General features: G+C 60.0%; 63 protein-coding genes and 3 pseudogenes (1 of these 66 running past the window's edge). 21 read left to right on the top strand and 45 right to left on the bottom strand.

The features are described 5' to 3' along the window. From J2046_RS20785 to J2046_RS20760, 6 genes are all read right to left on the bottom strand, one after another. Positions 1–733, bottom strand: partial view of a pyruvate dehydrogenase complex E1 component subunit beta gene (locus J2046_RS20785; RefSeq protein WP_210055163.1) — the 5' portion only. The gene continues 662 nt to the left of window position 1, outside the view; only the first 733 of its 1,395 coding nucleotides appear in the window; the start codon lies at positions 731–733; its stop codon lies off the left edge, out of view. 18 nt (positions 734–751) lie between these two features. Continuing rightward, complete coding sequence (gene pdhA / locus J2046_RS20780) at positions 752–1,837, bottom strand: pyruvate dehydrogenase (acetyl-transferring) E1 component subunit alpha (protein ID WP_210055161.1); 1,086 nt, start codon at positions 1,835–1,837, stop codon at positions 752–754. Positions 1,838–2,031: 194 nt separating this feature from the next. Further along, positions 2,032–2,349, bottom strand: a complete 318-nt coding sequence (locus J2046_RS20775) for an FtsB family cell division protein (protein WP_210055159.1) — start codon at positions 2,347–2,349, stop codon at positions 2,032–2,034. A gap of 252 nt (positions 2,350–2,601) precedes the next feature. Beyond that, positions 2,602–3,876 carry a phosphopyruvate hydratase gene (gene eno / locus J2046_RS20770; protein WP_210055157.1) on the bottom strand — a complete coding sequence of 425 codons (1,275 nt, stop codon included), beginning with the start codon at positions 3,874–3,876 and terminating at the stop codon, positions 2,602–2,604. A gap of 121 nt (positions 3,877–3,997) precedes the next feature. Beyond that, positions 3,998–4,846 (bottom strand): 3-deoxy-8-phosphooctulonate synthase, encoded by an 849-nt coding sequence (gene kdsA, locus J2046_RS20765; protein WP_210055154.1) that lies wholly within the window; start codon positions 4,844–4,846, stop codon positions 3,998–4,000. A 4-nt stretch (positions 4,847–4,850) separates the two neighbouring features. Then, positions 4,851–5,723: a VOC family protein gene (locus tag J2046_RS20760; RefSeq protein WP_325169774.1), complete on the bottom strand. Its 873-nt coding sequence runs from the start codon at positions 5,721–5,723 to the stop codon at positions 4,851–4,853. A 199-nt stretch (positions 5,724–5,922) separates the two neighbouring features. Here J2046_RS20760 and lexA point away from each other — a divergent pair, with 199 nt between their 5' ends. Continuing rightward, positions 5,923–6,645, top strand: coding sequence for a transcriptional repressor LexA (gene lexA, locus J2046_RS20755; protein ID WP_210055150.1), 723 nt, complete (start codon positions 5,923–5,925; stop codon positions 6,643–6,645). Here the strand turns inward: lexA and J2046_RS20750 are convergent. Continuing rightward, positions 6,626–8,899 (bottom strand): ComEC/Rec2 family competence protein, encoded by a 2,274-nt coding sequence (locus tag J2046_RS20750; RefSeq protein ID WP_233470179.1) that lies wholly within the window; start codon positions 8,897–8,899, stop codon positions 6,626–6,628. The two genes, lexA and J2046_RS20750, sit on opposite strands and share 20 nt — an antisense overlap. Positions 8,900–9,410: 511 nt before the next feature. On the opposite strand from J2046_RS20750, the gene gltA reads away from it, so the two are divergent. Next, a complete protein-coding gene (gene gltA, locus J2046_RS20745) occupies positions 9,411–10,700 on the top strand; it encodes a citrate synthase (RefSeq protein WP_037154982.1) in 1,290 nt (429 codons plus the stop codon). A gap of 30 nt (positions 10,701–10,730) precedes the next feature. Here gltA and lpxB read toward each other — a convergent pair whose 3' ends face one another. The 15 genes from lpxB to J2046_RS20670 form a co-directional block, all read right to left on the bottom strand. Further along, the gene (gene lpxB / locus J2046_RS20740; protein ID WP_210055146.1) at positions 10,731–11,909 is read right to left on the bottom strand and encodes a lipid-A-disaccharide synthase; all 1,179 of its coding nucleotides are present in this window, start codon (positions 11,907–11,909) and stop codon (positions 10,731–10,733) included. Beyond that, positions 11,906–12,796 carry an LpxI family protein gene (locus J2046_RS20735; RefSeq protein WP_210055144.1) on the bottom strand — a complete coding sequence of 297 codons (891 nt, stop codon included), beginning with the start codon at positions 12,794–12,796 and terminating at the stop codon, positions 11,906–11,908. Before J2046_RS20735 ends, lpxB begins: the two co-directional genes overlap by 4 nt. 6 nt (positions 12,797–12,802) lie before the next feature. Beyond that, positions 12,803–13,618 carry an acyl-ACP--UDP-N-acetylglucosamine O-acyltransferase gene (gene lpxA / locus J2046_RS20730; protein WP_210055142.1) on the bottom strand — a complete coding sequence of 272 codons (816 nt, stop codon included), beginning with the start codon at positions 13,616–13,618 and terminating at the stop codon, positions 12,803–12,805. Beyond that, entirely contained in the window at positions 13,615–14,079 is a 465-nt protein-coding gene (gene fabZ, locus J2046_RS20725; RefSeq protein WP_037154974.1) for a 3-hydroxyacyl-ACP dehydratase FabZ, read from the bottom strand. Before fabZ ends, lpxA begins: the two co-directional genes overlap by 4 nt. After that, the gene (gene lpxD / locus J2046_RS20720) at positions 14,072–15,139 is read right to left on the bottom strand and encodes a UDP-3-O-(3-hydroxymyristoyl)glucosamine N-acyltransferase (protein WP_210055140.1); all 1,068 of its coding nucleotides are present in this window, start codon (positions 15,137–15,139) and stop codon (positions 14,072–14,074) included. Before lpxD ends, fabZ begins: the two co-directional genes overlap by 8 nt. A 51-nt stretch (positions 15,140–15,190) precedes the next feature. Further along, entirely contained in the window at positions 15,191–17,554 is a 2,364-nt protein-coding gene (gene bamA, locus J2046_RS20715; protein WP_210055138.1) for an outer membrane protein assembly factor BamA, read from the bottom strand. Between the two features lie 199 nt (positions 17,555–17,753). After that, positions 17,754–18,875: an RIP metalloprotease RseP gene (gene rseP, locus J2046_RS20710; protein ID WP_210055135.1), complete on the bottom strand. Its 1,122-nt coding sequence runs from the start codon at positions 18,873–18,875 to the stop codon at positions 17,754–17,756. A 39-nt stretch (positions 18,876–18,914) separates the two neighbouring features. Further along, the gene (locus J2046_RS20705; RefSeq protein WP_210055133.1) at positions 18,915–19,748 is read right to left on the bottom strand and encodes a phosphatidate cytidylyltransferase; all 834 of its coding nucleotides are present in this window, start codon (positions 19,746–19,748) and stop codon (positions 18,915–18,917) included. Beyond that, positions 19,748–20,491 carry an isoprenyl transferase gene (locus J2046_RS20700; protein ID WP_037154963.1) on the bottom strand — a complete coding sequence of 248 codons (744 nt, stop codon included), beginning with the start codon at positions 20,489–20,491 and terminating at the stop codon, positions 19,748–19,750. The genes J2046_RS20705 and J2046_RS20700 overlap by 1 nt, the downstream gene beginning before the upstream one ends. A gap of 36 nt (positions 20,492–20,527) precedes the next feature. Further along, positions 20,528–21,088, bottom strand: a complete 561-nt coding sequence (gene frr, locus J2046_RS20695; protein WP_210055131.1) for a ribosome recycling factor — start codon at positions 21,086–21,088, stop codon at positions 20,528–20,530. A gap of 48 nt (positions 21,089–21,136) precedes the next feature. Then, the gene (gene pyrH / locus J2046_RS20690) at positions 21,137–21,859 is read right to left on the bottom strand and encodes a UMP kinase (RefSeq protein ID WP_210055129.1); all 723 of its coding nucleotides are present in this window, start codon (positions 21,857–21,859) and stop codon (positions 21,137–21,139) included. A gap of 116 nt (positions 21,860–21,975) precedes the next feature. Beyond that, positions 21,976–22,902 (bottom strand): translation elongation factor Ts, encoded by a 927-nt coding sequence (gene tsf / locus J2046_RS20685; RefSeq protein WP_210055126.1) that lies wholly within the window; start codon positions 22,900–22,902, stop codon positions 21,976–21,978. A gap of 168 nt (positions 22,903–23,070) precedes the next feature. Further along, positions 23,071–23,838: a 30S ribosomal protein S2 gene (gene rpsB / locus J2046_RS20680; RefSeq protein ID WP_210055125.1), complete on the bottom strand. Its 768-nt coding sequence runs from the start codon at positions 23,836–23,838 to the stop codon at positions 23,071–23,073. Between the two features lie 213 nt (positions 23,839–24,051). After that, positions 24,052–24,618: a pentapeptide repeat-containing protein gene (locus J2046_RS20675; protein WP_411828530.1), complete on the bottom strand. Its 567-nt coding sequence runs from the start codon at positions 24,616–24,618 to the stop codon at positions 24,052–24,054. A gap of 256 nt (positions 24,619–24,874) precedes the next feature. Continuing rightward, positions 24,875–25,708, bottom strand: coding sequence for a cell envelope integrity EipB family protein (locus tag J2046_RS20670; RefSeq protein ID WP_210055121.1), 834 nt, complete (start codon positions 25,706–25,708; stop codon positions 24,875–24,877). A 109-nt stretch (positions 25,709–25,817) separates the two neighbouring features. On the opposite strand from J2046_RS20670, the gene J2046_RS20665 reads away from it, so the two are divergent. From J2046_RS20665 to J2046_RS20650, 4 genes are read left to right on the top strand one after another with little or no spacing between them, the layout of a single operon-like run. Beyond that, positions 25,818–26,288 carry a RidA family protein gene (locus J2046_RS20665; protein ID WP_210055119.1) on the top strand — a complete coding sequence of 157 codons (471 nt, stop codon included), beginning with the start codon at positions 25,818–25,820 and terminating at the stop codon, positions 26,286–26,288. Further along, complete coding sequence (locus J2046_RS20660; protein WP_210055117.1) at positions 26,285–27,022, top strand: glycerophosphodiester phosphodiesterase; 738 nt, start codon at positions 26,285–26,287, stop codon at positions 27,020–27,022. Before J2046_RS20665 ends, J2046_RS20660 begins: the two co-directional genes overlap by 4 nt. 7 nt (positions 27,023–27,029) lie before the next feature. Then, on the top strand, positions 27,030–28,223 hold the full coding sequence (locus J2046_RS20655) for a GNAT family N-acetyltransferase (RefSeq protein ID WP_210055115.1): 1,194 nt from the start codon (positions 27,030–27,032) through the stop codon (positions 28,221–28,223). A gap of 27 nt (positions 28,224–28,250) precedes the next feature. Next, on the top strand, positions 28,251–28,682 hold the full coding sequence (locus J2046_RS20650) for an HIT family protein (protein WP_210055113.1): 432 nt from the start codon (positions 28,251–28,253) through the stop codon (positions 28,680–28,682). Here J2046_RS20650 and J2046_RS20645 read toward each other — a convergent pair. The 9 genes from J2046_RS20645 to J2046_RS20605 all read right to left on the bottom strand — a co-directional run bounded on the left by J2046_RS20645 (position 28,679) and on the right by J2046_RS20605 (position 36,217). Beyond that, positions 28,679–29,017, bottom strand: coding sequence for an AzlD domain-containing protein (locus J2046_RS20645; RefSeq protein WP_037154936.1), 339 nt, complete (start codon positions 29,015–29,017; stop codon positions 28,679–28,681). The two genes, J2046_RS20650 and J2046_RS20645, sit on opposite strands and share 4 nt — an antisense overlap. Next, positions 29,014–29,757, bottom strand: coding sequence for an AzlC family ABC transporter permease (locus J2046_RS20640; protein WP_210055111.1), 744 nt, complete (start codon positions 29,755–29,757; stop codon positions 29,014–29,016). Before J2046_RS20640 ends, J2046_RS20645 begins: the two co-directional genes overlap by 4 nt. 94 nt (positions 29,758–29,851) lie before the next feature. Further along, positions 29,852–30,265 carry a nuclear transport factor 2 family protein gene (locus tag J2046_RS20635; RefSeq protein WP_210055109.1) on the bottom strand — a complete coding sequence of 138 codons (414 nt, stop codon included), beginning with the start codon at positions 30,263–30,265 and terminating at the stop codon, positions 29,852–29,854. Positions 30,266–30,405: 140 nt separating this feature from the next. Continuing rightward, positions 30,406–32,934, bottom strand: a complete 2,529-nt coding sequence (gene clpA / locus J2046_RS20630) for an ATP-dependent Clp protease ATP-binding subunit ClpA (protein ID WP_210055107.1) — start codon at positions 32,932–32,934, stop codon at positions 30,406–30,408. A gap of 10 nt (positions 32,935–32,944) precedes the next feature. After that, positions 32,945–33,298 (bottom strand): ATP-dependent Clp protease adapter ClpS, encoded by a 354-nt coding sequence (gene clpS / locus J2046_RS20625; protein ID WP_210055531.1) that lies wholly within the window; start codon positions 33,296–33,298, stop codon positions 32,945–32,947. Positions 33,299–33,552: 254 nt separating this feature from the next. Further along, complete coding sequence (locus tag J2046_RS20620; RefSeq protein WP_210055104.1) at positions 33,553–33,903, bottom strand: phasin family protein; 351 nt, start codon at positions 33,901–33,903, stop codon at positions 33,553–33,555. Between the two features lie 277 nt (positions 33,904–34,180). Next, positions 34,181–34,384: a DUF3126 family protein gene (locus tag J2046_RS20615; RefSeq protein WP_037154925.1), complete on the bottom strand. Its 204-nt coding sequence runs from the start codon at positions 34,382–34,384 to the stop codon at positions 34,181–34,183. Positions 34,385–34,501: 117 nt separating this feature from the next. After that, positions 34,502–35,326 (bottom strand): serine O-acetyltransferase, encoded by an 825-nt coding sequence (cysE, locus tag J2046_RS20610; RefSeq protein WP_210055102.1) that lies wholly within the window; start codon positions 35,324–35,326, stop codon positions 34,502–34,504. Positions 35,327–35,419: 93 nt separating this feature from the next. After that, positions 35,420–36,217 (bottom strand): alpha/beta fold hydrolase, encoded by a 798-nt coding sequence (locus J2046_RS20605; RefSeq protein WP_037155349.1) that lies wholly within the window; start codon positions 36,215–36,217, stop codon positions 35,420–35,422. 165 nt (positions 36,218–36,382) lie between these two features. Here J2046_RS20605 and J2046_RS20600 point away from each other — a divergent pair, with 165 nt between their 5' ends. Beyond that, entirely contained in the window at positions 36,383–36,628 is a 246-nt protein-coding gene (locus tag J2046_RS20600) for a zinc-finger domain-containing protein (RefSeq protein WP_210055100.1), read from the top strand. Positions 36,629–36,651: 23 nt separating this feature from the next. Continuing rightward, on the top strand, positions 36,652–37,815 hold the full coding sequence (locus J2046_RS20595; protein WP_210055099.1) for an FAD-dependent monooxygenase: 1,164 nt from the start codon (positions 36,652–36,654) through the stop codon (positions 37,813–37,815). Here J2046_RS20595 and J2046_RS20590 read toward each other — a convergent pair whose 3' ends face one another. Then, a complete protein-coding gene (locus tag J2046_RS20590; protein WP_210055097.1) occupies positions 37,816–39,006 on the bottom strand; it encodes a cystathionine beta-lyase in 1,191 nt (396 codons plus the stop codon). A gap of 370 nt (positions 39,007–39,376) precedes the next feature. Between J2046_RS20590 and J2046_RS20585 the strand changes: the two genes are divergently transcribed. The 4 genes from J2046_RS20585 (at position 39,377) to J2046_RS20570 (ending at position 43,674) form a co-directional block, all read left to right on the top strand. Next, positions 39,377–40,399 (top strand): amino acid ABC transporter substrate-binding protein, encoded by a 1,023-nt coding sequence (locus tag J2046_RS20585; protein WP_210055095.1) that lies wholly within the window; start codon positions 39,377–39,379, stop codon positions 40,397–40,399. Positions 40,400–40,514: 115 nt separating this feature from the next. Then, positions 40,515–41,708: an amino acid ABC transporter permease gene (locus J2046_RS20580; RefSeq protein WP_210055094.1), complete on the top strand. Its 1,194-nt coding sequence runs from the start codon at positions 40,515–40,517 to the stop codon at positions 41,706–41,708. Between the two features lie 4 nt (positions 41,709–41,712). Further along, positions 41,713–42,870, top strand: coding sequence for an amino acid ABC transporter permease (locus J2046_RS20575; RefSeq protein ID WP_210055092.1), 1,158 nt, complete (start codon positions 41,713–41,715; stop codon positions 42,868–42,870). Positions 42,871–42,900: 30 nt separating this feature from the next. Next, a complete protein-coding gene (locus J2046_RS20570; RefSeq protein ID WP_210055090.1) occupies positions 42,901–43,674 on the top strand; it encodes an amino acid ABC transporter ATP-binding protein in 774 nt (257 codons plus the stop codon). Positions 43,675–43,725: 51 nt separating this feature from the next. Here J2046_RS20570 and J2046_RS20565 read toward each other — a convergent pair whose 3' ends face one another. The 3 genes from J2046_RS20565 to J2046_RS20555 all read right to left on the bottom strand — a co-directional run bounded on the left by J2046_RS20565 (position 43,726) and on the right by J2046_RS20555 (position 45,539). Next, on the bottom strand, positions 43,726–44,388 hold the full coding sequence (locus tag J2046_RS20565) for a hypothetical protein (RefSeq protein ID WP_210055088.1): 663 nt from the start codon (positions 44,386–44,388) through the stop codon (positions 43,726–43,728). Between the two features lie 449 nt (positions 44,389–44,837). Then, complete coding sequence (locus J2046_RS20560; protein WP_210055087.1) at positions 44,838–45,176, bottom strand: hypothetical protein; 339 nt, start codon at positions 45,174–45,176, stop codon at positions 44,838–44,840. Positions 45,177–45,182: 6 nt separating this feature from the next. Further along, positions 45,183–45,539, bottom strand: a complete 357-nt coding sequence (locus tag J2046_RS20555) for a phage tail assembly chaperone (RefSeq protein WP_233470178.1) — start codon at positions 45,537–45,539, stop codon at positions 45,183–45,185. Positions 45,540–45,627: 88 nt separating this feature from the next. Here J2046_RS20555 and J2046_RS20550 point away from each other — a divergent pair, with 88 nt between their 5' ends. Continuing rightward, positions 45,628–45,969 (top strand): hypothetical protein, encoded by a 342-nt coding sequence (locus tag J2046_RS20550; protein ID WP_210055085.1) that lies wholly within the window; start codon positions 45,628–45,630, stop codon positions 45,967–45,969. On the opposite strand, the gene J2046_RS20545 is transcribed toward J2046_RS20550, so the two are convergent. Further along, complete coding sequence (locus J2046_RS20545) at positions 45,956–46,324, bottom strand: hypothetical protein (protein WP_210055083.1); 369 nt, start codon at positions 46,322–46,324, stop codon at positions 45,956–45,958. The two genes, J2046_RS20550 and J2046_RS20545, sit on opposite strands and share 14 nt — an antisense overlap. 84 nt (positions 46,325–46,408) lie before the next feature. Between J2046_RS20545 and J2046_RS20540 the strand changes: the two genes are divergently transcribed. Next, the gene (locus J2046_RS20540) at positions 46,409–46,576 is read left to right on the top strand and encodes a Thivi_2564 family membrane protein (protein WP_210055081.1); all 168 of its coding nucleotides are present in this window, start codon (positions 46,409–46,411) and stop codon (positions 46,574–46,576) included. Here J2046_RS20540 and J2046_RS34260 read toward each other — a convergent pair. The 7 genes and pseudogenes from J2046_RS34260 to J2046_RS33910 form a co-directional block, all read right to left on the bottom strand. After that, positions 46,573–47,075 (bottom strand): annotated as a pseudogene (locus J2046_RS34260) (DnaT-like ssDNA-binding protein). The gene J2046_RS20540 and the pseudogene J2046_RS34260 overlap by 4 nt on opposite strands. 51 nt (positions 47,076–47,126) lie before the next feature. Beyond that, a complete protein-coding gene (locus tag J2046_RS20530) occupies positions 47,127–47,468 on the bottom strand; it encodes a hypothetical protein (RefSeq protein ID WP_210055079.1) in 342 nt (113 codons plus the stop codon). Positions 47,469–47,483: 15 nt separating this feature from the next. After that, positions 47,484–47,789, bottom strand: a pseudogene (locus J2046_RS20525) (major capsid family protein); the annotation flags it as partial. 55 nt (positions 47,790–47,844) lie between these two features. Next, positions 47,845–48,157: pseudogene (locus J2046_RS20520) on the bottom strand (DUF2213 domain-containing protein); the annotation flags it as partial. Between the two features lie 72 nt (positions 48,158–48,229). Beyond that, on the bottom strand, positions 48,230–48,580 hold the full coding sequence (locus tag J2046_RS20515) for a hypothetical protein (protein ID WP_210055076.1): 351 nt from the start codon (positions 48,578–48,580) through the stop codon (positions 48,230–48,232). A 72-nt stretch (positions 48,581–48,652) separates the two neighbouring features. Further along, on the bottom strand, positions 48,653–49,024 hold the full coding sequence (locus J2046_RS33915; protein ID WP_233470175.1) for a hypothetical protein: 372 nt from the start codon (positions 49,022–49,024) through the stop codon (positions 48,653–48,655). 27 nt (positions 49,025–49,051) lie between these two features. Continuing rightward, positions 49,052–49,741, bottom strand: coding sequence for an anti-CBASS protein Acb1 family protein (locus J2046_RS33910; protein ID WP_233470174.1), 690 nt, complete (start codon positions 49,739–49,741; stop codon positions 49,052–49,054). A 65-nt stretch (positions 49,742–49,806) separates the two neighbouring features. Between J2046_RS33910 and J2046_RS20505 the strand changes: the two genes are divergently transcribed. Beyond that, the gene (locus J2046_RS20505) at positions 49,807–50,052 is read left to right on the top strand and encodes a DUF982 domain-containing protein (RefSeq protein ID WP_210055075.1); all 246 of its coding nucleotides are present in this window, start codon (positions 49,807–49,809) and stop codon (positions 50,050–50,052) included. Positions 50,053–50,057: 5 nt separating this feature from the next. Here the strand turns inward: J2046_RS20505 and J2046_RS20500 are convergent, their stop codons facing one another. Next, positions 50,058–50,624: an MT-A70 family methyltransferase gene (locus J2046_RS20500; RefSeq protein WP_210055073.1), complete on the bottom strand. Its 567-nt coding sequence runs from the start codon at positions 50,622–50,624 to the stop codon at positions 50,058–50,060. A gap of 122 nt (positions 50,625–50,746) precedes the next feature. Between J2046_RS20500 and J2046_RS20495 the strand changes: the two genes are divergently transcribed. Together J2046_RS20495 and J2046_RS20490 are read left to right on the top strand one after the other, a co-directional pair. Then, entirely contained in the window at positions 50,747–50,992 is a 246-nt protein-coding gene (locus J2046_RS20495; RefSeq protein ID WP_210055071.1) for a DUF982 domain-containing protein, read from the top strand. A 48-nt stretch (positions 50,993–51,040) separates the two neighbouring features. Then, entirely contained in the window at positions 51,041–51,289 is a 249-nt protein-coding gene (locus J2046_RS20490; protein WP_210055069.1) for a DUF982 domain-containing protein, read from the top strand. Positions 51,290–51,291: 2 nt separating this feature from the next. On the opposite strand, the gene J2046_RS20485 is transcribed toward J2046_RS20490, so the two are convergent. Then, entirely contained in the window at positions 51,292–51,501 is a 210-nt protein-coding gene (locus J2046_RS20485; RefSeq protein ID WP_210055067.1) for a hypothetical protein, read from the bottom strand. 274 nt (positions 51,502–51,775) lie between these two features. On the opposite strand from J2046_RS20485, the gene J2046_RS20480 reads away from it, so the two are divergent. The 4 genes from J2046_RS20480 (at position 51,776) to J2046_RS20465 (ending at position 54,096) form a co-directional block, all read left to right on the top strand. Continuing rightward, the gene (locus J2046_RS20480; protein WP_233470173.1) at positions 51,776–52,072 is read left to right on the top strand and encodes a hypothetical protein; all 297 of its coding nucleotides are present in this window, start codon (positions 51,776–51,778) and stop codon (positions 52,070–52,072) included. Beyond that, positions 52,069–52,470: a hypothetical protein gene (locus tag J2046_RS20475; RefSeq protein WP_210055065.1), complete on the top strand. Its 402-nt coding sequence runs from the start codon at positions 52,069–52,071 to the stop codon at positions 52,468–52,470. The genes J2046_RS20480 and J2046_RS20475 overlap by 4 nt, the downstream gene beginning before the upstream one ends. Before the next feature lie 413 nt (positions 52,471–52,883). After that, positions 52,884–53,060 carry a hypothetical protein gene (locus J2046_RS20470; RefSeq protein WP_210055063.1) on the top strand — a complete coding sequence of 59 codons (177 nt, stop codon included), beginning with the start codon at positions 52,884–52,886 and terminating at the stop codon, positions 53,058–53,060. A gap of 361 nt (positions 53,061–53,421) precedes the next feature. Continuing rightward, positions 53,422–54,096 (top strand): tyrosine-type recombinase/integrase, encoded by a 675-nt coding sequence (locus J2046_RS20465; protein ID WP_233470172.1) that lies wholly within the window; start codon positions 53,422–53,424, stop codon positions 54,094–54,096. Positions 54,097–54,245: the final 149 nt, after the last annotated feature.

Below are 54,245 nucleotides of genomic sequence, written 5' to 3'. Positions count from 1 at the left end.
CGCCGGACATGTAGAGCGTCTTGGCAGCCGAATTGATGATCTGGTCGATCGCCTGCATGGCGAAGTTGAAGGTCATGAACTCCACGATCGGCCTGAGACCGGCCATGGCAGCACCGACGCCGACGCCTGCGAAACCGTGCTCGGTGATCGGGGTATCGACCACACGGCGGGGACCGAACTCCTGCAGCAATCCTTGCGTGATCTTGTAGGCGCCCTGGTATTCGGCGACTTCCTCGCCCATGACGAAGACATCCTCGTCGCGGCGCATCTCCTCGGCCATGGCGTCACGAAGCGCTTCGCGGACGGTCATGGTCACCATTTCCGTGCCGGCCGGAATATCCGGGTCGGAAGCCGTCGGCGCGACCGGCTGCGCCGGAACAGGTGCGGATGCGGAGCCGGTTTCGGTTGGCTTTTCTTCCTGCGGCACCTGCGGAGCGGCAGCCTTCGGCGTTTCGGCGGACGCTTCAGAACCGATGTCGGCAGCGCTTTCGCCGTCGGCGAGGAGAACGGCGATCTTGGTGTTCACCTTGACGTTTTCGGTGCCGGCAGGAACGAGCAGCTTGCCGATCACGCCCTCGTCGACGGCTTCCACTTCCATGGTCGCCTTGTCGGTCTCGATTTCGGCGATCACGTCGCCGGAGGTAACCTTGTCACCTTCTTTTTTCAGCCATTTGCTGAGCGTGCCTTCCTCCATGGTCGGGGAAAGGGCGGGCATAAGGATATCGATAGGCATAAAACTCCCTCCCCTCGATCAGAGCAGAATGTCGGTATAGAGCTCGGACACATCCGGCTCCGGATCGGCCTGGGCGAAATCGGCACTGTCGGCGACGATGTCGCGGACGTCCTTGTCGATCGCCTTCAATTCGTCCTCGGTCGCCCAGCCCTTTTCCAGAAGGCGAGCACGCACCTGCTCGATCGGGTCGTGCTCGGAGCGCATCTTCTGCACCTCGTCCTTCGAGCGGTACTTTGCCGGATCCGACATGGAGTGGCCGCGATACCGATAGGTCAGCATTTCGAGGATGATCGGGCCCTTGCCGGACCGGCAATGTTCCATCGCCTCATCGGCGGCAGCCTTCACGGCGCGTACATCCATGCCGTCCACCTGGAAACCGGGAATGTTGAAGGAAGCGCCACGCTGCGAGAAATTGGCCTGCGCCGTGGCCCGGGCGGTCGAGGTGCCCATGGCATAGCGGTTGTTCTCGATCACATAGACAACCGGCAGCTTCCAGAGCTCGGCCATGTTGAAGCTCTCGTAGACCTGGCCCTGGTTGGCCGCGCCGTCACCGAAATAGGCGGTGCTGACCGCATTGTTGCCGCGGTATTTGTTGGCAAACGCAAGGCCGGTGCCGAGCGAAACCTGGGCGCCGACGATGCCGTGACCGCCGTAGAAATTCTTTTCCTTGGAGAACATGTGCATGGAGCCGCCCTTCCCCTTGGAATAGCCGCCCCGGCGCCCGGTGAGCTCCGCCATGACGCCACGCGCGCTCATGCCCGTCGCCAGCATGTGGCCGTGGTCACGGTAGCCGGTGATGACCTGGTCGCCTTCCTTCAGCGCCATCTGCATGCCGACAACGACAGCTTCCTGACCGATATAGAGGTGACAGAAGCCGCCGATGAAGCCCATGCCATAAAGCTGGCCGGCCTTTTCCTCGAAGCGGCGGATCAGCAGCATGTCGCGGAGGGCCTTGAGCTCCTCCGCCTTGCTGAAGTCAGCAAAGGTGCCGCCGTTGAAATTCTTCCTTGCCGGCCTCGATGCCGTCTTGGTAACAGATTTTGACGTAGCAGACTTTGCCGCGGATTTGCGGCCGGATACAGACGCGTTTTTGGTCGGCGCCATTCATCCCTCCCTCTCGTGCTGCATTGAGAGCGGCATAATGCCCCGACGCTGGCCGTCGGAAACCCGCTCCGGTTTCGAGGCCGTACCATAGGCAAGAAACGAGACCCCAGCAATGCCATAAATGCATGGCTCACATTCCGCACAACACACTGAAAAGACTTGCGAAATGTTAAATTAACCAGATTTTGGTTAACTCAGAAGTAGTTATTGAAGATAACGATTTCGTCGCTGCGCGAAACATTGAGCTGATAGCGGGCGATCTCATCGAGCATATCTTTTTCCAGGGAACCGTCACTCATGAGCTGCACCTGCCGCTCAAGCGCCTCGCGTCTGGCCGTCAGCTTGGCGAGTTCCTCGGCACGCGCCTGCCGCTGACGCTCGAATTCCTCGGTGGCGATGAGACCCAGATCACCATGCACAGAATGATAGCCGAAGTATGAAAGGAAGGCGACGGTAATGGCGGGGAGGACAAAACGACCGAATTTTCTTTGTCTGTGATGCTTCGTCCACATGCCCAATCAACGCCTTGTCACGCTCTACGGGATCGCAGAAATCGATCCGAACAGAATTTCAAATTCGCAGAACTTGCTTAAGCAATCGCTAACTAGAATCGAGTCCGCCGATCTCGACATTCAAGACGTGGAAGCCCCGCACGTTCTGACGGGAGAAGAAATATGTCGCGCCGTCTTGCCATTCACAACGCCGCGCGGAGGGACATCCCCTCTCCCCGCGTGCGGAGAGAGGGTGAGGGAGAGGCCTGGAGTTTAGGCCTTCAGAATGCCGCGGCCGGCATAAGCCGCCTGCGGACCCAGCATTTCCTCGATGCGGATGAGCTGGTTGTACTTGGCAAGACGGTCGGAGCGCGACAGCGAACCGGTCTTGATCTGTCCGCAATTGGTGGCAACCGCGAGATCGGCGATGGTGGAATCCTCGGTCTCGCCCGAACGGTGCGACATGACGGCCGTGTAGCGCGCCTTGTGGGCGGTCTCGACGGCATCGAGCGTTTCCGAAAGCGAACCGATTTGGTTGACCTTCACGAGGATGGAGTTTGCGACACCCATGCGGATGCCGTCGCGAAGACGCGCGGAATTGGTGACAAAGAGGTCGTCGCCGACGAGCTGGCACGTGGCGCCGATCTTGTCGGTAAGCGCCTTCCAGCCATCCCAGTCGTCCTCCGCCATGCCGTCCTCGATCGAGATGATTGGGTATTTCGAAACGAGTTCGGCGAGATAATCAGCCATGGCGCCGGATTCCAGCGTGCGGCCTTCGCCTTCCATCACGTATTTGCCGTTCTTGAAGAACTCCGTCGAGGCGCAGTCGAGCGCCAGGCAGACGTCGTCGCCCGGCTTGTAGCCGGCCTTCTCGACCGACTTCATGATGAAATCGAGGGCTTCCGGCGCGCTCTTCAGGCCCGGAGCGAAACCACCCTCGTCGCCGACATTGGTGTTGTGCCCCTGAGCGGCGAGTTCCTTCTTGAGGACGTGGAAGATTTCCGAGCCCATGCGCACCGCATCGCGCAGCGTCTCGGCGCCGACCGGCATGATCATGAATTCCTGGAAGTCGATCGGGTTGTCGGCGTGTGCTCCGCCGTTGATGATGTTCATCATCGGAACGGGAAGGACATGCGCATTCGGGCCGCCGACATAGCGGTAGAGCGGCAGGCCGGCGGATTCGGCGGCGGCCTTGGCGACGGCGAGCGACACGCCGAGGATCGCATTGGCACCGAGGCGCGACTTGTTCGGCGTTCCGTCGAGCGCGATCATCGTCTTGTCGATATGGATCTGGCTTTCGGCATCGAAACCGCCGATCGCATCGAAGATCTCGGTGTTGACGGCCTCGACGGCCTTTTCAACGCCCTTGCCGCCATAACGCTTGCCGCCGTCGCGCAGCTCGACCGCCTCGTGGGCACCGGTCGACGCACCAGACGGAACAGCTGCACGGCCAAAAGAACCGTCTTCCAGATAAACGTCCACTTCAACCGTCGGATTACCGCGGCTGTCGAGGATTTCACGGGCGATGATATCGGTGATGGCGGTCAAAAGACTCTCCCTGGGCTTGGACGTCGGATATCTATGGTTCGGGGTCACTGACCATGTCCCATAGTCAGTGACACGAAAATTACAATGCAGCCGCTTTTCGCGCTTTTTTCAGGCGGGCGCTTCAGGCGGCCTTTGCGACCGCATCAAAGGCAAGCAGCTTTTCCAGAAGCCGTGGCATATCTTTGAGATGCACCATGTTCGGACCGTCAGACGGAGCATTGTCCGGGTCCTCGTGGGTCTCGATGAAGAGGCCGGCGACACCGACGGCAACCGCGGCCCGCGCCAGCGTCTCGACGAATTCCCGTTGGCCGCCGGTGGAGCCGCCCTGTCCGCCCGGCTGCTGGACCGAATGCGTCGCGTCGAAGACGACCGGGGCGCCCATCGCCGCCATGATCGGCAGTGAACGCATGTCGGAGACCAGCGTGTTGTACCCGAAAGAGACGCCGCGTTCGCAGAGCAGCACGTTCGGATTGCCGCTCTGGGTGAACTTGGCCAACACATTCTTCATGTCCCAGGGTGCCAGGAACTGCCCCTTCTTGACGTTGATGACGCGTCCGGTCTTCGCCGCAGCGACAAGCAAGTCCGTCTGGCGGCAAAGGAAGGCCGGGATCTGCAGCACATCCACAGTCTGGGCGACGATGGCGCACTGCTCTTCCGTGTGAATGTCGGTGAGAACCGGGAAGCCGAATTCCTTCTTCAGATCGGCGAAGATTTCCATGGCGCTTTCGAGCCCGATGCCGCGCTTGCCGGAAATCGACGTGCGGTTCGCCTTGTCGAAGGATGATTTGTAGACGAGGCCGATGCCGAGCTTGTCGCAAAGCTCCTTCAGCGCACCCGCCATCATGAAGGCGTGGTCGCGGCTTTCCATCTGGCAGGGGCCGGCGATCAGCGACAGGCGGGTATCCTGTGCGAACACGACCTTGCCGTGCCCTTCACCGACGGAGACGCGCGGATTGGCGGAGACTTCCATGAGACTATTCCTCGAAACCGAACAACACACCCTGGCCGGGCGCCGCCTGGACCAGCACACGGCCCTCCCGACGGACGAATGCGACGTCATTAGCAGCAAGGATGATCTCTGTCACGGCAAGATCGGCAGTCTTGAAGATGACCGCCCGGCCGCGAAGACCTTCGGCATTCGGCAACGGCGCAAGGGCAAATTCCGATTCGAGATCGTGATCCTGCATGACGCGGACGCGTGCGTTCGAAGCGACAAGCTCCACGGCCGCAGGTTCGACCCCGGCTTTCGCAAGCAGCACCTCTTCGAGCAGGGGCACAAAATCGCCGGGCGATGCGGCCGAAAGAACGATCTCGCTCAAGCCGGTCACCGTATTCGAATGGCGTTCCAGTTCGCCTCGATCGGCCGGCAGCGGATTGATCCGCTGTGCAGAGAACAAGAAGAAATCCGGTGCACGCTCGTCTCCCGCAAAGGCCAGCCGGAAGCTTGCCTCAGTCTCGGAACCGTCCGGCATCTTCACGCCGCGGGAGAATTCCAGGATATCGCCGGCGGAAATACCGCGCAGCCTGAAGCGCGCGTGATCGGCTGCCGCGTCGCCCGTGGCAACCGCGAGGGCCGAAAAGCCCTGCCTGTTGCGCGCCTTGCGGAAGGCGAGATCCCGGGCGGTGAATATATTGCCGCGCTTGGCCGCGGCTGCCGCCTGACGCCGGTTGGCGATCGCCAGCGGCTCCAGATAGGCCCCATCCGAGAAAAACACGCAGGCATTGGCCGTGCCGAAAGGATGAAAGGCCTCCGGCGCAACTGTAAATCCGAGTTCTGCCAGTCGCGAACGCGCGACGGCAAGGTCCGCCACCGGCAGAACGAGATGATCGATTAGTCTAGCATTCACGCGAGAGCCCCCAGAATCCGGAATCGCAGCACTACATTGGCAGCGGATCGGTTTCGAGCAAGTGGTGTCGGAAGAGATATGTTGCAGACATCCATGAAGAAAAATCATCATACTTCACGAAAATTTAGGGACTTGCGGAACACATATGGAACATATAGTGTATGTTCTTGATTTGTTTCCGACTCTCAAGGTGCCAAATATGCTCACGCGCAAACAGCAGGAATTGCTTCTGTTCATTCACGAACGCATGAAGGAATCCGGCGTCCCGCCCTCCTTCGACGAAATGAAGGATGCGCTCGACCTCGCGTCGAAGTCCGGCATCCACCGGCTGATCACGGCACTGGAGGAGCGCGGCTTCATCCGCCGCCTGCCGAACCGGGCACGCGCCCTTGAAGTCATCAAGCTGCCGGAGGCCTATCAATCGAGCCTGCAGCCACGCCGCGGCTTCTCGCCGAGCGTTATCGAGGGCAGCCTCGGCAAGCCGCAGCCGGTCGCTGCCGCTCCGGCCAAGCCCGCAGCCAACGACGATCTCTCCAACGCCGCCACGGTTCCCGTCATGGGCCGCATCGCCGCCGGCGTGCCCATCTCGGCGATCCAGAACAACACGCATGATATCGCAGTGCCCGCCGAGATGCTTGGTTCCGGCGAACATTACGCGCTGGAAGTCAAGGGTGATTCGATGATCGAGGCCGGCATCCTGGACGGCGACACGGTGATCATCCGCAACAGCAACACCGCCAATCCGGGAGACATCATCGTGGCGCTGGTGGACGACGAGGAGGCGACGCTGAAGCGCTTCCGCCGCCGTGGCGCCTCGATCGCGCTGGAAGCCGCGAATCCGGCTTACGAAACCCGGATATTCCCCCCCGACCGGGTGAAGGTTCAGGGCAAGCTGGTCGGCCTCATCCGCCGCTACCATTGATCAACTGCCGAAGCGGTTCCGGGAGCGCCGAGGCGAACGTATTGTTCCGCCAGTCGTATTGGCGATGCCTGCTCCAGGGACGGTCATGGCCGGCCATGGCGGGGCGAATAGTCCACTGCCGGATGTCGGTTGCGCCGTGCAGGGAAATTTCGAGCGCGCCAGTCTTTCGCAAAGCACTGCCGTTGATCATCAATGCACCGGCGCGGCAACGATCGAAGTGGGCGCGCGGGGCGATGATGATATGGGCGGCATCGCAGGCCGCACCGGCATAACGACTGTCTTCGACGGAGGCGATGATGATGCCCCCGGAAGTTTTCACCCCGCAGAAGATACGCGGCTCGCAAACGAAATGACCGGCAGGCACCTGCCTGATGCGGGACCGCACCGCTTCGATTTCGGCTTGCGTCAGTTCGCGGCGCTCCTCAGATTTCCCATCGGGCGGTTTGTCTCTTGCTGATGACACGTCCGGTTTTATGGGATCGCCCAGGAGAAGTGCCCGTTTCCACTGGCCGTAGATGAAATCGGGCGGGCGGATGCGGTTGGTAGCAATGCCTTCCCTGCCTATCAGGGCAATCATCGTTCCGTCCTCGGCAACGAGAATATCCGGCAGGGGCTTCGATCGTTCGTGCCAGGAGAACAGCAATGCGGCGGCAACGAGCGGAATGCCGACCAGCCGAAGCCTGCTTCTCAAAAGTGTCAGCAGGAGAAAACCGGCCGTGGAGACAGGCAGGAACAAGGGATGCTGACGGCCGATACCGGCATCGCCGCCCCAGGCCGCCACATGTCTTGCTATGGAGATCACCGCTTCCAGGCCGAGACCCATGAGCTTCAGGAAAGGCGCGTCGAGCCCGAACGGTGCAAGCAGCATGCCGACAAGTCCGGCCGGCATGACCACGAAAGAGATGATCGGCATGGCGGCGAGGTTTGCCGCCAGGCCGCCGTAGGTCGCAATCCGATGGAAATGCTCGACCGAAAATATCGCCGTCGACGTGCTGCCGATCAGGGTCGTGGCAAGAATGCCCGCAATGAATTTCCAGGAGGCCAATACCGGCGTCACCACGGGGTGACGAATTTGCAGCGGTTCGGGATCGTGCTTCTTCGACCGGTGTTTCCAGAGCGCATAACCGGCGACCAGCGCCGCGGTCGCCGCAAAGGACATCTGGAAGCTCGGCCCCAGGATTTCCGAGGGCGAAACGGCGATAATGATCAGCGCCGAAAGCGCCACATTGCGCAAGCTGATCGACGGCCTGTCGAAGAAGACTGCAACAAGCATGACCGCCATCATGATATACGCCCGCTCGGCTGAAACACCGAAGCCGGAAATCAGGTAATAGGCAGTCGCCATCACGAGCGCGCCGGCGGCAGCGATCTTCTTCACCGGATAAGCCCGAGCAAAACCGGGAAAGAAGGAGAGGACAGTGCGGACGCCTACGAAGAAGATGCCGGCGGCAAGCGCCATGTTCAGCCCCGAGATCGCAACGATATGGGCAAGTCCGGAAAGCCGGAGCGCCTCGGTGGTCTCCCTGGAAATAGCCCGGCGTTCGTCGGTCACGATCGCGGCTGCGAAGGCGCCCGCATCGCCCGGCACCGTTTCGCGAATATGGCTCGCGATGGCGCTGCGCAGATCGAAAAGCCCGCTTTCGAATTCTGCAATCCAGGCTCGCGGCAACGCCGGGCCTGCCTCCTTATTCGGCACTCCATAGAAAAAGCCGACGGCGCCGATACCATCGAAATAAGAAGAGTAGGCGAAATCGTTAAGCCCCGGCAGTGCAGGACCCGAAGGCGGCGATATGCGTACCCGGCCGCGGATCGTCTCGCCGGTTTCCGCAGATTCGTGCCGCGCCCTGGCAAGCAGCAACACCCGCTCCGGCAGGCGTCGGATCTCGGGATCGGCCGTCCGTACGACGCGGACCAGATAGCGCCAGCGTCCATTCGCATCGATTTCCCGCCGCTCGACCACGCCGGTGAGTTCGGTCGTCACCGGCGATTCGAGAACGACTGTACTTTGCCTCCATGTTTCCAGCTCCGCGAGCATCATGCCGCCGAGAAAGAGTGCGGCGGCGACCGGGATGATACGTGCCATGCCGAATTGGTGGCGCGTTATGGCGGCAATTATGGTGCATGCGAGAAAAGCCACGAAAAACGGCAGGAAAGCCGGATCTTGCGTCAAGGAGAACCAGCATGCGGCGCCCGCACCGACAACAACGGGAACGAAGAGGAAGCCATGCCCATGCGCATCCTCTTCCACGATCATGGACGGCGCACCGCGCCACAGGCGCTTCAAACCCCCGGATATACGACGCGGAAGCGCCTTCCCCGGACGCACCACCGACCTTCGTTCGAAGGCTGGGGAAAGCTCCAAAAGATGCCCCTGGTCCACCGATTGGGATGTGTCTCCGCTAAACGCGAAATCCTTCGGCCTGGTTGCCGGTCGTCCCGTCTTGTTCAACTTCGGAAACGCAGTGTCTTCCGACATGAAACGCTAAGCCCGCCCCGTCGCCAAATCATGCGACGATGCAACCTGCGCGTTTCCAGCCCTCCCGTCAACTGTCCGGGAAACCTTAGCAATCCCAGAGACCTGAACCAGGTTGCAACAACAAGTTGGAAGCCCAAGCAAAGGCGGTTGCCTAATATTCTTTCGCGCTGCACAAAATGCTACCAACGACTGCTTGGCATCGGCTTTCGGATCATATAGCAAAGCATCGGACGCTTAATTCTTGTGGCGCTTTTTGGGCGCCACGCCGCCAAAAGGTTGGAGGATCAGCATGACGGATAAAAGCGCAAATGTGGTAGTCGGCGACAGACAAGTCGATCTGCCGATCAAGTCGGGCTCCATCGGTCCGGACGTAATCGACATCGGTTCCCTCTACAAGCAGACCGGTACCTTCACCTACGATCCGGGCTTCACTTCGACAGCATCTTGCGAATCCAAGATCACCTATATCGATGGCGACGAAGGCATCCTGCTGCATCGCGGCTATCCGATCGAGCAGCTCGCCGAGCACGGCGATTTCCTGGAAACCTGCTACCTGCTTCTCTACGGCGAACTGCCCACCGCCGCCCAGAAGAAGGACTTCGACTATCGCGTCACGCACCATACGATGGTGCACGAGCAGATGAGCCGCTTCTTCACCGGCTTCCGCCGTGACGCTCATCCGATGGCCGTCATGTGTGGCTGCGTTGGCGCACTTTCCGCCTTCTACCACGACTCGACCGACATCACCGATCCGCATCAGCGCATGGTCGCTTCGCTGCGCATGATCGCCAAGATGCCGACCCTTGCCGCGATGGCCTACAAGTACCACATCGGCCAGCCCTTCGTTTATCCGCAGAACAACCTGGACTATGCGTCGAACTTCCTGCGCATGTGCTTTGCCGTTCCGTGCGAAGAATATGTCGTCAATCCGGTGCTGTCGCGCGCCATGGACCGCATCTTCATCCTGCATGCGGACCATGAACAGAATGCATCGACCTCGACGGTCCGCCTCGCCGGTTCTTCCGGCGCCAACCCGTTTGCCTGCATCGCGGCCGGCATCGCCTGCCTCTGGGGCCCGGCCCATGGCGGCGCCAACGAAGCAGCCCTCAACATGCTGACGGAAATCGGCACGGTCGATCGCATCCCGGAATATATCGCCCGCGCCAAGGACAAGAACGATCCGTTCCGTCTGATGGGTTTCGGCCACCGCGTCTACAAGAACTACGATCCGCGCGCCAAGATCATGCAGAAGACGACGCACGAGGTTCTCGGCGAGCTCGGCCACAAGGACGATCCGCTGCTGCAGGTCGCCATGGAGCTGGAGCGCATCGCGCTCACCGATGAATATTTCATCGAGAAGAAGCTCTACCCGAACATCGACTTCTATTCGGGCATCACGCTGAAGGCGATGGGCTTCCCCACCACGATGTTCACCGTGCTCTTCGCACTTGCCCGTACCGTCGGCTGGATCGCCCAGTGGGCAGAGATGATCGAAGATCCGCAGCAGCGCATCGGTCGTCCCCGCCAGCTCTACACCGGCGAGCCGATGCGGGACTACCTGCCGATCTCCAAGCGCTGATCGAAGCCAAATTCGAAATGAAAAACCCGGTCAAAGATGGCCGGGTTTTTTCTTGTCCAGAATTTCGAGAACGACGCCGGCCGCTGCTTCGCCCGGCGGTACAGGCACCTGCAGGCGCTGCCAGGTCAGATCAAACCCTTCCATCATGGCGTACCGCTGCGTGGTATTGCTGGACAGCCGCTCCGCCCAGCGGCAAAGGCTGCCTGGCCGCACCACTTCGTTGATATATTCCGGCACCACGGGATAATCGGCAATCAAGTTCGGCAGCGCGCCGGACCAGATCTTGATCCGTTTCGACATCAGCGTGATCAGCCAGTCCGCCTTGTAGGCCGAGACGACGGGCACGTTCGAGAGGGCGAGCTCGAGAATGACGGTGCCGGAGGCGGCAATCGCCGCATCGGCTTCCGCGAAGGCGGCCCATTTGCTCTCCGCGTCTACGGTGATCTCGGGCTTGACCGGAAGGGCTGCCGCTAGTTCGCGCACCAGTTTTTCCTGGCGCGGTACGGTCGGCAGCAGAAAGCGTGCCTTGCCGTTGCGCGCGACGAATTCCCGTGCCGCTTCGCCGAACACCGGCAGCAGCGCCTTGATCTCGGCGGATCGCGAGCCCGGCAGAAGCAGGATGGTTTTCTCCTGATGCTTTACCTTCGCGGGACGCTCGGCGCGAATGCCGCGCACCTTGAGCAGCGACGGATCGTCCGTCAGCCGATGACCAACGAATGTCGTCTCGGGGCCGCCGAGCCGCTTCATCGCCTCCGGTTCGAAGGGCAGCACGGCCAACACATGATCGACATAGGCGAGCATCGCCGTGGCGCGATATTCCTTCCATGCCCAGACGCTCGGGCAGACATAGTCGATGATCGGCAGATCGGGCAGAGCCGCTCGCACCTTCTTCGCGACTCGATGGGTGAAATCCGGGCTATCGATGATGACCAACACATCCGGTCTGGCGGCGACGGTCGCCGCGGCCGTCTGTTTGATCCTTCTAACCAGGTTCGGCAGGCGGGCCAGCACCTGGGTGAGGCCCATGATCGACAGTTCGGAAAAGTCGAAAAGCGAGGCCAAGCCCTGCGCCGCCAGCGCATCACCGCCGACGCCGATCAGTTCGACCGGTCCGCCATGAGCCGCCTTCAGCGCCGCAATCAGATCGCCCCCCAGAAGATCGCCGGAGACTTCGCCGGCGACAACACCGACCTTCAAGGCTCTGCTCATGACAATCCTCCATTCAGCAGGCCGAAATTCGAGAGACCAAGGTCGATGCCGAAGACGAAAATGCCCGCGGCATCCGCGGCAGCGATCATCGTCTCCTCCTCCAGCACCAGCGCACGTCCGGCCTCCACAGCGATGCCTGCGAGCCCGGCCTTCACCGCTTTCTCGACGGTCGAAGGGCCAATTGCGGGAAGATCTGCGCGCATATCCTGCTGCGGTTTGCAGAGTTTGACCAGCACTCCTCTCCGACGCGCTGAAATACGTCCCTCGGAGCGCAAGGTGGCGACCCGCTCCAGCATGCGGTCCGTGCCCTCCACACCTTCGAGCGCAACCACGCGGCCGCCGACGCTCACCGCGCCCTGGCCGATATCGAGTTCGCCTAAGCGCCGGGCCGCCTCCGAAGCCATTTCGATATCGCGACAATCCTCTTCGGAAGGCTTGTGGGCGCCAAGCGGCCCGGTTCTTGCTAGCAACCCGGGAGCAATCTCATGCGCGCCGATCACCCGGCAACCCTGCGCCTCGATGATACCGATCGCCGCCTGCAGCAGCGCGTCGTCGCCGCCGGAGACCAGCGTGCGGACCAGTTGCGGCAGCTTGCGCAGCGCCTTCCAATTGGGGCGAATGTCGCGCCAGTCCGGCCGCCGGGTAACCCCGCCGGAAAGCACGACGCGATCGATGCCTTTCTCGCGGAAAATCCGGTCAAAGCCGACGATGTCGGCAATGCTGGCCGTGGCAGTCTCGAAGCCGTCAAACCGCTGGTTGGACTCGTTGCGCAGCGGAATGACAAAGGGGTTTTCACCGGTCGCACGTGCAGCCTCCGCCAGGTGGACCGGCAGGAATCCGTTTCCGGCGATGATCGCCAGCCGGCCCTTCGGCGCAAGGTCCGGCACGGCAGATCAGCCCTTGCCGCGGAAGGGAGAAGAGAGAGCGCGGTCGCTGTCGGCCGCGATAAAATCAAGAATCTCGATCACTTCCTTGCAGTCGGCATATTCATCACGGATCGCCGCTGCATTGGTGCGGATATTGCCCTCGCCTTCGAATATCTGCTTGAAGGCACGTCGCACCGCGTGGATGGTCGAACGTTCGATGCCGGCACGCGTCATGCCGACCACGTTCAACCCGCCGAGCACGCCCGGATTGCCGTTCAGCATGCCATACGGAATGACATCGTAATTCACGGCCGAAAGCCCGCCGATAAAGGCCTGTCGGCCGATGCGGGTGAACTGGTGCACGGCGCAGCCGCCGCCGAGGATGGCGCGATCCGCCACATACACATGCCCCGCCAACATGACATTGTTGGACATGATGATATCGTTGCCGAGCTGGCAATCATGGGCGACATGGGAATTTGCGAGAAACAGGCAATTGTTGCCGACAACGGTCTTGCCGCCACCGCCGACCGTGCCGCAGTTCATGGTGACGCCTTCGCGAATGGTGCAGTTGTCGCCGACCATCAGCGAGGAATTCTCGCCGGCCTCATGAAGACTTTGCGAAACCCCGCCAATCACCGCCATCGGAAAAATGCGGCAATTGCGGCCGATCTCCGTATTGCCGGTGACCACCGCATGGGAAATCAGCTCGACACCATCCTTCAGCACGACGCGCGGACCGACATGCGAGAACGGGCCGACGACGACATTCTCCCCGATGACGGCGCCGTCTTCGACCACCGCAAGCGGATGGATGCGCGCGCTGGCAGCGATCTTGCTCATTCGCCGCCCTTACGCATCATCGCGCCGATATCGGCTTCCGCAACAAGCGCTCCATCGACCTTGGCGTCGCAATGGAATTTCCAGATATTGCCGCGCTGCTTCTGCTTGATGACATGGTATTCGACCCGATCACCCGGCACGACCGGCTTGCGGAAACGGGCGTTGTCGATGGTCATGAAATAGACGAGGTAGCCGCCCTCGCCTTCCTTCCGCGCACATATGGCGCCGGCAGTCTGAGCCATGCCCTCGATCAACAGAACGCCCGGCATGATCGGCCGATCCGGGAAATGGCCGGTGAAATGCGGTTCGCTGGCGGTTACGTTCTTGATGCCGATAGCGGAATTGTCGCCATCGATCTCAATGATCTTGTCGACCAACAGGAAAGGATAGCGGTGCGGCAGCAGCTTCATGATTTCCTGAATGTCGGCCGCGCCGAGCTCCGGCTTGGTCTCATCAGTCATTCTTCTTTTCTCCTTTGCGCTTTGCCCGCTCATCCGACCGCGCCATGATCTCGGCCATGTCCCGCAAGAAATCCTTCATCGGCCGGGCCGGAATACCGCCATAGACCAGACCCGGCGGAACATTGGCGACCACACCGCTCATCGCGGCAATCTGGGCTCCATCGCCGATGGTGATATGGCCATTAATGCCAGACGCGCCGCCGATCAATACACCGTTGCCGATCTTCGTGGAGCCCGCGATGCCCGCGCCTGCGGCGATGCCGCAATGGCGACCGATGCGGACGTTATGCGCGATCTGAACCTGGTTGTCGATCTTGGTTCCTTCGCCGATCACCGTATCGTCCATCGCCCCACGATCGACAGTCGTGTTGGCACCGATCTCCACATTGTCCTGGATGATCACGCGGCCGATCTGCACGATCTTCAGCATGCCCCTCGGACCCGGCGCGTAACCAAACCCGTCCTGCCCGATGCGGGCCCCGTTGTGAATGATGACATTATTGCCGATCAGGGCCACGAAGACGCTCGCGCCTGCGGCAATCGTGCAATCCCGGCCGATCTTGACGTCAGCGCCGACAACGCTGCCCGCGCCGATCCGCGTTCCGCTGCCGATCTCCGCCCGAGCACCAATCACGGCCATAGGCTCGACTTCAACCCCCGGCTCCAGCTTTGCCGTGGGATCGACGAAAGCCGCAGGCGAAATGCCCGGCGGCGATGACGTAACCGGCGCCGGCCGCATTGCCTGCGGGTGCAGGATCGCTCCGGCCTGCGCGAAGGCCGTATGCGGCGTCTTGGTCAACAAGACAGGAATATGGTCGGGAACGATTGCGCTGATGGCCGACTCGCAGAGAATCGCGGACGCCCGGCAGGTCTCGAGTTCATGCCGGCTCTTGCGAGACAGGATATAACAGATCTGCCCTTCACCCGCCCGCGCAACCGGCGACACCGAATGGATCATCCGGCCGCCGGCACTTTCATCAAGCAACTCGGCCCCAAGACGGACGGCCAGCTCACGCAGGCTCATGCCATCATGGGGCGGAAAGAATTCATTGGGGTCCATAAAGCCAGAACTCCAGAACAGATTTCCGCCCACCGTCGCGGGCGGAAACGATCAGAACTGGTTCGCCATGCTGAACCGGAATTCCTGGGTTTCGTCGAAGTCTTCCTTGGCGACCGGCTTGGCGTAATCGAAGCGGATATTACCGAATGGCGATGCCCACATGACGCCGACGCCGACGGATGCGCGCCATGACATGCCCGTACCCTGCGCGGTGCTGGTACCCAGGTTGACGTCATTGCCGTAAAGCGTACCGGCATCCGCGAAGACAGCGGCGCGCAGACCGAAATCCTCCGGGAAAGCCGGCATCGGCATCGACATTTCAGCCGAGGCCGTGAAGTAGGTCGTGCCGCCCAGCGGATTGCCATGATCGACCGTGCGCGGACCGATACCGTCGTTCTCGAAGCCACGAATCTGGCGACCGCCGATCGTGAACTGATCGAAGACGTGCAGGTCGTCACCCGTCGAGACAACGTGACCGGCACCGACCGCGATCGAGCCGATCAGGTCCGCTTCCGTCGACAGCGTCTGGAAATAACGGGCGCGTCCGGAAATCTTGTAGAAATCGGAATCGCCGCCAAGACCCGCATATTCGTGCGTGATCGTTGCATAGATACCCTCGCGCGGCAGCGTCTGGCTGTCGAGCGTGTTGTAAGTCAGCGTCTGCGAGATCGACGACTGGACAAAGGTTCCCTCGTCGATCATCGCGGCATAAGGATACGAAACGTTGTCGTCGGTCGTGAACGGCCGCCCATCGGCCCCGAAAGCGCCGTCGTTGTCGTATTTGATTTCCTTGTAGGTGTAGCGGAACGTCGTCGCCAGATCCTCGGTGATCGGCGCCGTGACGCGCAAGGTGACGCCCTGTTCCTCGTAGTCGTAATAATCGTTCGATGACGTGGAGCTCTTGAAGAGGTCGAAGCCCGCGGCCAGACGGTAACCCAGGAAATAGGGCTCGGTGAACGAGATATTGTAGGTGCGGGCATCGTCGAGACCGCCGCCAACCGCAACGCGGATGAACTGTCCGCGCCCCAGGAAGTTCTTCTCTTCGACAGAGGCCTCCAGGATGAAGCCGTCGCCCCCTGCGGAATAGCCGGCACCGATACCGAACGAGCCGGTCGGCTGGTCTTCCACATCGACCACGACGACCACCCGGTCGGATGCGCTACCCTGCGTCGTCGAGATGTTGACCTTCGTGAAATAACCCAGCGCTTCCAGGCGACGCTTGGCGCGCGAGATCATTTCCTGGTTGAAGGCATCGCCTTCGCTGAAATCGAACTCACGGCGGATCACGTAGTCACGGGTGCGGGTGTTGCCGCGAACCTCGATGCGCTCGACATAAGCACGCTCGCCCTGATCAACGAGATAGGTGACGCCGATCGTGTGGTTTTCCATATTGCGGTCGCCACGCGGAGTGACACGAGCGAACGGATAACCGGCCGCGGCAACGCGCCGGGAAATCCCTTCCATCGTCTTCTGGATCTCGCGCGCATCGTAAGTGCCGCCTTGGCGAGTCTCGACGAGCCCCTGGAGATCCTCGCCGCTGACGCCTTCGACGGTGGATTCGACCCCGATGTTACCGTACTGGTAACGCTGACCTTCCTCGACGGTGAAGGTGATGTTGTATTTGTTGGTCGACTCGTCGAGTTCGGCACTCGAGGAAATCACCCGGAAATCCGGATAGCCGTGATTGTAATAGAACTGACGCAGCGCATCCTCGTCGGCGCGCAGCTTGTCCTCGCTATAAATATCCTTGCGGGTCAGGAAAGACAGCGGACCGGATTCCTTCGTGATGATCACGGATTTCAGGCGGCCGTCACCGTAAGCCTGGTTGCCGACGAAATTGATGTCGGCAATCTTCGTGCGGTCACCTTCGTTGATCACGAAGGCAAGATTGACACGGCCCTCGCCGACCGGTGCGGTCTGCGTGGTGACCTCCACATCGTCACGACCGATCGCCCGGTAGGCTTCGCGGATGCGCTCGATATCGGCATTGATCATCGTCTCGCTGTAAGGACCGAGCGGCTGCGTCTGCACCACCGTCTGCAGCTTGTCGTCCTTGATCTTGCGGTTGCCGTTGAACACGACCTGGTTGATCAGCTGATTCTCGCTCACCGTAACGACCAGCGTGCTGCCGGAAACGCTTATACGCACATCGGAGAAGTAGCCGGTTGAATAGAGCCGGCGTACGGATTCGTCGATGTCATTGTTGGAAAAGGAGACACCGGGACGGATCGTCAGATTGGAACGAACGGCTTCCTCGCCCGCCCGCTGTGCGCCCCGAACCTGGACGCTCCGGATTACCGCCGCTTCGGCAGAAGGTGCGGAAGCAAGTACCAGTACACCTGCGCCCGATGCAACAACACTAGCAGACAGCGCAACCGCCGACACTGCGTTCAAGAACTTTGAACCAGCCTTCATTTTCAATTCTTACCTTTTCCCGTTGTCCCTCACCGGGTGGGAGCCCGACTCCGGCCACGTGTGTCGTTTTACCTTCTTTTGCCCTACAAGCAAGCGATCGCGTTAATTTCTGTTTACTTCCTTCTCATGCGTGACCCAATCGCCACGCAACAGTTGGAAACATGGTGAATAAACAGTTTCCTTCATTATTTGAAGGACATCAGCCGATCAGGTTGCTGATGTCGTTGAAGGTCGCGAAAACCATCAGGCTCAGCACCATGGCAAGTCCGATGCGAAAAGCCATCTCCTGAGCACCGGCTCCCAGCGGTCTGCCACGCACTGCCTCTATGGCATAGAAAACGAGATGTCCACCGTCCAGAACCGGGACAGGCATCAGATTGAGAAGCCCGATCGATACGGAAAGAACGGCCGCAAGCTGGATCACGGCGGCAAAGCCGAGCGTCGCCATCTGTCCGGATGCCTGGGCGACGCGCACCGGCCCTCCGAGCTGATCGGCCTTCATGCGGCCGGTCACCAGGTTGCCGATATAGCGGAAAGTGCCCGTGATGATATGCCCGGTCTCCGTGACACCTTCTGCCACCGCCTGCAGCGGCGTGAAGCTCTCGACCCGGAAATTGCCGCGCTCCTCGTTGGTTACGATGCCGATCAGGCCAAGCTCGACCTTGTTGCCGAACTGGTCGGTGATTTCCGTCCGCTTGGGGACCATCGGCAGGTCAATATCCTGACCGTTGCGCTCGACCGTCACGACGATCGGGGTCTCGGGCCTGACACTGACATAACGCCGCACGTCGTCGAAGGTGCGGATGCGCGAGCCGTCAAGCGCCACCAGTCGATCACCGGGCTCAACGCCGGCCGCCAGAGCGGCGCTATCCGGCTGCACTTCGGCAACCACCGGATCGGCAACGACCTTGCCGTAAACGCTGAACAGGACTGCGAAGATCGCAATCGCAAGGATAAAGTTGGCGATCGGGCCGGCCGCGACAGTCGCCGCCCTCTTCCACAATTTCGCCCCGGCCAGCGTCTGGGCCCTCTCTTCCTCAGTCATCCCCTGAAGCCCGCTCGCATCCGGCAGGCTCGCCGCATCCTCATCGCCGAAGAACTTCACATACCCCCCGAGAGGGATAGCGGAGATCTTCCACCGCGTGCCACGACGATCGGTAAACCCCGCAAGTTCCGGACCGAAACCGACCGAAAAGGCGGTGGCTCGAATGCCGCACCAGCGGCCGACGAGGTAATGGCCCATCTCATGCACGAAAACGAGCAGCGACAGGACGAGTATGAAGGGGATGATGTAGCCGGTGATGAAGCTGAGGAGGGCCATCAAAGTTTCCGTTTCAATATTCTACCGGTGGCAGCGCCTTCAAAAACCGAAAAGGAAGGCAGCAACCGATATACCAAGATGGCCCGTCGAGGCCGAGTAAACAAGAGTCAACAGAAACGCTGCGAAACAGGCGAAAACGAGGCCGTCGACACGGTCCATGACACCGCCATGTCCCGGAATGAGATGGCTCGAATCCTTCACGCCGAACCGGCGCTTGATGAAGGATTCAAAAAGATCACCGATCTGGCTGGTGACGGACAGCAGGATCGAAATCGCCACGGTCCAGAGGGACAGCCGCGAAAAGACGACCAGCGCCACCGCCGAGCTCGCGATTGCAGCGGAAACGGTACCACCGATCGCACCCGACCACGTCTTTCCCGGCGAGATCCTTGGCGCCAGTTTCGGTCCCTGCAACGCCCGACCGACAAAATAGGCGAAGATGTCGGTTGCCCAAACGACGGCAAAAATAAAGAGCGTCGCAACGAACCCGGCCTGATCGTCGGCCCGAATTGCGGCGAGCGATATCCCGCTCAGGCCGCCATACACGATGCCGCCCGGCAACCACCAGCTTCCCTTGCGCCACAGCACGAGGAGAATGGCCGTGATCGCAGCGCCGCCCAGAAGGGGGATCGCCAGATCCCTTTCACCGAAGACGATATTGTAGGCGACCAGAAGGATCGCGACCCAGCCGAAGGCATTTGCCGAAAAATCGCGTTCGGCAAGTTTGGTTATCGTCGACCATTCGTAATAGATCAGGATTGCGATCACCGCCGCCAACGCGCGGAAGGAAAAACCGCCATACCAGGTGGCCGCAAGCACGACCACCGCAAGAACCAGGCCGGAAACGATGCGGCGTTTGAGTTCCGGGCTCATCAACCGACCACTGCGGCGGTCTGGTTCGACAAGCCGCCGAAACGCCGGTCGCGCGACGCGAAAATCCTGAGGGCATCATAGAAGAGCTTGCGGTCGAAATCAGGCCAGTATTCCGGGAGGAAGACCAGTTCGGAATAGGCGGCCTGCCACAAAAGGAAGTTCGAGAGCCGCTCCTCGCCGCTCGTGCGGATGATGAGATCGGGATCGGGAATGCCGGCAGTGTCCAGGCTCTCGCTGATCCGATCGGCATCGATATCGGCCGCCGTCAACAGGCCAGCCTCCACGTCGCGGGCAAGCTTGGCGACCGCACGGGCGATCTCGTTTCTCGCGCCATAATTGAAAGCGATGACGAGCGTGAGAGCCGTATTGAACCGCGTCGTCTCTTCGGCCTCCACCAGCAACGGCAGAATGTCGCCCTGGAGTTCATCGCGCTCGCCGATCACCCGGATGCGAACATTCTCGCGATGAAGTTCGGCGAGATCGCGGCGGATAAAGCGGCGCAGAAGGCCTAGAAGATCGTTCACTTCGGATTCAGGGCGGCTCCAGTTCTCCGAGGAAAAGGCAAACAATGTCAGATATTTGACGCCAGCCTCGCCTGCGGCGCGCACCGTTTCCCGGACTGCTTCCACTCCTTTGCTGTGCCCGACGGTGCGGGGAAGCCCGCGCTTGTTGGCCCAGCGGCCATTGCCATCCATGATGATGGCAACATGTTGAGGGATGATCGCAAGTTCGGGATTCGCCATATTCTATGCGGTTCCTTTGGCGGCCAAGGTCAAGCCTTAGACCTGCATGATTTCCTTTTCTTTGTCCGCAAGCAAGCGGTCGACTTCGGAAATCGTATCATCCGTCATCTTCTGCACTTTTTCCGATTGCGCGCGGCTGTCGTCCTGGCCGATTACGCCGTCCTTTTCGGCTTTTTTCAGGCCGTCCATACCATCGCGTCGCACATGACGGATCGCAACCTTGGCCTTTTCCGCATAATCATGAGCAACCTTGACCAGCGACTTGCGGCGCTCTTCATTGAGTTCGGGAAGCGGGATGCGCAGATTCTGGCCGTCAACAATCGGATTGAGGCCAAGATGCGATTCGCGGATCGCGCGATCCACCGCACCCACCATCGACTTGTCCCAGACAGAGACGGAGAGCATGCGCGATTCCGGCACGGTGATGTTGGCCACCTGGTTCAGCGGCATACGCGAACCGTAGGCCTCGACCGTCACCGGATCGAGAATATTGGCCGAAGCCCGGCCGGTCCTGAGCGACGCGATATCGCCCTTGAAAGCGCTAATTGCGCCATCCATGCGGCGCTTAATATCGTTGAGATCGATTGCTCCACTCATCACATCTACTTCCTTATTGTTATTTGGGCGGCCCTGAAAACCTGCGGCTCAGTTGTCCGCTACGATGGTCTTGCGGCCGCCGCCGGTCAAGATTTGTGCGAAGCCACCCTTTTCATGAATCGAGAACACGATGATCGGTATCGCATTCTCGCGAGCAAGAGCTACCGCCGCCACATCCATTACAGCCAGCCCCTTCTCGAGCACTTCGCCATGCGTCAGCGTCTCGAAACGGGTCGCGGCCGGATCCTTCTTCGGGTCGGCCGAATAGATACCGTCCACCTGAGTGCCCTTGAAGATCGCCTCGGCACCGATCTCGGCGGCGCGCAGCGCGGCAGCCGAATCGGTCGTGAAGAAGGGGTTGCCCGTGCCGCCGGCGAAGATCACCACCCTGCCCTGCCCCAGATGATGCAGCGTGCGGAGCTGGGTGAAGCTCTCGCAGATTTCCGGCATCGAGATCGCCGAAAGTACCACAGTGTCGACATTCAGCTTGCGAAGCGAGGTGGCAAGTGCAAGCGCGTTGATAACCGTGCCGAGCATGCCCATGTGGTCGCCGGTCACCCGGTCACCGCCTTTGGATGCGACCGCCACACCGCGAAAAATGTTGCCGCCGCCGACCACCACACCGACCTCGACACCCATGGCGCGGGCTTCTGCGATATCGGAGGCGATCCTGTCTGCAACATTGACATCGATCCCGAAGCCCTGGCTGCCCATCAGGGCTTCTCCGGAGGCCTTGAGCAAGACACGCTTGTAGAGGGGCTGAGGCGACATGGGGGCTCCTTGGAATCGAGACTGCCTGCGGAGGGAAACGGCTTGCGGATACACGAAGGGCACCGGCTTGTCACCCGGTGCCCTTCGGTTTTGTCGGCTTTTGCTAATGCGCTTTATCAGCCCTTGGCGGCTGCGGCGACTTCTGCCGCGAAATCCGTTTCTTCCTTCTCGACGCCTTCGCCGAGCAGCAAGCGTGCCATGCCGGTCACTTCGATCGGGGCGCCGACGTCCTTCTCGGCAGCCTTGATGGCAGCGCCGACGGTCAGGTCCGGATTGATGACGAAAGCCTGCGAAAGAAGCGCTACTTCCTCGAAGAACTTGCGCATGCGGCCTTCGACCATCTTCTCGATGATGTTGTCCGGCTTGCCGGAAGCACGGGACTGCTCGATGAAGACGTTGCGCTCACGCTCGGCAACGGCCGGATCGACTTCCTCGGCGCGGATGGCCAGCGGCGCGGTTGCAGCGATGTGCATCGCGACCTGCTTGCCGATGGCGGCGAGCGCGTCCTTGTTCCCGGTCGACTTCAGCGCGACGAGAACGCCGAGCTTGCCGAGACTGTCGGCAACCGCGTTGTGGATGTAGGTCGCAACGACGCCATCCTCGACGGAGAGCAGCGCGGCGCGGCGAAGATTCATGTTTTCGCCGATCGTCGCAACCGCGTCCTTGATCGTGTCGGCAACGGACTTGCCGGACGCCGGATAGGTCGCAGCACCGATTGCGTCGACGGAACCGTCGGTCGAAAGCGCCACTTCGGCAACGCCTCGGACGAGGCCCTGGAAGGCGTCGTTGCGGGCGACGAAGTCGGTTTCGGAATTGATCTCGACGGCCACGGCCTTGGTGCCGGCGCTGGCGATGCCGATCAAGCCTTCGGCTGCAGTGCGGCCGGACTTTTTGTCGGCCTTGGCAATGCCCTTGGCGCGCAGCCAGTCGATCGCTGCTTCCATGTCGCCATTGGTTTCAGCAAGCGCCTTCTTGCAGTCCATCATGCCTGCGCCGGTCTTTTCGCGCAGTTCCTTGACCATTGCGGCTGTGATTTCGGCCATTGTTTACCTCTTGTCGATTCATTTAGCGCCCAGCCGGTTTGGCGGGCGCATGGATTTCGGGACGATTATACCCGGAGTATGACAGCGTGATGTTTCGATCCACACCGCCCGGTTTCGGTTCCGAGACGGGGGAAAGAGGCGGCTTGATCGCCGCCTCTCCATGAGAAATCAAGCTTCGGCTTCGCCTTCCAGCGCCGGCTCGATCGGGGCTTCGGCGGAAGCGCCGATATCGCGGCCCGAAGCGCCCTGCTGACGGGCAATACCGTCGATGGCAGCACGGGCAATCAGGTCGCAATAAAGAGCGATGGCGCGCGAGGCATCGTCATTGCCCGGGATCGGGTAATCGATGAGGTCCGGATCGCAGTTCGAATCGATGATGGCGACGACCGGAATGCCCAGGCGCTTCGCTTCGTCGATGGCGATCTTTTCCTTGTTGGTATCGATGATGAACATCAGGTCCGGCGTGCCACCCATGTCGCGGATACCGCCGAGAGCCTTTTCAAGCTTCTCGCGCTCGCGCTCGAGGTTCAGGCGCTCCTTCTTGGTGAAGCCCGATGCTTCCGAAGACAGGATCTCGTCGAGCTTGCGCAGACGCTGGATCGAGTTCGAGATCGTCTTCCAGTTCGTCATCATGCCGCCGAGCCAGCGGGAGTTGACGTAATACTGGGCCGAACGCTTGGCGCTGTCGGCGATCAGTTCCGAAGCCTGGCGCTTGGTGCCTACAAAAAGAACGCGGCCGCCACGGGCGACGGTATCGCTGATGACCTGCAGGGCGCGCGACAGCATCGGCACGGTCTGTGCGAGGTCGATGATGTGGATGTTGTTACGATCGCCGAAGATGTACGGCTTCATCTTCGGGTTCCAGCGGTGGGTCTGGTGGCCGAAGTGAACACCAGCTTCCAGAAGCTGGCGCATGCTGAAATCAGGCAATGCCATGCCTTTTTCTCCTTTTCCGGTTGAACCTCCGCAAGGCGATCAGCAAACCCTTCGGGAATGCCACCGGCGGAAAAGCCCGGATTTCTCCCGGACGATCCCATGCCCTACGTGTGGAATGCGGCTGGCCATACATTCGATTTGCCGGAAATGCAAGGGTATGGCGAAAAAAGCTTGAACCTTGCGGAACGCCGTGAGGCGGCGCCTTTGCGCGCTTCAGTCCTTCTCGGCCTCGGCGCAAGGCCATCTCTTGGGCATTACCAAACCGGCAGGAAGTTTGGTAGCGGCATTGCCGCAGGCTATGTCCACCTGATGCTGATCGAGGCCGATCGCCGCCGAAAGATCCACGCCCTCTATCCGCGTCAGAAAAAAGAAGGCGTCCTCGAAATTGATCGCCCCCTCGAAAACGGCTGTTGTCAGATCGGCACGCGACAGATTGGAATAGGAAAAATTCGCACCGGTGATCACGGTCTTGTCAAAAATGGCCCGACTCAGATCGGCTTTCTGGAAATTGGCATTTTCCAGCTCAGCCCGGGAAAAATCGGCGCGTTGCAATTCGGCAGCCATAAAGGATGCGTCATTTGCACGGACGTCCTGAAATCCCGCCCGATAGGCCTCCACTCTTTGAAAATTCGCCCTGTCGGCACGCGCACCGGCGAGGGCTGCCCGAACGAGCGTCGCCTTGGTAAGATCGGCGGAAACGAAATTGGAGTTGCGCAGGTCCGTATAGCTGAAATCGACATCGACAAGATTTGCCTGGACGAAATCGCTGCCGTCCAACATGAGGTTCTTCTTGCCGCATCCATGCCAGTCCACACCGGCGAAAGGACTTGTCCGACAATCCTGGGCCTGCGCCGGGCTCGCCAAGAGCCCCCCCACCGCAGTCAGCAGCAACAAGATACCCACCAAAACGACCAATTTGCGCACAGTTACCAAAGCCTGTCCCCCATACCGATCAGGATCATCCAACCGTTTGCGTATGATACAGGGGCCACGATCGAATTTCACCTGGGAACACGCAAATCGCTGCAGCAAGACATTACGGTTTGCAATCCGTTTTACCGAGCATTTCCAGCTTCACCAAGCTTCCCGAGAGTACAAAGTCGCCATAATCCAGGGTGAGGTCGCGGGTGATGCCGTTCTCGTAGAGCTTGAACGACATGTTGTAGACCGGCATGGGATCGCCCTGCGTGGCCTCGTTGAAATAGGCGATCGTCACCGGCCAGAAGGGTGTCTTGGAAAATTCGCCGGCCTTGTCGGCATCGGCGTCATCCTTTTGCGGGGTTTGCGGCTTGCCGATCACGGTCGTCGTCAACAGCGCCTGATCGCCGTTTTCCGAACCGTCGAATACCCGTGCCTCGAAGAAATGCTTGCCTTGCTTGGCATTCCGGATGACGTCCAGCATATGGCCGGTCGGGAAATCGCTGGCGGGCAGGTCGATCTCGCGCCCGTCCGGCTGGGTGATCTCAACCTTGACGCCTTTTTCCGCAACGCTCGCATCGCCACTCACCTGCCGGTCGAGCTGCTCATCGGTGAAGGATTTGGTTTCGAAATGGAACTGTCGAGCGGACATGTCCTCGAAGGTCGTGGTCTGCTGGTCGCTGAGGCGCGTTTCCTCGCCGGTGTCGATTCTGGTGACCAGCCGGAAATTCGTGGAGAAGCCGGTGCAGGCGGAACCGGTGAACTCATAGACCATGCGGCCGAACATGCCTTCGATGCCGGAACGTTCGGACGCATCCTTCAGCTTCAGATCGTAAATGGCCCGATGCGGCACAAGCGCCAGGGCGGCGCTGTCGGTATTTGCATCCGCGGAGGTGGCTGCCATGAGGCTCGCACCGCCGGCAAGGATCACACCGAGGCTCATTCGCAGCATGCACATTCTCCTGTTGGACTCAGTCCGGGGTGTTATAAGAACGCCATCCGGCCAAGCTATGGCTTTGATGCAGGATTTTTGAAGAATTTACAACAAACGGGAGTTGAAAATGACCGAAGCCATTGACGGCAGATTGAAGGAGCTGGGGATCATCCTCCCCGTTGCGGCAGCCCCCGCCGCCAATTACGTGCCCTATACGATCAGCGGCAATACGCTCTATCTTTCCGGCCAATTGCCCATCGAAGGGGGCAAGGTTGCCGTGACCGGATTGGTCGGGCGCGACGTGGATGTGCCTGCCGCTCAGCGCGCCGCCGAGCTTTGCGCCATCAACATTCTCGCCCAGGCGAAAGCCGCGCTCGGCGGGGATCTCGGCAGGATTCGCCGCGTGCTGAAGCTCAACGGCTTCATCGCCTCCGCGCCGGATTTCACCGAGCAGCACATCGTCATGAACGGAGCATCCAACCTCCTTGCCAATGTACTCGGAGATGCCGGCAAGCATGCGCGCGCCGCCGTCGGCATGGCTGCCCTTCCGCTCAACGCCGCCGTCGAAGTCGACGCCATCATCGAGATCGAAGCATGACCTCTGCTGCCTGGATCAAGGATCTTCCCGTCGCCCATCGCGGCTATCACGACATGAACCATCAGGTGTGGGAGAACACGCTCTCCGCCTTCGCCCGCGCCGTGGAGGCCGGTTTTGCGATCGAATGCGACGTGCAGCTCGCCGCCGACAGCGTGCCGGTGATCTTCCACGACCATGACCTCGAAAGGCTCTGCGGCATCAAGGGCGACGTGCGCGAAAAGACCGCGGCCGAACTCGGGCTGCTTGCCGTCGGAGGTACGAAGGACAAGGTGCCGACGCTGAAGCAGATGCTCGCTCTTGTCGCCGGCAAGGTACCGCTCGTCATCGAGATCAAGGGGCGAACAGGCGAAGGCGAGGACGACGGCTTTGCCGAGACGGTGCTCGAAGTGCTCGAAGGCTATCGGGGTCAGGTGGCGCTGATGAGCTTCGACCACCACATTCTGCGAGACCTGAAGAGGACGGGCTCCCCCTACCCGCTCGGCCTCACCGCCATGGGCGACAAGCCGGAGGAATTCTTCCGGCATGACGAGGCCATGCAACTTGGCCTCGATTTCATCTCCTATCACTACCCCCACCTGCCGAACAGTTTCATCACAGCTCAGAGAGCGGCCGGAATTCCGGTCATTACCTGGACGGTGAGGGATGCAAACGGTGTCGAACATACCTATAAATATGCGGACCAGATGACCTTCGAAGGTTTCGATCCACGGGAGGCCTCCTCCCCCTCCCAGTAAAGAGAGCATGACCGGCAAACTCACGATCCGCATCGAAAAATCCTTCTGCGCGATCAGCCAGACAAGCTGGTCGCGCCTTTCGGGCACCTCCAGGGTTTCATCCACCGAGGCGCCTTACAATCCCTTCCTTTCCCATGCCTTCCTCTCGTCACTGGAGGAATCCGGCTCGGCTACTGCCAAGACCGGCTGGCTCGGGCACCATCTCCTGTTGGAGAACGATCAAGGCACGTTGATCGGCGCGGTTCCGGGCTATCTCAAGAGCCACAGCCAGGGCGAATATGTCTTCGATCACGGCTGGGCCGACGCCTTCGACCGCGCCGGCGGACGTTATTATCCAAAGCTGCAATGTTCCGTGCCGTTCACCCCCGCGGCCGGGCCGCGCCTCCTTGCCGCTTCCGGCTACGACAAGGCTTCTACGGAGCTGGCGCTGGCCGCAGGTCTCCAGGAGGTGACGCGCCAGCTCGGGATCTCTTCCGCGCATGTGACTTTCATCGCCGAAGACCAGCTCGCCGCCTTCGAAGAGACCGATTACCTGCACCGCACCGACAAACAGTTCCACTTCATCAATGACGGCTATCCAAACCACGACGCGTTCCTGGAAACGCTGGCCTCGCGCAAGCGCAAGGCTTTGAAGAAGGAGCGGCGTGCCGCGGTCGAAAACGGCATCACCATTGACTGGCTGACCGGAAGCGATCTCACGGAGGATGTCTGGGACCAGTTCTTCGATTTCTACATGGATACCGGCAGCCGCAAATGGGGCCGCCCTTACCTTACCCGCACATTCTATTCGCTGGTCGGCGAGCGCATGGCGGAAGACATCCTGCTGGTCATGGCGAAGCGCGGGGGAAAATACATCGCCGGAGCCATCAATTTCATCGGCGGAGATACGCTCTTCGGCCGACACTGGGGCTGTATCGAGGACCATCCCTTCCTGCATTTCGAGGTCTGCTACCATCAGGCGATCGACTTCGCACTCGCCAAGGGGCTCAAGCGCGTCGAAGCGGGTGCGCAAGGGGAGCACAAGCTGGCGCGCGGCTATCTGCCTGTCACCACCCATTCCATGCACTATATCGCCCATCCGGGGCTACGCCGCGCGGTCGCCGATTATCTGGAGCGCGAACGGGAAGAAGTGGAATATATGAACGAATATCTTTCCGAGCATGCGCCCTTCCGCAAGGGCGAGCGCCAGCAGGAAGACTGATCAGAAATTCAAGGAGAGGACATAACGATGAGCGGCCAGGCTTACGATCCCAACAACATCTTCGGTAAAATCCTGCGCGGCGAAATTCCCTGCCACCGGATTTACGAGGATGACGATACGCTCGCCTTCATGGATGTGATGCCGCAATCCCCCGGCCACCTTCTCGTCATTCCCAAGGTGCCGTCCCGAAACATTCTGGATGCCGATCCGGCGGTTCTTCCCAAACTGATCCCGGTCGTGCAGAAGCTCGCCAAGGCTGCCAAGGAAGCCTTCGAAGCGGACGGCATCACCGTCATCCAGTTCAACGAGCCGGCTTCGGGCCAAACCGTCTATCACCTGCATTTCCACGTCATCCCGCGCTACGAAGGGCTGCCGCTCAAGCCTCATTCGGGGCAAATGGAAGATGGTAACGTCCTTGCCGCCAATGCCGAAAAGATCATCGGCATATTGGGAAACTAAACTCCGATCCACCAGAGGCCGGCAATCAGCAGCCCCATCGGCATGGCGACACCGACCGCGACCTTGCGGCCGGTCACCAGGAAGACGGCAAAACCGATGCCGGCTGCCCCCAGCCGCAGCCAGAGCGGCGTATCGGCGAGCATGCCGTTCGGGAAGACGATCAGCTTTGCGGTGACGGCCATGACCAGCGCGGTAGCCACCGCCCTCACCCAATAAAGCGCCTCGGATTCCTCGTTCAGCCGATTGCCTGCCACGACACCCAGCCAGCGCCAGATGTCGGTCGCCAGGAATCCGGCGACCGCGATGACGATGAAGGTCCAATAGTCCTCGATCATCGCATGCCTCCTGCGCCGCAGCGCTTCTTCTTCCGGCGGATCCTGTCGATGAGATAGGCGATCGTGCCGCCGCCGATGCCGGCATAAAGCACGTCGAATTCCGGCGTCACCAGCGCCAGAAGCGGGCCGAGCACAACACCCATGACAAAAGCAAGCTTCACAACCGGCTGGCGGGCGCTCGCCCAGATCGACGCGTTGAAATAGACTGGCGTCAGGAAGAAGAGCACGCCAGCGACAACCGGCGGAAAGCTCGATGCGATGCCGTAGAAGGTCGCCACGACCAGCGTGCCGCATGTCGTGAGCGTGACGCCGAAACCGGCGAAATAGATCGCCCTATATTCGCGCGGCACGTTGCGCAGCGTGGTGATCGCAAAGACCCAGGATGTGATGGCGATGAAATGCGAGAGGATCAACAGTGCCCAGGTCGGCGTGCGGCGTGTCCGTATTTCCGGAATGACTGAGGCGACCATTGGCGTCATGCGTATCGAGGAAAGCGTCACCGCCAGGAAGCAAGCAGCGATATTGGCGCCGCTCGCCATGGTGCCGACCAGGATCACCTGGGCCGGAAGCGCCCAGATCGCAAAGGACATGAAAACCGCCTCGGCGCGGGTCAGCCCGGATTCGAGCGCGAAGGCGCTGAACCCGACAATCGAGGTCATGAGGATCAATGCCGGCAGGGAAATCATGCCCCGCATGCCGGTGAAGAACCAGGACAGGGCGCTACCACTCACCCGGCTCATGGACGTAGGCAGCCCATGACGATTCGGTTGCAGCGTTCATGGGCTGCCGCGGGATTGGCCATGGATGAGAACATGAGCACCAGGTTACGTGTTTTCACCGTTCGCCATCCGGTCCGCCACTGACTGCGATCATGATCCAACCCTGTATCTGTTTTCTGTAAATTTCGGTCCAACGACCCTTCACATGGCTCCGGCGGCCGGGTGCCGTCTCCAAGTCAGCTTCGTAACGGTAGTGGGCAACGCCTACATCATGATCGAAGACGGTGACGCGCAAAGGAGTCAATTCATAACGCAGGATGCGCGGGGATGCGGGCCCGACGGAGGCTATAGCAGCCCCGTAGTCATGCGGCGCATCGCTTCCGGTAACCCATCCGCTATATCGAGGATGCAGCCTTTCCCGGATCAGCACCTCATCCCTTTGTTCGGCCGCTTCCCACAGAGCCTCCACCTGCGCCCACAGTTGCTGTTCCTCGTCGAAACGCAATTTCGCCTCATCCGGCGTCGTCATACAGCACCTGCCCGTCATCGATTCCGATGAAAAAAGCTATCGTGTCCGGTACGTCCTCCGCAACCACACGTGTCAAAAAGATAAACCCCTTATGGCATGCGCCATAAGGGGCTTCTCAATCACAGATTGCAAGAACGGGACTACTTGCTTTTCGGCACACGCGGCACGATGCTGCCCTTGCGCGGCGGTGTTCTCGGTGCCTCTTCCGAAGCAATCACATCAGCTTCGGCCATGGCCCGCGCTTTGGCCGAACCGTCCTTGCCTTTGGGCGAGGACTTCTTCGAGGCCTTCGGCTTGGACGCCCTGGCTTCTGCTTCTTCGGTCGCCTCTTCCACCTCGGCTTCCGGCTTCGGCTTCACGGGCGTCGCTTCGGGGATGGCATCGAGGACCAGCTTGTCCTTGCCATCCTCGTCCTTGCCGACGGTGACGCGAACCACGCCGCCCTTGCGCAGCTTGCCGAACAGGATCTCGTTCGCGAGCGGTTTCTTGATATGCTCCTGGATGACGCGGGCCAATGGGCGGGCGCCCATCCTCTCGTCGTAACCCCTTTCGGCCAGCCAGGCGACGGCATCCTCGTGCAGGTCGAAGGTGACGTTGCGTTCCGAAAGCTGCGTCTCGAGCTGCATGACGAACTTCTGCACGACCTGATGGATGACCTCCGTCGGCAGCGAGGCGAACGGGATCACCGCATCGAGGCGGTTGCGGAATTCCGGCGTGAACAGGCGGTTCAGTGCCTCCTCATCCTCGCCGGTACGCTTGGACGAGCCGAAGCCGATCGCGGCCTTGGCCATTTCCGATGCGCCCGCATTGGTCGTCATGATCAGGATGACGTTGCGGAAGTCGATCTTCTTGCCGTTGTGGTCGGTCAGCGAGCCATGGTCCATGACCTGCAGCAGGATATTGTAGATATCCGGATGCGCCTTCTCGATCTCGTCGAGCAGGACCACGCTGTGCGGATGCTGGTCGACACTGTCGGTCAGCAAACCACCCTGGTCGAAGCCGACATAGCCGGGAGGCGCGCCGAGCAGCCGCGAGACCGTGTGTCGTTCCATATATTCCGACATGTCGAAACGCAGGAGTTCCACGCCGAGCGAAGCAGCAAGCTGCTTGGCGACTTCCGTCTTGCCCACACCGGTCGGGCCGGAGAAAACGTAGCAGCCGATCGGCTTGTTCGGTTCACGCAGGCCCGCCCGAGCGAGTTTGATCGACGTCGACAGAGCCTCGATTGCGTTGTCCTGTCCATAGACTACCGAACGCAACTCCTTTTCCAGGTTGGCGAGAACCATCTCGTCGTCCTTGGAAACGGTCTTCGGCGGGATACGGGCCATGGTGGCGATCGTCGCTTCGATCTCCTTCTCGGTGATCAGCTTGCGCCGCTTGGAGGCCGGCAGCAGCATCTGCGCCGCACCGGTCTCGTCGATCACGTCGATCGCCTTGTCCGGCAGCTTGCGGTCGGAGATGTAGCGTGCCGACAGTTCGACGGCGGACTTGATCGCCTCGTTGGTGTAGCGAAGCTTGTGATAGTCCTCGAAATAGGGTTTCAGGCCCTTCATGATCTCGATCGCATCATCGATCGACGGTTCATTGACGTCGATCTTCTGGAAGCGGCGAACCAGTGCCCGGTCCTTTTCGAAGAACTGGCGATACTCCTTGTACGTGGTCGAACCGATGCAGCGGATCGCGCCCGACGAGAGGGCCGGCTTCAGCAGGTTCGAGGCATCCATCGCGCCGCCCGACGTGGCGCCGGCGCCGATCACGGTGTGGATCTCGTCGATGAAGAGAACCGCACCCGGGTATTCCTCAAGCTCCTTGACGACCTGCTTAAGACGCTCCTCGAAGTCGCCGCGATAACGCGTACCGGCGAGCAGCGTGCCCATGTCGAGCGAGAAGATCGTCGCGTCGGCGAGCGCCTCCGGCACCTTGCCTTCGACGATGCGCTTGGCAAGACCTTCGGCGATCGCCGTCTTGCCGACGCCGGGGTCACCCACGTAAAGCGGGTTGTTCTTGGAGCGCCGGCACAGCACCTGGATCGTGCGGTTGACCTCCGCATTGCGGCCAATCAGCGGATCGATGCGGCCGTCACGCGCCTTTTCATTGAGGTTGACGCAATAGGCCTTCAGCGCATCCTGCGGCTTCTTGGCCGAACCCTCCTCCTGCTCGCGGGACGAGGGCTTGGCGTCAGAATCCGGCTCTTCGGCGCCGCGCGGCGGACGGGCCTGGGAGGAGCCCGGACGCTTTCCGATGCCGTGGGAGATGTAGTTGACCGCGTCGTAACGGGTCATTTCCTGCTCCTGCAGGAAGAAGGCCGCATGACTTTCCCGTTCCGCGAAGATCGCGACGAGAACGTTGGCACCGGTCACTTCCTCGCGGCCGGACGATTGGACGTGGATCACCGCGCGCTGGATGACGCGCTGGAAGCCGGAGGTCGGCTTCGAATCCTCGTCGTATCCAGTGACGAGGTTGGCAAGCTCGTTATCCACATAATCCGTGACGGTCTTGCGCAGGGCTTCCAAATTGACGTTACAAGCGCCCATGACCGCCGCTGCGTCGGCGTCGTCGATCAACGCCAGAAGCAGGTGCTCGAGCGTGGCATATTCATGATGCCGCTCGTTCGCGAAGGTCAGTGCCTGATGCAGCGCCTTTTCAAGACTAGGCGAAAATGTTGGCACGTCGGGTTCCTCACTTCTTTTCCATGACACATTGCAGCGGATGCTGGTGCTGCCGGGCGAAGTCCATGACCTGGGACACTTTGGTTTCCGCTACTTCGTAAGTATATATTCCGCACTCACCCACGCCATGGTTGTGGACATGGAGCATGATGCGTGTCGCAGCCTCCCGGTCCTTCTGGAAGAAACGCTCCAGAATGTGGATGACGAATTCCATCGGGGTATAATCGTCATTCAACAGGAGTACGCGGTAGAGATTGGGCCGCTTGGTCTTTGGTTTCGTACGAGTGATGACCGAGGTTCCGCGGCCCGCGTTGTCTCCGTCACCACCCTTTTCGCGTTGCATCAAGATCGGCAGTGCGATCATCTTCATTCATTCCCCAGTCGTCCGGCGATGGTTCAGCGAATGGCCGATCGACCAGACTTCAGACTTCCTAACTTAGTTCATTGAAAGCCGATTTTAAGCCCCCTGTGCGCCCGCGCAATCACTATTCCGCTAGAGAGATCGTCGAAGATGCGGAAAATTGAGGTTTTCCGCCTTGGCCTGAATCAAAAAGGCCGGCAGCACTGAATGCCGCCGGCCTTCGGTTGGAAGGTGCCGCCTAGCAGGCCGTATTGTCCTCACGCGGCGTTTGCGGTCTTTACGGCTGTCGACTTGGCAATTGGCGCCTCGTAGGGCTTGTAGGCCGACTTCGCGAGATCGGCGTACATATCGCCCATCTTGGCCGCCTCGGCGATGAAGCCCTCATAGGCTGACTTTACGTATTTGGTCTGAAGGTCATAGGCGGCATCGATGCTGCGGGCTGCAGCAAACGCCTCCATGAAAGCCGTCATATCCTGGAAAGACTTCTTGGAGTATTCGCTCGCTTCCGTAGCAATTGCCTGGAAACTCTTGGCAGCCTCGGAATAGCTCTTCAGCATTCCGTCGATCGCTTCCTTGCTCTTCTTGCTGGCTTCATCGAAATTGAACATAGCTCGGTCCCCTGTTCCATTCGGACATGCTGATAAAAGAAGGGAGCCCAACAAAAGTCAAGGCTGATTTGTGCATCGCAAAACCATCCATGGTTGCATTCCTATATATGCAAATGCAGGGACCGATTCAGTTTGATGATTTTGCGATGATATATCAGCTTGCCACAACCATTGCGGAATGGTCGGCCGTTCATTTTCTTTTAACGACAGTGGCAAAGAGCCGCAATCGAAAAGCGGGCACAAGGCCCGCTTTCGAGACTTTCAAGATTTCAAGCGATCAGAGGTCGACATCGAGGATGGCCATGGAAAAGTTGTAGGAGCGGTCACCATCCTCGTCGTCGACATAGATGACGCCCAGGAATTCATCGCCGATATAGACCTCCGCGGAATCGTTCTTGCGCGGACGCGCCTTCACGACGATCTGCGGATTGAGCACGCGCTTGAAATAGGCGTCGAGCTTCTTGATTTCGTCCGGTTTCACACTTCTCTCCGTCAGCGGTTCCAAGTTGCGGCGCTTTTGGCACGGGACAAAGGCGAAAGTAAAGCCGCGCAAGAAGGCCCGGCTGCTCTTTCCCCATTCACGGAACGGGCGGCGAACTCAGATGTCCGAACCCAGGAGTTGGTCCATCACGCGGGCGGGCTCCGAACACCCCGCTTCTCCGACCACCTTTGCCGGCACGCCGGCGACGGTCGATTTCGGCGGAACAGGCTTCAGAACCACCGAGCCGGCGGCAACGCGCGAGCAGGAGCCGACCTCGATATTGCCGAGGATCTTGGCCCCGGCGCCAATCAGCACACCGTTGCCGATCTTAGGATGACGGTCGGCGCCTTCCTTGCCGGTGCCGCCGAGCGTCACGCCGTGGAGAATCGAGACATTGTCGCCAACGACCGCCGTTTCGCCGACCACGAGGCCGGTGGCGTGATCGAGGAAGATGCCCTTGCCGATGCGGGCGGCCGGGTTGATATCCGTCTGGAAGACGCTGGAGGACCTGCTCTGCAGATAGAGCGCGAAATCGCGGCGGCCGCGATTGAGCAGCCAATGCGCCAGCCGGTGCGTCTGGATCGCATGGAAGCCCTTGAAATAGAGGACAGGCTCCAGGAATCTGAGGCAGGCGGGATCGCGATCGTAGACGGCCTGGATGTCGACACGCAGGATCGAACCCCATTCCGGCCAGTCATCCAGCATTTCCATGAAGGTCTGGCGCAGGAGGACCGCCTGGAGGTCCGGATGGTCGAGACGTTCGCAGATGCGATGCACGACGCATTCCTCCAGTGACCGATGGTTCAGCACCGTGGAATAGAGAAAAGCGGCAAGCAGCGGGTCCTGCTGGATTGCCGCATGGGCTTCCTCACGCAACGTATCCCAGATGGGATCCACCGATGTGACCGGCTCCTTCTGGCGGACTTCATTTCTTGCGCCCATGGCCGTCTCCTCGTTTGCCGTGAGAGAGCTTATATAAAACAAGTTTACGGGAAGACCAACGGCTCGCAAATCGCATTCCGTTGATCGTTATGATCAGAGAACCTGTTCTCTTGCCGAAAGCTCTGCATAAAAATCCAGAACCGCCTTCCTGAATACCCGGTCGCCTACGGCCAGCATATGATCGCGGCCCGGGATATCGAGCGCGATCGCATGCGGCATCAACGCCGCGAGTTCCTGCGGTGAGCCGGCGATATCGTCCTTCGTCCCGACCCCGATCAGCGTCGGCGCCTCGATGCGGCCCATATCGGCGCGGGAAACAAGGTCGCGCGAGCCGCGAATACAGGCCGCAAGCGCCTCTCTGTCGCTCTTCGTCTGGTCGGCAAAGGCACGGAACGTCTTTCCGCGCGCATGGGTGACGTCCTCGACGGACGGCGCAAGCAGCGCGTCGGCAATCGGGTCCCAATCCCCTACCCCGTCCGTCATGCCGATCCCGAGGCCGCCGAGCACCAGCGATCGCACGCGGTGAGGATGAGCAAGAGCCGCAAAAACCGAGATGCGGGCGCCCATGGAATAACCGAAGAGATGTGCTTCCGGAATGCGCAGGTGATCGAGGAGAGCGATCGAATCCTCAGCCATTACCCAGGGCCGGTAGGCCTCCGGATCAAGCGGCTTGTCGCTTGCGCCATGGCCGCGATTGTCGATCGCGATCACCCGATAGCCCGCATCGCCCAGCGTTTTCAGCCAGCCCGGATGGACCCAATTGACGAGCGCACTCGAGGCAAAGCCGTGGATCAGCAACACCGGATCGCCGGAAGGATCGCCTTCGTCAAAATAGGCAAGCTTCAGACCATCGTGGGAAAATGAAGAGAAGGCGGGAGCATTGAGATTCATCAGTCGACCTTTGGCGGCATCTTTTTTATCGGACCATAGGTGATCCGCCGTCCGGTTTGAACCCATGCACGATACGAAATCGGGAGGCCCGCGGCGGTTTTCCCACTACACATTTCGAACGCACGGCGATAATGTCCGCCGCAAATCAGAAGCATGGAGACCATCATGGCCGGGCACAGCATTCCTCATTTCCAGAACGACGGCGGATATCGGATGATCCAGATCGGCGTGAAGGAATTCATGTGCACCGGCGCGTCCGTGCCGTTCGATCATCCGCATATCTTCATCGACATGGGAGACGACGTGGAAAAGGTCTGCTCCTATTGTTCGACCCTCTATCGTTACAATCCGTCCCTGAAATCCGATCAGACCGATCCGCCGGGCTGTGTCTTCCACGTACAGGCCGCGTGAATTCCCGCTGAACGGCCGATCCCATGCCCATTGAGAGAGTAGCGATCATTGGCGCCGGCATGGCCGGGCTGACGGCTGCGCTTTCCTTCGCGCACCGCGGAATCGCCGCCGACATCTTCGAAGAAGCGGCAGCCCTGGTCGAGGTCGGCGCCGGCCTGCAGATATCACCGAACGCCTCCCGCGTGCTGTCCGAACTCGGCGTGCTTCCTGCGTTGGAGGCGGCCTGGACCGAGCCCGAGCGGATCGCTCTCGTCTCCGGCTTCTCACTCAGGCCGATCGCCCATGTCCCAGCCGGCCGCTTTGCCCGCGAACGATGGGGGGCTCCCTATGGCGTTCTTCACCGCGCCACGCTGCAGAATGCGCTGCTTTCGGCCGTCAAACAGAACCCGCTCTGCTCGGTTCATCTCGGCACGCCCGTGCGCGAGAACGCACATGAGACGCTGACAGGGATCACCGGCAAAACCTATCCGCTGATCGTCGGCGCCGACGGTGTCTGGTCGAACCTGCGCGCCGAGATTCCGCACGCTCCGAAGCCTGATTTTTCGCACAATGTCGCGTGGCGCTTCACGATCTCGAACGGCGCTATGCCTTCATGGCTGGTTCCCGATCAGGTCACCGCATTCCTCGGTCCTTCGACCCATCTTGTCGCCTATCCGCTGAAGGAGGTCGACGGCTTCAACATCGTCGCCATCGCCTCAGGCATCAGTCCCGGCGAGACCTGGGATGCGGAAGCAAGCGAAGCGCAACGGCACATGCTGCTTTCGCAATTCCATCGCTGGGACCGGCGCATCGTCGATCTCCTCGATAGGACCGAAAGACCGACATTCTGGCCGCTCTACCAGGTCAGCCCTGGACGCTGGCAGAACGACCGGAACATGGCACTGATCGGCGATGCCGCCCATGCGATGATGCCGTTCGCGGCCCAGGGCGCAGCGATGGCGATCGAAGATGCCTTCGTACTTGCCAATAGGGTGGCAGGTCCCCTGCCGCTTGCCCAAGCCTTGTCCTCGTTCGAGAGCGACCGCACCGCCCGAGCCGCCAAAGTTCGCGCTCGCGGCCTCTTCAACCGCTTTGCCTATCATGCCCGTGGACCAATCAGGCTCGGCCGCAACATCGTGCTGTCGCTTCGCCCACCGCAATCGCTCGCGGCGGACCTCGACTGGCTTTACGGCTTCAGGGCCGAGTAATCAGACCTCTGCCGCTGCCGCGAAACCGGCTTCCAGATCCTTCCTGAGATCGGCGACATCTTCGAGGCCGATCTGCAGGCGAATGACGGGGCCTTCCGACGGCGCCTTGCGGATGGTGCGGTCCGACAGGTTGACGTGCACGGCAAGGCTCTCGTAACCGCCCCAGGAATAACCGAGGCCGAAGAAGGAAAGCGCATCCAGAAAGGCGTGTGCCTTTGCCTTGGCGTTTTCGGCATCCGCCTTCAGAACGAAGGAGAAGACGCCGCTCGCGCCCTTGAAATCGCGCTTCCAGATTTCATGGCCCGGAAAACTCGGCAGCGCCGGATGCAGGACACGGGCCACGTCGTTACGGGTTTCCAGCCATCTCGCGATATCGAGCGCGCTCTTCTGGTGATGTTCGAGACGGATACCCATCGTGCGCAGGCCGCGCAGGATCTGATAGGAATCGTCCGGCGCACCACAGATGCCGAGCGCGATTCGGGATTCCTCGAGCCGCGGCCAGTGTTTTGCATTGGCGGAAACCGACCCCATGATGATGTCCGAGTGCCCCGACGGATATTTCGTCGTCGCATGGATCGACACGTCGACGCCGAAATCGAGCGGCCGGAAATAAAGCGGCGTCGCCCAGGTATTGTCCATGGTGACGACGCAATCGTGCCTGTGCGCCACTTCCGCGATCGTCCGGATATCCTGCATTTCGAAGGTGTTGGAGCCTGGCGCTTCGGTATGAACGAGCTTCGTGTTCGGCTTGATCAGCGCCTCGATCCCGGCTCCGATTTCCGGATCGTAATAGTCAATCTCGACGCCGAGCCGCTTCAGCATCGTGTCGCAGAAATGACGGCAGGGTGTGTAGACCGAATCCACGATCAGCGCGTGGTCGCCGGCCGAAAGGTAGGCGAGAAACGGAACCGTGATCGCAGCAAGCCCCGACGGAACGAGGATCGTGCCGGCAGACCCTTCCAGTTCATCGAAAGCGGCGCAAAGCGCCTCCGTGGTCGGCGTGGCGCGCGTGCCATAGGTATATTTCTGAGCCCGCTTCTCCATCGTCGCCGTGTCTGGAAAAAGCACCGTCGAGGCGTGCACGACCGGAGGATTGACGAAGCCATGATAGCCGGACGGATCATGCCCCATATGAGCAAGGCGCGTGTTCGGACCTGCGTCGGCGAGCAGGGTCTCATTCTTATTCTTCATGTCGGGGAAAACTTTCGTTGGCAGGTCATGACCTGGAGTTTTGCCGCTGGAACAAGATACGGTCAACCCCGATTGAAGCAGCCGGTTAAAAACATCAGGAAACCTGCCATCTAACGAGAATCGCTTCAGTTTTGATCACGGTCCGCCTAAACTTTAAGTAACTGATGATTTTCTGTGCCGTGACGAGGAATTTACCTTATTTCCGACGCAATTCGAAACGGCGACACTTGACCCTGCGTTGTTTTGCGAATGAGATAGCACGCGCCTGCACCGGGAGGGTTGCCGGGCGACCGGCCGTATTCAAAGAGAATCAGGGGAGCGGCGCGGTGTCACCAAATCACACAAGACCAAGAGATAAGGTTGGGAAAAAATGAAAAAGACGCTTCTGTCAGCCGCTATTGGCGCAGCGGTCCTGGGCTTTGCCTCGGCCGCATCGGCTGCCACGCTGGATAACGTGAAGTCCAAGGGTTTCGTTCAATGCGGCGTCAATACCGGTCTTGCCGGCTTTGCCGCACCGGATTCGGCCGGCAACTGGACCGGTTTCGACGTCGATTATTGCAAGGCCGTCGCCGCGGCGATTTTCGGCGATGCGACCAAAGTCAAATATACGCCGACCACGGCGCAGAGCCGCTTCACGGCCCTGCAGTCCGGCGAAGTCGACCTCCTCGCCCGTAACACGACCTGGACGATCAGCCGCGATACCGCTCTCGGCCTGAACTTCCGCTACGTCAACTATTATGACGGCCAGGGCTTCATGGTTCCGAAGAGCCTCAATGTAAAGTCGGCCCTCGAGCTTTCGGGCGCCGCCGTCTGCGTCCAGTCCGGCACCACGACGGAACTCAACCTTGCCGACTATTTCAAGGCGAACAACCTGCAATACAACCCGGTCGTCTTCGAAAAACTCGAGGAAGTGAATGCCGCCTATCAGGCCGGCCGCTGCGACGTCTACACGACCGACCAGTCGGGCCTCTATGCAATCCGTCTCGGCCTCTCCAACCCGGACGAGCATGTTATCCTTCCCGAGATCATCTCCAAGGAGCCGCTTGGCCCGGCCGTCCGCCAGGGCGACGACCAGTGGTTCGACATCGTCATGTGGGCCGGCTACGCCCTGGTGCAGGCCGAGGAATTCGGCATCACGCAGGCCAATGTCGACGAGATGAAAAACTCGACCAACCCCGATATCCGCCGTTTCCTGGGCGTCGAAAAGGACACCAAGATCGGTACCGACCTCGGGCTTACGAACGAATGGGCCTATAACATCGTCAAGGGCGTCGGCAATTACGCAGAGGTCTTCGAGCGCAATATCGGCCAGAACACGCCGCTGAAAATCGAGCGCGGTCTGAACGCGCTTTGGACCAAGGGCGGCCTGCAATACGCTCCGCCGATCCGCTGATCGCCAACCACAATAGGACAAGGCGGTAACGCCGCCTTGTCCTTCTGCATAAAAACAAAAACGGCATAAAAAGAAAAAGATCCGCAAAGCCGGGTCGCCAGGGGAAAAGGCCAGCATGACAGATCACGCTGTAATTGCGCCCTCCGAGGCAGGGATTCTCAGATCCTACATCTATGACCCCAAGTTTCGGGGTATTTTTTTCCAGTTGCTTACGCTTATTACGGTCGTTGTTGTCGGCTGGTGGATCTTCGACAATACCGTCGAAAACCTCGCCAGATCCGGCACCGCCTCGGGCTACGGCTTCCTGAGGGGCCGCGCCGGTTTCGACATCGGCCAGGCTCTCATTCCTTATACCAGTGACTCCACTTATGGCCGTGCCATCTTCGTCGGTTTCCTCAACACGGTGCTGGTCGCCGTTTTTGGTATCATCACCGCCACCTTCGTGGGCTTCATCATCGGTCTTGGCCGTCTTTCAAAGAACTGGCTGATCGCAAGGCTCTGCACAGTCTATGTGGAAATCTTCCGCAACATCCCGGTGCTGCTCATCATCTTCTTCTGGTACAAGGGCGTGCTGGACTCCCTGCCCCAGGTCCGGGATTCGATCGCCCTTCCCTTCAATATCTTCCTGAACAATCGCGGCCTCGCCTTTCCGCGGCCGATCTGGGGGGACGGGGCCTGGTTGATTCCGCTCGCCCTCGTCATCGGCATCGTCGCCACCATGGTGGTTGCCCGATGGGCAAAGCAGCGCCAGATCGCGACGGGCAAGCAATTCCATACGGTCCGGGCCGGCATCGGGCTGATCGTCGGCCTGCCGTTCCTCGCCTTCCTGGCTGCGGGTGCGCCGCTGACCTTCGATTATCCGATTGCCGGCCGCTTCAATCTGACAGGCGGCACGCGTATTCTGCCGGAATTCGTAGCGCTTTATCTGGCGCTATCGCTTTATACGGCATCCTTCATCGCCGAAGTCATCCGCGCCGGCATCCGCGGCGTTCCCAAGGGTCAAAGCGAGGCCTCCTTCGCGCTTGGCCTGCAGCCCTCGCATACGACGCGTCTCGTGATCGTACCGCAGGCCATGCGCATCATCATTCCGCCACTCACAAGCCAATATCTCAACCTGACCAAGAACTCCTCGCTCGGCGTTGCGATCGGCTTTCCCGAACTCTTCTCCACGACCAGCACGACGCTGAACCAGACCGGTCAGGCCGTGGAAGCGATCTCCATCATGCTGACCGTTTACCTGGCGATCAGCATCGCGACCTCGCTGTTCATGAACTGGTTCAACGCCAAGATGGCGCTGGTGGAAAGGTAAGGCCATGAATCCGAAAAACCTCGCCTACATCCGCACCGAAATGCTGGGGCCGGAACCCGCCCCGCTCAGCACCAAGACCATCTCAGGCTGGATCAGGGCCAATCTGCTTGCAACGCCGAAGGATACCGCGCTGACGGTGATCGCCGCCGCCCTCCTGCTGTGGACCGTGCCCGGCATGCTCGAATGGCTGTTCTTCGATGCCGTCTGGTCGGGCTCTGACCGGAGCGTCTGCACGACGATCGTCCAGGGAGGCATCCAGCCGGACGGCTGGAAAGGCGCCTGCTGGGCCTTCGTGGGTGACCGCTTCCAGCAGTTCATGTTCGGCCGCTACCCATTAGACGAACGCTGGCGGCCGATGCTCGTCGCGATCCTGTTCGTGGCGCTGCTCGTGCCGATGCTCATTCCGAAAGTGCCGCGCAAGGGCCTCAATGCCCTGCTCTTCTTCGTCGTCTTCCCGATCGTCGCCTTCTTCCTGCTGCATGGCAACATCTTCGGTCTCAGAGAAGTGGAAACACCGCTCTGGGGCGGATTGATGGTAACCCTTATCCTCTCCTTCGTGGGGATAGCGGTATCACTCCCGGTTGGCATCCTGCTTGCGCTTGGACGCCGCTCAAACATGCCGGTGATCCGTATTTTCTGCGTCGGCTTCATCGAGATCATTCGCGGCGTGCCGCTGATCAGCGTTCTCTTCATGGCGAACGTGATGCTGCCGCTCTTCCTGCCGACCGGCTGGACGATCGACAATTTTCTGCGCGCTCTCGTCGGTGTGGCGATCTTCGCGTCCGCCTATATGGCCGAGGTTATCCGCGGCGGCCTGCAGGCGATCCCGAAAGGCCAGTCGGAAGGGGCCGATTCGCTGGGCTTGAGCTATTGGCAGAAGATGCGGCTGATCATCCTGCCGCAGGCGGTCAAGCTCGTCATCCCGGGAATCGTCAACACCTTCATCGGCCTGTTCAAGGATACCTCGCTGGTGTCGATCATCGGCATGTTCGACCTGCTCGGCATCGTGCGGCTCAACTTCACCGACACGACCTGGATCACGCCCGTCACGCCGATCACCGGCCTCATTTTCGCAGGCTTCATCTTCTGGCTATTTTGTTTCGGCATGTCGCGCTATTCCGCCTTCATGGAACGGCATCTCGATACGAGCCACACGCGGTAACCGCCGCGAAGGAAACACAAGGGGATAAAAATGGCTGAAGCCCAACTCAAGAAACTGACAGTCTCCACCACAGACGTTGCCGTCGAAATCATCAAGATGAACAAGTGGTACGGCGACTTCCACGTGCTGCGCGACATCAACCTCAAGGTCATGGGCGGCGAGCGCATCGTCATCGCCGGGCCGTCCGGCTCCGGCAAGTCGACGATGATCCGCTGCATCAACCGGCTGGAGGAGCACCAGTCCGGCTCGATCATCGTTGACGGCATCGAACTTACCAACGATCTGAAGAAAATCGACGAAGTGCGCCGCGAAGTCGGCATGGTATTCCAGCACTTCAACCTCTTCCCGCATCTGACGATCCTTGAGAACTGCACGCTCGCGCCGATCTGGGTCCGCAAGATGCCGAAGAAGGAAGCCGAAGAGATCGCGATGCATTATCTGCGGCGGGTCAAGATCCCGGAACAGGCCAACAAATATCCGGGCCAGCTCTCCGGCGGCCAGCAGCAGCGTGTGGCGATTGCCCGCTCGCTCTGCATGAAGCCGAAGATCATGCTGTTCGACGAACCGACGTCGGCGCTCGACCCGGAAATGGTCAAGGAAGTTCTCGATACGATGGTGAGCCTCGCCGAAGAGGGCATGACCATGCTCTGTGTCACCCATGAAATGGGCTTCGCGCGCCAGGTGGCGAACCGCGTCATCTTCATGGACCAGGGGCAGATCGTCGAACAGAACTCTCCGGCGGAGTTCTTCGACAATCCGCAGCACGAGCGCACAAAGCTCTTCCTCAGCCAGATCCTGCACTGAGCAGCCATTCGGCCTTGGCGATACGGGGGGCGTGTCAGCGCCCCGTTTTTTTCACCACTTGAATGAATAGCGGGCGTTGACGCTGGCAACGGGATCGGGCGCATCCGACGCCCGATCGAGAGCGCCACTGATCGTCATATGCCTGCCGAAATTCTTTTCAACGCCGATGCCGGCGCCGACGACCTTGAAACCATTGGTGCCAGACGCTCGACCAATGACCGCCAGTCCGCTTGGCCTGTGCGAGAGCCGCACGGACTGGCTGGCATCGACGCCGCACCATTCCCCGGACGCGCCGTCATAACGCATGCCGTAACTGCTCCGCCTCTCGATATCGATCGTCGGCGTCACGATCTCCTTTTCATAGTAATTCATGGTGATCGCCGCGCTGCCACTGCTGCCATCGAAATTGACACCGACGCCGCGGTTCATCTGATAGGCAGGCATCTCAATCTTCTCGGCCGTGAAATTGCTCCAGAACTTGATGGGCGTGTCGACAGGTGCGCCGCTTTTCGTGGTGTTCACTCCCATCGAGACGCCAGCCTCCGGCTCAAGCCGCGACGGCAATTTCAGGCCCAACTTGACGGAATAGCTGGTATCGGACGTCTTGGAAGGTTTCCAAATCAGTGGCTTGTCGTCCGCAGACGCGGAACCGGGGCCCCAAAAAGCCGCACTCATCAGTGCCGCCAAACCGGCAGCAAAAGTCTTAACGTTCATGAATAACAATCCCTACTTCGAAGGCCCATAAAACATCTGGTACGCTGGGATTGCAGCCTTCATGGCTGCCACACGCTCTTTCAAATATATGAGAGCAGTTTTCTGCCCCCCTCGACTGCGTGGTCGCTGATTCGCTTTGTCTTGCAAGCAAACATGAACAGTATATGAATAAATACGCCGCATCCGAAGCGATAATGCGGCGAACACGTGATTATGCGGTACGATGACATTTTCCTGCTGCAACGCGGCAACAGTCACCGTCCCGGAAGCCCATGATCGGCCTGGAAAGATGCGTCATACGAGAGAGGTACTAGCTGAGGGAAGGCATGAAAAGGCGTGCCGCGCGTTCGGCACGAGGTTTTCACCCATGTCTTAGGTACGTTTTGGCACCTATGTCTCCGGGCTGGACCCAGAGAAGATTGGCGACCCCTGCAGTTGTATCAATAAGTCTATTTCTCAGATGGTTGCGGGAAGGAAGCGCTCGCCTCGATTGCCGACCGGTCGAGAACATTGTTCGCTTTCGCCGTGCGCGTGGCCGCCGATGCCATCATGTCGAGCCGCTTGTCGATCGACGTGGAGAGACCCTCCAGCCGACCGAGCGAGCCGACTATCTTGTCCAGGGCGGGCGTGAGATCGGCAAAGCCGCGCGACATGCGGGTGCCCGCCGCGCCAGTGCGCTGCGCAGCCTGTTCCGCCTTTGCGGCAGACGAAGTGAGCCGATCTAGATCAGCTGCCGCGCCCGCCGCTTGGCTGCTATCGATCGCGAACCCGAGCTGTGCAACGGTCACCGGCGGTTACCTCTTGGAGGGGAAAAGAGCATCAAACAGGCGTGACGTAAGCGGACGTGTCGAGACCTGCACTTTGTCAGGCTCTTTCGACGCCTCGTCCTTTTTCTCGAAGTAGACGCGCATGCGGGTGGCATCCATCCGCTCTATGGCATCGAGGTGCCATGGCATCAGATGGATATGCCTCAGTTTCGCCCATGCATCGATCTGGGCTGGCTGGAGAGGGTTGATACCGTAGCCGGTCCCCTCCCTCGTCCGGTCCATTCTCCAGAACCAGTCCCAGACATGCCGCCCCGCAACCGGGATGCGAGGCTTCTTCCCCGGCTCGCGGGCCTTGTAGGTCTTGGTGAGAAGCACTTTGGTCATGCTCGTACCCCTATTTTTCGGACTTGTTAGTAACGTGCTGTTTGGGAACGATCGATAATCTCGTTGAGATCAACCGCGAGGAGGTTTTATGAAGCAGAATGAGTACATGGCAGGCTGGTTCAGCAATGCCTCCATCGCCGTCGGCGTCTCATTCATGGTTTCCGTGATCTTGGCCGTAATCGACGGCAAGGTGACGGAAAGCAACATCTGGATCTTCGCCACCTTCGTTCTGTTGTTCGCAGGTATTTCGATCTTCTTCGTTGTTTTCGGCTTCTTTTGTTTGAGACGTGAGGAGAAATCCATGTCTCCGGAGATCAGATACATACCGGTTGCCAGCTCGGCCGGTATTCACGAGCTAGATCGAGCGCTTCTTGGTTCTCCACACGAGCCGATTTCAAACCGTGTGGAAGTCGTAATTAGAGTGCGATAGCACGCCCCTGCACGATGAAGACGACGTTGGTCACGCTGTCGTAGTTGTGCGGGTCTACATTCACGATGTGGAAGTCCACGTCGCCGGCCGTCACGATGTCACCCACCTGGGGCACAATCGCGAGGCCAACCGACGAGATGTAAATCTGCCGATCCGCGCTGGTGATATTCGTCCCATCCACATATCGCTCGTCATAGGTCATCGGCACCAGCTTGGCCGGGTAGCTCGTCACCGTTGGGTCGCCGCCGAATATCGGATCGGGAGGCGTCGTGCGCTTGATGGTGCCTGACTGGCCGTATTTCGCGATCAGTCGCCGTGCCGTCTCCTGCGGGCGGGTGTAGAGCGCAGTTGCCATTTTCGACCGTTGCCCTTTCTTTATTGATTGCCGCCCATAGTTACCCATCAAGCGCATCAAGCGCCGAAAAAGGAGAATGGGGCTATGGGTTTATCTATTCTGGTCAGCATCTTAATCACCTTCCTCGTGATCGTGCTGGTTCTCTACCTGATCAACAGATTGCCGATTGACGCCCGGGCTCGACAAATCGCCCAGGTGATCGTCATCATCATCGGCATCATTTCCCTGCTGAAATATCTCGCCGTCTTCTAAACCACCAGGACTCCCGGCAGGCACGGCACGAGGAACGGCCACAGCCTGCCCTCGATCGCCGTAACGACAGGCGTGGCGAGCGCGACGATGTCGGCGATGTCGGCGATGTCCGTTGAAGTGGAGGTTGAATATTCGACCTCAAGCTGTCTGACCTTCTCGCGTTTCACCGTCGATGAGCCTGTCACCACCGGTGACAAACTGCCGGGATTGGTCAGTTCGAGGATGGCGGCTTCATACGAGGCGTTGATGATTGCCACCGGGATCTCGTTAGAAGGGATCGTCTCCCCATAATAGGTCGTGGCTCGGGTGCGCGGCCATGCGCGCTCCTGGGCGTATCCGCCGCTGCGGGAGCTGGGGGAGTTTCGGCTCGTACCGATCGATCACCAGAGCCGCGCCGGCGGGCAGCGGCGATCTGAGGATCAGTCGTACCCTCAGGTATGACATAGCCGGCGGCTGCCGCGTAGGTTTTGAACCCGTCGTCTGTTCCGTATCCGGCCATGTCGTTCTCCTGGGAGGAAGTCGACCCGGCAGCGAACTGCCGGGTTCTATATCAGGGCTGCGTTGCCAGCTCTTCGAGAGCGGCGATGATCTCGTCCTTCTTGGACGGGGTCTTTTCGCCGAGCAGCTTCGTGGTGGCAGACTTGAACGACATGAACTGGACGTTCGGGTCCTTCGCCATTTCGAGGACTTCGAGAGCAGTCTTCGGGCTTTCGGGTTCCTGATTGCTCGCAGCCTTTGAAGCGCCCTCGATCTTGAGGAAAGGAAGGCGCTTCGCCTTTTCCAGATCGACGCCTTCAAGCTCGACGTCTCGCGTCTCACCGGGCCGGACATAGACCGCCCGCCCATTCGAGCGGATGCCCTGCAATGCCTTGCTGTTATTGGTGACCTTCATGGATCAATCCTCCTATCAGGCCGGCGGCGCGGTGATTTCGTCGCCGCAGGCGGCAGCACCCGGCAGACGCCATTCGGTGCCGCCGGTACGGGCGATGATGCCGGTCTCGAAGCCCATGATCGATTTCTGGCGCGGCTGCAGCACCCGGCGCGGCATCGGCAGGTGGAAGCGGAAAACTTCCGTGTCCCGGCGATAAACGACCATTCGGCCGCCATCGTCCTGAGATGCGGTCGCAAGCTCGCGAAGCGGCTGGATATCGAGCGCCTGCCCTGTTTCCGCCGTGTAGACGTTGTTGCGGCGGATATATTCCAGCAGGGTCAACCTTGGCGATGGCGCTCTTGTCCATCAGCATCAGAGGCACGCGGACGAACTCGCCATCACGAACGACCTCGCCGCCAGTCTGCCCGACGGCATGGCCTTTCCAGTTTTCCGCCGTGACGTTCTCTTTCGGGTGATCATCGGTCACCGGGCGGTAGGCGTAGGAGTGCATCGCGCCCTTCGAAGACCTCCTCCTCCGGCCGGTAGACGCGCACCACCGCCTTGTCGCGGAATCCGTGCTTGTTCTCCGGATCGACTTCGGGGCCGGTGTAAAGCTGGATGCCGGTACGGGCCACGCGGGCGTCGGCAACGAGGTATCCATCCTGGGTACGGCGGAGGCCGTCCAGGATCACAGCGTCGAAAAGCTGCATGAGCAGGTCTCAAAAAAGAAGCCGCCCAGGGGCGGCTTTGGTGAACTTCACGTTGCGGGATGGGTGTCGAGGTTAGTCGCACTTATCCTGAGCGGCAGCAGTTTTGTTGCCCTTCTGCTGTGAGGCAACATCCTGACCAGACGTGGCGAGGTTGCTGCTTTCGCCCATTGGCATATTCCCACCATCTTTTTGCGGCGTCTTTGGAAGGGCGTCCGCACTGGTTGTCGTCGTTCCGGTTGGGGTCTCTGTCTTGGCCTGAGAGCCTGAATTTCCCTCCAGCGGAACATGGGTGCCATCCTTGGCGATCCCGGTCTGTGAATCCTTGTTCACGGATCCGGTCACATCGTGGCACTTTGCAAGGCTCGGTGTATAGCTAAAGACTGCCAGGGCGATTGCAGCCGAGATCGAAATAGTCCGTTTCATGGCATCATCCTCCTTCGCCAATGAAGCGTAACCACCGTCGACACCCTTTGTTCCGTAGTGGATGACGTCGTCTCAGTCTTCTCTCAGTTGCTCGAAGATTTCCGGGCCAAGGATGATTTTGCCCTGATACGGTTCGACCTGGGAGAGATCGATATCCCCGCCGATCTGGATCGAAATGTGTGGTTGGTATTCGGGCCAATCCCACGACGCGCCGTTCTCAATGATCTCGCGGTGACGCCACACCAGTTCCGGCGCTGTGATCAGCAGCGCCTTGTACTCGCCGTTCTGGCCGAGAGCATCCACCTGGCGCGGTCCACCCGCGCCGATCTCCAAGCGATCTGCCCAGCTTGTCCCGACTGCGAGCCAATCGATCGGCTGACGGCTATGCGCGATTGTTACGTGCAGATCAGGGACGACGTCCGTGAACCCTGCTCTTTCGCCCACCGGACGATCTCGGCACGGTTCAGCACATCACGGCGCACATGGAGGCGTCCGTGGCGCGGCGTCCTGTTGCTGCTGGCGGCCACCTGCCCGCTGCTCGCGTCGCGCGGATTCCAGCGCCAGCGCGGCGGCTTCTTCCTCCATGGTCGGCTCTTGCTCCTCGATTAGCCCATACTCTTCGACCGCCGCAGCGAGGCCCGGCAAGTTTCCGTCTTCCTCGATTCGGGAGATGAGCGCCTTTGAGACCGCCTCGCGGGTGATAAGCTCCTGGCCGGCAACCGTGCCCACGATCGAGCGTGCTGCTTCGGAATTGATCTTGAAGACCTCCGCCCGCTCCTTCTCCGTCTGGGTGTAGAGCGGTGCCCATTCATAATAGATGGCACCGTTGCGGCCGCCGGTAGCCGAGCGGATGCAGACCTCATCGAACCGCCACAGCGCCGGGGACAGCTTGTTCCGCTGGTCGGCGCTGATTTTGTCGTAGTAGTTCTTGAGCGTGACCTCGCCGTTCGATCCGAGGCCGCACGGCGCATCTTGAAGGAACCGCACCAGCGGGATATCTGCCGTGCCGGCCGCCACCTGAAGGTATTCCCGCAACAGCTCCGGGAACTGCGCGAAATTGATGGTCTTCTGCTCCCACTTCTCGCCGTCTGTCCCGTTCCCGTCCAACAGGAGCATATTGAATATACTCTTGAGGGTGGCGTAGGCTTCGGAGAAGGTCATGTTGCCGCCTCGCGCGGAACAGAGGAATCTCCTAGTTTGCTCCCGGCAATTGAAGGATGAACTTGATGCAGACGCCCTGGACGAAACCGGTTGTTGTTGCTGTCGGCGAGCCCCCGGTCGAGGCGACGGTAACCACCACACAGGGCGCTTCGTGGGCTCTCATTGAGGATTGGCCTGTCGAGGAAGGCCCGGCACTCACGCGTGCCCTGGCGATGTGCGCGGGCGTTCTGGAACGCAAGAACAAGCCTGACGAGGCTAGAAAAGCATTTGTCGAGGCAGCCCGAGAGGCTGGAGTATTGGTGAGTGCATAAGCGCTTCATGCGACCACCTCATCGAATTTGGTGACTTCATTTCCGAAGGAGTGCCATCCGGCGCGGCTCTCCCGGGCGAACACGTCCGCCCGGCGCGCGTGCGGCATAACGCGATCGCAGATGTCATAGAACTCGACTGGCTTGCGGCTGTGCTCGCGGGCGATTCCATTAAAGATCGCTTGTGGGATGGCCTGTCTGCTTTGGGTTTCCGAGGGTCGCGACGACAATAGCCTCGCCAGTAGTGCGGACGCGGTAGCCCGTACCCATGCGGATCTTTCCGGCCGGTGTGGTCTTTCGCCAGACCAGAAGAGACTTGTACTCGAAGCCCAGGCCTTGACACAGTCGATCGCCAGCGGAAGCTGCGGCGCTGTCGCCCAGCAGTAGAGGAGGCAATCCATCGAGGCGAGCCTGCCGACCGGGAGCGCCATAATGTCGGCATCCTTCATCAGGTCGTATTTCCCCAAGGCCGACTTCCTCGCACCTTCCTTGCTGTAAAGGTCGACCCCCCAGGGTGGATCGATGACGATCCGCTCGTAGTAGAGCGGAAGGAGCGGATCGAAGAACCAAGTCATAGCCGCCCCTCTGGGCCTTTAGTCCCACCCATGCCCCGGACCTTGGCCCAACGGGCGAAAATCGAGGAACGGCTACGCCTGTTTCGACTTTCCTCTGCAATTCGCACGTAAGATGGAACAACATGATCGAAGATCTCTGGGATAAGCCGATTGAGCTGATGATCGAAAACTCGGACCACTTCCGCAGCGTTAGCGGCAGCCGGGAGGCTATGGCCTGCCTGATGACTTGTTGGCCGACTACGGGAGGCAAGCACTTCTCGGCGGCCCGGCGAGCGTGCCTCGGTGCGATCGATGGCAAACTCAAAGGAGCCGTTGCGCACCGCGCTTTCGTAAGAGCCGCGGAGGAAGCCGGTATACTTCGCTCGTGATCCTTCGCCCATTCTATGCAGCTCATCCGGGAAACCGGGAGAATGCGCATGCTCGATGTAGACTGGAGAATACCGGTTTCGGTCGAACTCTACGGCCCGGGAAATCACGAGCTGATCTTCTGTACGGGAGACGCAGCAGACTGCCTTCTCAACGACTGGCCGGTGGATGACGGAGAGAATTTCCACGAGGCTCTCCGAACATTCATGCTCGTTATGGATGGCCTTGCGGAACCGGAGGAAGCGCGAGCTGCTTTTGTAGCGGCAGCCAAAGAGGCGGGGTTGTTGGTGATCGACTAACGTCATGCTGCGTCCCTTCCTTGCTCCCTCTCGGCGAGCGCCTTCAGATACGCACCCTTGATCTCCTCGAACCGGGCGATGTCGTATTCCTTGACGGCGATCTCGTTTTCGGGACGCGGGCGCTTTGAGCCGGGTCCGTGGTCGTCGAGCCAGGTCTTGGCGCTGGCAATGCGGCGATCGAGCCATGAAATCATTTCGGAGGGATCGATCAATTATCCGACCTCCGCTCTGGAGGTGGGCTTTCCGCCGGCTCGAAAAGTCGGCACGCTTTCGCGTAGTGCGGGATGAGCCGGTTCGCTTTGTTCAGGATAGGACGGTTGCAGCGAGCCTTCTTGATCTCGCAGGGTTTTGTCTCGTGCTTCTTCCCGAAGTATCCGGGATCGGCAGGTACGATTTCCGTGCCCCGCCCACTAGCTTCCTTGTCTGCCACACATGCCAGAACCGGCACTCGCGGCAGGTCTTTCCCTCTAGGCCCGTTCCCGCGATATGCGCCTGACCGAGATATGTATCGGCTACTGGAAGGCGCTCGGGCTCGTCGTGAAGGTCACTCAGAAGTGGTCAAGCACCGAGAACCTGCACCGCGACATCAAGATGACCCTCGGATACCGCGAGCAGGTCGTGAACATGCGGACCGGCGAGATCACCCTCGTCCCGGACAGCATCGCGCTCGACAAGATGGTGCATGCCGAGTTCTGCGAATTCATGAACCAGGCCATGGCACTGATTGCTGACACGGTCGGTTTTGATCCTTTGAGCTTCCTGGCAGAGGAGCGCGCAGCGTGAGCAGGCGCGAATTCACGAAGTCGGTCTATGCCGCGATCGTCAAACGCGCGATGCAGGCGAACGGCGAGATCGCTTGCGAAGGCTGTGGGCTCATCCTTGGCCGAAAGCCTTATCACATCGATCATACCGATACCGTTCCTGACGCATTGCAAATCGACAAGGGCCGCAAGCTCACAGCCGACGACGGCAAGCTTCTCGGCATCGAGTGCTGCCACAAACCGAAGACGGTTCAGGACCAAGGAAAGATCGCGAAGGCAAAGCGGAACAAGGCGAACCACCTCGGCTTTAAAACTGCACCCGCTAAAAAGCTCCGCGGTGCGCCCTTCCCCAAATCCTCAAAACCGAAGCACGAACGCCAGGCTCTCCCGCCGCGCCAGCTATACGAGGCAAAGCCATGACCGATATGTTACGCCTGGCCGTCGCCGCTGTATTGGAGGCCGACAAAGAACTCCGCTCGAACATGCCCCCGGGTTGGGAGGGCGATCCGCTATCCGACGAGATAGATGGGTTGCGCCGCATCTTCGAAGCCCCCCGCACCCCAGATGCATTTGGTGGGCAATCTACCACTGCTTAATGAAATAGACTGCACTGCCTCCGATAGCGGAGAAAGCCAAGATAAACAGGATCGCGCGGACGGTCCCCGTGATCATATTTGCCTCGTAGATGAAGTCGAAGAAGCTCCGTCTCCGGTTGGACATGCGGCACCTTTGTCTGCGTCGATTCACAATGCCGTGGCTAACGGTGCGATCGAACCTAGTCAATCAAGTTTCCGTACCGCCACCCGCGCCGCACTCCGAGAGGAGCAGTCGAAATGACGACGCCGGCTCCGGTAAAATCCGCCGACCTGAAACGCATGGCAGCTATTGCCAACCGGGGCGGCGTCCGCGTCGAAATCGAGGTAGACGGAAAAATTATCCGTGTTGCCCCCGATATCCCCACAATCCACAGCCAGAGGCCTGTTGAGAAAGAAGCGGACTTCGATTTCTAATGGAACACATGCCCCGCAAACCGTTCCTTTCTCGTGAGAAGAGCCGCCACGGCCGGCTCGTTTGGTATTTCAAACGGAACGGAAAGCGCATTCGGCTGCCTGACGAATACGGCAGCGCGGAATTCAACGCGGCTTACGAGAAGGCGCTCACGGGATCGACTATATCAGCGCCGGAAGAACCAAAATCGAAGACCGGGTCCTTCAAATGGCTCGTCGGACAATACAAGCGGAGTGCGCCTTTGCAGCCCTAGCGCCAGCAACACGACGTGCCCGAGACAATATCCTGAAACAGTTTCTGGCGGACCCAAAGAACGCGGATGGCCAGTTCGGGAAGATCACAAAGGCGCATATCAAGAAGGCGATGGACAAGCGCGCAGCTACTCCGAATGCGGCTAACAATCTCCTCAAGACGGTTAGCCACCTGTTCAAATGGGCGGTCGAGGCTGAACACCTCAACACAAAGCCCGTTGCCGGGGTTTCCAAGGTCAGCGTGAAGTCAGATGGCTTTCACACCTGGACCGTCGATCAGGTCGAAAAATTCCGCGCCCACCACAAACTCGGCACCAAGCCGCGCTTGGCCATCGACATCCTCCTCTTCCTTGGCCTGCGGAGATCCGATGCGGTTGTTGTCGGACGCCAACATATGAAAGACGAGCTCATCTCCTTGAGGACCGGCAAGACAGGCGCTTGGGTTTATCTGCCGGTCTTCAAGCAACTCAAGGAATCGGTCGAAGCCACGCCAATCGGAGACCTCGCATTTCTGACGACGGAAAAGGGAAAACCATTCAGCTCGGCAGCATCGTTCGGGAACTGGTTCGTGAAGCAATGCAAGGCGGCAGGGCTGCCGGATGAATGCAGAGCGCATGGGCTTAGAAAGGCAGGCGCCACCATAGCCGCCGATGAAGGCGCGACGGCCCATGAACTGATGGCGATGTTTGGTTGGTCAAGGCTGGCTATGGCTGAGGTCTACACGAAGGAAGCCGATAAAAAGAAGCTCGCCAGAGGCGCTTCGGAACGCCTGTCGAACAGAATGTAGGTCGCACCTATATCCCCGACTGGTCGCACCTTTAATAAATTCAACATCTTAGAGGTGCCCAACCCGAGAGATAGGTGACGTTTCGTACCGGAGACATGGGTAACACTTTTCGCTTTTTGGCGGGAGGTGTTGATGCCGTGGAAAGCGAC

The sequence above is a fragment of the Neorhizobium petrolearium genome, assembly GCF_017873175.1.
GTDB classification, from domain to species: Bacteria; Pseudomonadota; Alphaproteobacteria; order Rhizobiales; family Rhizobiaceae; genus Neorhizobium; species Neorhizobium petrolearium.
This window is presented reverse-complemented; position numbering and strand designations above follow the sequence as displayed.

Excerpts from the sequence above, each read along its gene's own strand:
- J2046_RS20565 (WP_210055088.1), bottom strand. The coding sequence starts at position 44,388 with ATGAACGTTAAGACTTTTGCTGCCGGTTTGGCGGCACTGATGAGTGCG.
- J2046_RS20750 (WP_233470179.1), bottom strand. The coding sequence starts at position 8,899 with ATGATCGTGGAAGAGGATGCGCATGGGCATGGCTTCCTCTTCGTTCCC.
- J2046_RS20705 (WP_210055133.1), bottom strand. The coding sequence starts at position 19,748 with ATGAGCCCGGAACTCAAACGCCGCATCGTTTCCGGCCTGGTTCTTGCG.
- fabZ (WP_037154974.1), bottom strand. The coding sequence starts at position 14,079 with ATGACTGATGAGACCAAGCCGGAGCTCGGCGCGGCCGACATTCAGGAA.
- J2046_RS20665 (WP_210055119.1), top strand. The coding sequence starts at position 25,818 with ATGACCGAAGCCATTGACGGCAGATTGAAGGAGCTGGGGATCATCCTC.
- J2046_RS20530 (WP_210055079.1), bottom strand. The coding sequence starts at position 47,468 with ATGAAGGTCACCAATAACAGCAAGGCATTGCAGGGCATCCGCTCGAAT.
- lpxD (WP_210055140.1), bottom strand. The coding sequence starts at position 15,139 with ATGGACCCCAATGAATTCTTTCCGCCCCATGATGGCATGAGCCTGCGT.
- pyrH (WP_210055129.1), bottom strand. The coding sequence starts at position 21,859 with ATGTCGCCTCAGCCCCTCTACAAGCGTGTCTTGCTCAAGGCCTCCGGA.
- J2046_RS20775 (WP_210055159.1), bottom strand. The coding sequence starts at position 2,349 with ATGTGGACGAAGCATCACAGACAAAGAAAATTCGGTCGTTTTGTCCTC.
- J2046_RS20670 (WP_210055121.1), bottom strand. The coding sequence starts at position 25,708 with ATGCTGCGAATGAGCCTCGGTGTGATCCTTGCCGGCGGTGCGAGCCTC.
- J2046_RS20655 (WP_210055115.1), top strand. The coding sequence starts at position 27,030 with ATGACCGGCAAACTCACGATCCGCATCGAAAAATCCTTCTGCGCGATC.
- lpxB (WP_210055146.1), bottom strand. The coding sequence starts at position 11,909 with ATGAGCAGAGCCTTGAAGGTCGGTGTTGTCGCCGGCGAAGTCTCCGGC.
- J2046_RS20605 (WP_037155349.1), bottom strand. The coding sequence starts at position 36,217 with ATGAATCTCAATGCTCCCGCCTTCTCTTCATTTTCCCACGATGGTCTG.
- J2046_RS20620 (WP_210055104.1), bottom strand. The coding sequence starts at position 33,903 with ATGTTCAATTTCGATGAAGCCAGCAAGAAGAGCAAGGAAGCGATCGAC.
- cysE (WP_210055102.1), bottom strand. The coding sequence starts at position 35,326 with ATGGGCGCAAGAAATGAAGTCCGCCAGAAGGAGCCGGTCACATCGGTG.
- J2046_RS20575 (WP_210055092.1), top strand. The coding sequence starts at position 41,713 with ATGAATCCGAAAAACCTCGCCTACATCCGCACCGAAATGCTGGGGCCG.
- J2046_RS33910 (WP_233470174.1), bottom strand. The coding sequence starts at position 49,741 with ATGACCTTCTCCGAAGCCTACGCCACCCTCAAGAGTATATTCAATATG.
- J2046_RS20540 (WP_210055081.1), top strand. The coding sequence starts at position 46,409 with ATGGGTTTATCTATTCTGGTCAGCATCTTAATCACCTTCCTCGTGATC.
- J2046_RS20505 (WP_210055075.1), top strand. The coding sequence starts at position 49,807 with ATGCAGACGCCCTGGACGAAACCGGTTGTTGTTGCTGTCGGCGAGCCC.
- J2046_RS20545 (WP_210055083.1), bottom strand. The coding sequence starts at position 46,324 with ATGGCAACTGCGCTCTACACCCGCCCGCAGGAGACGGCACGGCGACTG.
- kdsA (WP_210055154.1), bottom strand. The coding sequence starts at position 4,846 with ATGGAAGTCTCCGCCAATCCGCGCGTCTCCGTCGGTGAAGGGCACGGC.
- J2046_RS20700 (WP_037154963.1), bottom strand. The coding sequence starts at position 20,491 with ATGGCGAATCCCGAACTTGCGATCATCCCTCAACATGTTGCCATCATC.
- rseP (WP_210055135.1), bottom strand. The coding sequence starts at position 18,875 with ATGGCCCTCCTCAGCTTCATCACCGGCTACATCATCCCCTTCATACTC.
- rpsB (WP_210055125.1), bottom strand. The coding sequence starts at position 23,838 with ATGGCATTGCCTGATTTCAGCATGCGCCAGCTTCTGGAAGCTGGTGTT.
- J2046_RS20465 (WP_233470172.1), top strand. The coding sequence starts at position 53,422 with ATGGACAAGCGCGCAGCTACTCCGAATGCGGCTAACAATCTCCTCAAG.
- clpS (WP_210055531.1), bottom strand. The coding sequence starts at position 33,298 with ATGATCGCACTGCCGATCTTGATGCAACGCGAAAAGGGTGGTGACGGA.
- J2046_RS20640 (WP_210055111.1), bottom strand. The coding sequence starts at position 29,757 with ATGAGCCGGGTGAGTGGTAGCGCCCTGTCCTGGTTCTTCACCGGCATG.
- J2046_RS20570 (WP_210055090.1), top strand. The coding sequence starts at position 42,901 with ATGGCTGAAGCCCAACTCAAGAAACTGACAGTCTCCACCACAGACGTT.
- J2046_RS20595 (WP_210055099.1), top strand. The coding sequence starts at position 36,652 with ATGCCCATTGAGAGAGTAGCGATCATTGGCGCCGGCATGGCCGGGCTG.
- J2046_RS20645 (WP_037154936.1), bottom strand. The coding sequence starts at position 29,017 with ATGATCGAGGACTATTGGACCTTCATCGTCATCGCGGTCGCCGGATTC.
- bamA (WP_210055138.1), bottom strand. The coding sequence starts at position 17,554 with ATGAAGGCTGGTTCAAAGTTCTTGAACGCAGTGTCGGCGGTTGCGCTG.
- J2046_RS20550 (WP_210055085.1), top strand. The coding sequence starts at position 45,628 with ATGAAGCAGAATGAGTACATGGCAGGCTGGTTCAGCAATGCCTCCATC.
- pdhA (WP_210055161.1), bottom strand. The coding sequence starts at position 1,837 with ATGGCGCCGACCAAAAACGCGTCTGTATCCGGCCGCAAATCCGCGGCA.
- J2046_RS20635 (WP_210055109.1), bottom strand. The coding sequence starts at position 30,265 with ATGACGACGCCGGATGAGGCGAAATTGCGTTTCGACGAGGAACAGCAA.
- J2046_RS20480 (WP_233470173.1), top strand. The coding sequence starts at position 51,776 with ATGCGCCTGACCGAGATATGTATCGGCTACTGGAAGGCGCTCGGGCTC.
- tsf (WP_210055126.1), bottom strand. The coding sequence starts at position 22,902 with ATGGCCGAAATCACAGCCGCAATGGTCAAGGAACTGCGCGAAAAGACC.
- lpxA (WP_210055142.1), bottom strand. The coding sequence starts at position 13,618 with ATGAGCAAGATCGCTGCCAGCGCGCGCATCCATCCGCTTGCGGTGGTC.
- J2046_RS20515 (WP_210055076.1), bottom strand. The coding sequence starts at position 48,580 with ATGAAACGGACTATTTCGATCTCGGCTGCAATCGCCCTGGCAGTCTTT.
- gltA (WP_037154982.1), top strand. The coding sequence starts at position 9,411 with ATGACGGATAAAAGCGCAAATGTGGTAGTCGGCGACAGACAAGTCGAT.
- J2046_RS20580 (WP_210055094.1), top strand. The coding sequence starts at position 40,515 with ATGACAGATCACGCTGTAATTGCGCCCTCCGAGGCAGGGATTCTCAGA.
- J2046_RS20500 (WP_210055073.1), bottom strand. The coding sequence starts at position 50,624 with ATGACTTGGTTCTTCGATCCGCTCCTTCCGCTCTACTACGAGCGGATC.
- J2046_RS20470 (WP_210055063.1), top strand. The coding sequence starts at position 52,884 with ATGACGACGCCGGCTCCGGTAAAATCCGCCGACCTGAAACGCATGGCA.
- J2046_RS20650 (WP_210055113.1), top strand. The coding sequence starts at position 28,251 with ATGAGCGGCCAGGCTTACGATCCCAACAACATCTTCGGTAAAATCCTG.
- J2046_RS20600 (WP_210055100.1), top strand. The coding sequence starts at position 36,383 with ATGGCCGGGCACAGCATTCCTCATTTCCAGAACGACGGCGGATATCGG.
- lexA (WP_210055150.1), top strand. The coding sequence starts at position 5,923 with ATGCTCACGCGCAAACAGCAGGAATTGCTTCTGTTCATTCACGAACGC.
- J2046_RS20555 (WP_233470178.1), bottom strand. The coding sequence starts at position 45,539 with ATGACCAAAGTGCTTCTCACCAAGACCTACAAGGCCCGCGAGCCGGGG.
- J2046_RS20675 (WP_411828530.1), bottom strand. The coding sequence starts at position 24,618 with ATGTTGGACGGCAGCGATTTCGTCCAGGCAAATCTTGTCGATGTCGAT.
- J2046_RS20495 (WP_210055071.1), top strand. The coding sequence starts at position 50,747 with ATGATCGAAGATCTCTGGGATAAGCCGATTGAGCTGATGATCGAAAAC.
- J2046_RS20490 (WP_210055069.1), top strand. The coding sequence starts at position 51,041 with ATGCTCGATGTAGACTGGAGAATACCGGTTTCGGTCGAACTCTACGGC.
- J2046_RS20585 (WP_210055095.1), top strand. The coding sequence starts at position 39,377 with ATGAAAAAGACGCTTCTGTCAGCCGCTATTGGCGCAGCGGTCCTGGGC.
- J2046_RS20590 (WP_210055097.1), bottom strand. The coding sequence starts at position 39,006 with ATGAAGAATAAGAATGAGACCCTGCTCGCCGACGCAGGTCCGAACACG.
- J2046_RS20660 (WP_210055117.1), top strand. The coding sequence starts at position 26,285 with ATGACCTCTGCTGCCTGGATCAAGGATCTTCCCGTCGCCCATCGCGGC.
- frr (WP_210055131.1), bottom strand. The coding sequence starts at position 21,088 with ATGAGTGGAGCAATCGATCTCAACGATATTAAGCGCCGCATGGATGGC.